The sequence below is a fragment of the Allobosea sp. genome, assembly GCF_048595345.1.
Taxonomy (GTDB): Bacteria; Pseudomonadota; Alphaproteobacteria; order Rhizobiales; family Beijerinckiaceae; genus Allobosea.
The window spans coordinates 1-56,909 of sequence record NZ_JBMDWH010000213.1 but is presented as its reverse complement, the minus strand read 5'-3'; the positions used below and the strand labels follow the sequence as shown (position 1 = coordinate 56,909).

Below are 56,909 nucleotides of genomic sequence, written 5' to 3'. Positions count from 1 at the left end.
TGGTGAGCGGGGAGGGGATCGAACCCTCGACCACATGATTAAAAGTCACGTGCTCTACCACTGAGCTACCCGCCCTCACGGGGCGCTGACATAAGGAGGTGCGCTGCCGGGGTCAACATGTTCGCATCGCGGGCCATGTGGACTACCGATGCCCTGAGCTCTGCGCCGGGGCGTTAACGGGCCGGAAACCAAGCCGCCATAGCTTTGCGCCATGGTCATCCGCCGCGGTCTCAGATCGATCCTCGTCACGCTCGCGCTCTACGCGGTGTCGGGCGCGGCCGTGTCCTATTTCATGTTCCATGCCCAGCATGGCGCGCGTGGCCTGGAGGCGCGCGGCGCGGTCCGCGAGCAGCTGCGCACGATGGAGGCCGAACTCGCCACCCTGGTGACCGAGCGGAAATCCTGGGAGCACCGGCTCTCTCTGGTGCGGGACGATACCGTCGATCGCGATCTGCTCGAAGAAAACGCCCGCGAGATCCTCGGTCGCACCAACCGCAACGACGTGGTCATTCTCGGGCGATGAGCCCCGACGGGAGGCCCGTCGCGAGACTGCGATCGAGACGAGACCGCAGCCTTGCGCTTGCCTTGCGGAAGATTGCCGGCTCGCCGACGACATTTAGTCGCGACTGGGTCGATCAACTGATTTCCAGTTAATTTGACATGACGTAATAAAAACAACGGCTTAGTCTATGGTGCAATGCGAGATGAAGCCCTCGCCAGCAGTTTTTCGATCCATTACAAGAAGCCTATAAGACTTCCGGAGGATCGCCCATGGCTGTTGCTGCGCGTAAATCGAAGGCCCCCGCCGACTCGAAAGCTGCGGCCAAGCCGCCCAGAGCGCGTTCCGCGAAGAGTCAGGCCGAGCGGGCACCGGCGCCCAGCAACGTCACGCCCTTCAGCAAGGACGAGGATCTCCACGCCTATCGCGAGATGCTGCTGATCCGCCGCTTCGAAGAAAAAGCGGGCCAGATGTACGGCATGGGCCTGATCGGCGGCTTCTGCCACCTCTATATCGGGCAGGAAGCGGTCGTCATCGGCATGCAGATGGCGTCCAAGGACGGCGATCAGGTCATCACCGGCTACCGCGACCACGGTCACATGCTGGCCTGCGGCATGGAATCGCGTGGCGTGATGGCCGAGCTGACCGGCCGGCGCGGCGGCTATTCGCGCGGCAAGGGCGGCTCGATGCACATGTTCAGCCGCGAAAAGAATTTCTATGGCGGCCACGGCATCGTCGGCGCTCAGGTCTCGCTCGGCACGGGCCTGGCCTTCGCCGACTGGTATCGCGACGACAAGACCGTCTCGATGACCTATTTCGGCGACGGCGCGGCCAATCAGGGCCAGGTCTACGAGAGCTTCAACATGGCGCAGCTGTGGAAGCTGCCGGTGGTCTACGTCATCGAGAACAACCGCTACGCCATGGGCACCTCGGTCAGCCGCGCCTCGGCTCAGACCGATTTCTCGCGCCGCGGCGTCTCCTTCGGCATCCCGGGCGAGCAGGTCGACGGCATGGATGTCCGCGCCGTGCGCGAGGCAGCCACCCGCGCCATCGAGCACGCCCGCTCCGGCCAGGGCCCCTATATCCTCGAGATGCAGACCTACCGCTATCGCGGCCACTCCATGTCCGACCCGGCGAAGTACCGCTCGAAGGACGAGGTCCAGCGCATGCGCGAGGAGCACGATCCGATCGAGCAGGTGCGCGCCCGTCTGCTGCGCGAGTTCAACATCGCCGAGGACGAGCTGAAGGCGATCGACGCCAAGGTTCGCGAGATCGTCAACGACGCGGCCGAGTTCGCGACGCATGATCCCGAGCCGGACGTCTCCGAGCTCTACACCGACATCCTGCTGGAGCCGGCGCAGGGCTGATCGCCCGCGCCGCCGCTCCGCTATCGTCCTTCCCGCGCCTCAGATCCGGGTACCCCCATGCCGATCGACATTCTCATGCCCGCCCTTTCTCCCACGATGGAGGAAGGAAAGCTGGCCAAATGGCTGAAAAAAGAAGGTGATTCCGTCAAGGCCGGCGACATCATCGCCGAGATCGAGACCGACAAGGCGACCATGGAGGTCGAGGCGGTTGACGAGGGCATCCTCGCCAAGATCCTGATCCCGGATGGCAGCGAGAACGTCGCGGTCAACACCAAGATCGGCATCATCGCCGCCGAGGGCGAGGATGTGAACGCCGCCGCCAGCGGCTCCGGCGAAAGCAGCAAGCCTGCCGAAAGCGACCCGAAGGTCGCGCAGTCGGCCCCGCCGGCGGCAGTCGGCGAAGCGCCCGCCTTTGCCGCTCCTGCCAAGGCCGAGACCGGCGTCGGCAGCGTCCCCGCGCAGGCCAAGGCCTATGACGCCTCCTCCGAATTCCCCGCCGGCGCCGAAATCGTGCAGATGACGGTCCGCGAGGCGCTGCGCGACGCGATGGCCGAAGAGATGCGCCGCGACCGCGACGTGTTCGTGATGGGCGAGGAGGTCGCCGAGTATCAGGGCGCCTACAAGGTCACGCAGGGCCTGCTGCAGGAATTCGGCCCCAAGCGGGTCATCGACACCCCGATCACCGAGCACGGCTTCGCCGGCATCGGCGTCGGCGCGGCGCTCTCGGGCCTCAAGCCCATCGTCGAGTTCATGACCTTCAACTTCGCCATGCAGGCGATCGACCACATCATCAATTCCGCCGCCAAGACGCTCTATATGTCGGGCGGTCAGATGGGCGCGCCGATCGTGTTCCGCGGCCCCAACGGTGCCGCCGCCCGCGTCGGCGCCCAGCACAGCCATGACTACGCCGCCTGGTACTCCAACGTGCCGGGCCTCAAGGTGGTCATGCCCTACAGCGCCTCGGACGCGAAGGGCCTGCTCAAGAGCGCCATCCGCGACCCGAACCCGGTGATCTTCCTCGAAAACGAGATCATGTACGGCAAGTCCTTCGAGGTGCCGAAGGGCGACGACTTCCTGATCCCGATCGGCAAGGCCAAGGTCGTGCGCTCCGGCAAGGATGTCACCATCGTCTCCTTTGGCATCGGCATGACCTATGCGCTCGGCGCGGCGGAAGCGCTCGCCAAGGAGGGCATCGAGGCCGAGGTGATCGACCTGCGCACCATCCGCCCGATGGATATCGAAACGGTCGTCGCCTCGGTTCAGAAGACCAATCGCTGCGTCGCGGTGGAGGAGGGCTTCCCGCAATCCGGCGTCACCGCCGAGATCGGCATGAAAATCATGGAGGCCGCTTTCGACTATCTCGACGCTCCCGTCGCCCGCGTCACCGGCAAGGACGTGCCGATGCCCTATGCGGCGAACCTCGAGAAACTCGCGCTCCCGAACATCGGCGAGGTCGTCGCGGCGGCCAAGGCCGTCTGCTATCGCTGAGAGGGCTGACCGATGCCGACCAACATCCTGATGCCCGCGCTCTCTCCCACGATGGAGAAGGGCAATCTCGCCAAATGGCTGAAGAAGGAAGGCGACGCGATCAAATCCGGCGACGTCATCGCCGAGATCGAGACCGACAAGGCTACCATGGAGGTGGAGGCCGTCGATGAGGGCATCCTCGCCAAGATCCTGGTGCCGGAAGGCACGGCCGATGTCGCCGTCAACGAGATCATCGGCGTGATCGCCGGCGAGGGCGAGGACGCCAAGAGCGTCTCCGGCCCGGCCAAGGCCGATGCCCCGAAGGCGGAGGCAGCCAAGCCGGCGGCTGCGGCAGAATCCAATCCGAAGGTCGCGGCGCCCGAGGCTTCGGCCTCCGGCTATGGCGGCAGCGTCGCCGGCTCCGCGCCGGCCGCTCCGAAGGCCGACGGATCGCGCTCCTTCGCCTCGCCGCTGGCCCGCCGCATCGCCAAGGAGGCCGGTCTCGACCTCTCGGCCATCAAGGGCTCCGGCCCGCATGGCCGCATCGTCGAGAAGGATGTCGAGGCCGCCAAGAAGGGCGGCGGCGCCAAGGCTGCTCCGGCTGCGGCCGCGGCCGCGCCCGCCGCAGCGAAGCCCGCCGCCGCGCCGCTGGCGAGTGGCCCCTCCGACGATCAGGTCAAGAAGCTGTTCGCGCCGGATTCCTACGAAGAGATCCCGCATGACGGGATGCGCAAGACGATCGCGCGCCGCCTGCTCGAAGCCAAGCAGACCGTCCCGCATTTCTACGTCACGGTCGATTGCGAGCTCGATGCGCTGCTGAAGCTGCGCGCCGAGCTCAACGCCGCCGCGCCGGAGAAGGACGGCAAGCCGGCCTACAAGCTCTCGGTCAACGACATGGTGATCAAGGCTTTGGCGCTGGCGCTGAAGGCCGTGCCGGACGCCAATGTGTCCTGGACCGACAGCGCGATGCTCAAGCACAAGCATGCCGATGTCGGCGTCGCCGTCTCGATCCCGGGCGGGCTGATCACGCCGATCATCCGCGATGCCTGCCACAAGACGCTGTCGCAGATCTCCAACGAGATGAAGGACTATGCGGCGCGGGCTAAGGCCCGCAAGCTGAAGCCCGAGGAGTATCAGGGCGGCACCACGGCTGTCTCCAACCTCGGCATGTTCGGGGTCAAGGACTTCGCCGCCATCGTGAACCCGCCGCATGCGACGATCCTGGCCGTCGGCGCCGGCGAGCAGCGCCCGGTGGTGAAGAAGGGTGAACTCGCGGTCGCGACCGTGATGTCGGTGACGCTCTCGACCGACCACCGCGCGGTGGACGGGGCGCTCGGCGCCGAGCTTCTCGCGGCCTTCAAGGGCGATATCGAGAAGCCCATGGCGATGCTGGTCTGAGCCGGAGTTACGATCATGGCTGACTACGACATCATCGTCATCGGCTCCGGTCCCGGCGGCTATATCGCCGCCATCCGGGCTTCGCAGCTGGGCTTCAAAACCGCGATCGTCGAGCGCGAGCACCTCGCCGGCATCTGCTCCAACTGGGGCTGCATCCCGACCAAGGCCCTGCTGCGCTCCGCCGAGATCATGCATTACGGCCAGCACGCCAAGGATTACGGGCTCGTGCTGGAGGGCTCGTTCAAGGCCGATCTCGACGCCATCGTGAAGCGCTCGCGCGGCATCGCCGCGCGGATGAACAACGGCGTCCAGTTCCTGATGAAGAAGAACAAGGTCGACGTGATCTGGGGGGAGGCCGTGCTGACCAAGCCCGGCACGATCCAGGTTTCTCCGACGAAGAAGCCGGCCATGCAGCCGCAGGTGCCGCCCCCGAAGAACGCCAAGGGCGAGGGCACCTACACCGCCGACCACATCATCGTGGCGACCGGCGCCCGGCCGCGCGCGCTGCCCGGCATCGAGCCGGACGGCAAGCTCATCTGGACCTCTTTTGAGTCGATGGTTCCGGCCAAGATGCCGAAATCGCTACTGGTGATGGGCTCCGGCGCCATCGGCATCGAGTTCGCCTCCTTCTACCGCACCATGGGCGTCGAGGTGACGGTCGTCGAGGTGATGCCGCAGGTCGTGCCGGTCGAGGATGCCGAGATCGGCGCCTTCGCCCGCAAGGCCTTCGAGAAGCAGGGCATCAAGATCCTGACTTCGGCCAAGGTGACCAAGGTCGAGAAGGGCGCCGACAGCGTCACCGCCCATATCGAGGACGAGAAGGGCGGCAAGCAGACGATCACCGCCGAGCGGATGATCTCGGCCGTCGGCGTCGTCGGCAACATCGAGAATCTCGGTCTCGAGGCGCTCGGCGTGAAGACCGATCGCGGCTGCATCGTCATCGACGAGTTGTGCCGGACCACCGTCAAGGGCGTTTATGCGATCGGCGACGTCGCCGGCCCGCCGATGCTGGCCCACAAGGCCGAGCACGAGGCGGTGATCTGCGTCGAGGCGATCAAGGGCCTGCATCCGCACCCGATGGACAAGGCCATGATCCCGGGCTGCACCTATTGCCACCCGCAGATCGCCAGCGTCGGCCTGACCGAGGCCAAGGCGAAGGCAGCCGGTCACGAGATCAAGGTCGGCCGCTTCAACTTCGTCGCCAACGGCAAGGCGGTGGCGCTGGGCGAGGACAGCGGTCTGGCGAAGACGATCTTCGACGCCAAGACCGGCAAACTGCTGGGAGCCCATCTCGTCGGGCCCGAGGTCACCGAGCTGATCCAGGGCTTCGTCGTCGCGATGAACCTCGAGACGACCGAGGAAGAGCTGATGCACACCATCTTCCCGCATCCGACTCTGTCGGAGGTGATGAAGGAGAGCGTGCTCGACGCTTATGGCAAGGTGCTGAACGCCTGAGGGCGTTTTCTTCGAGAGAAGCGCCGTCATCCCGGACAAGCCGCCCTCGGGTCCTGCCGGCGGCAGGCCCAAGGACAGGCTCCGCGGCGCTGATCCGGGATCAATGCCGGAGCCTGTCCGATCGAGGCTCAGGCATGGATCCCGGGTCTCCGCTTTGCTCCGCCCGGGATGACCCGCGCGGGAAACCGGGGCATAATCACCCGATGGCACCACGCAGCCGCACCTCCTCCAAGACCGACCGCATCGTCCGCGACGAGGAGGTCGAGGTTCTGCCGCCGCGTTCGACGCTGCCGCTGGACTGGAACGTGGTGGTCCCGACGGTGGCCTCCGGCCTCGTCATCGGTTTCGTCGCCAGCCTCATCGTCGGCGGCGGCGGGCTGATCCGCCATGCGGTGGTCGGCGTGCTCGGCATGCTGGTGGGGCAGGGCATCGTCAGGCTCACCGGCTGGCGGCTGAATACCGGCTATTCCTTCCTGGATGATGCCGGCATGGCGGTGCTGGGAGCGATCCTCGTGATCCTGCTGGCGCGTTTTATCGCCTGAGACCGCTCTGCGACCACCGGCCCCCGAGGCCGGCTGTTGCGGTGCGGTGCCGGGGGAATTAGCTAGAGGCTGGCCGGCCCGCCGGCTCATATGTTTGAAGTCTGGACCCCGACATGGCGCTCGTCCTCGACCTGCTGAACCGCGATCCCCGGCCGAACGCCGGTAATCCCAAGGCTGCCGCGCAGAAAGCCGCTGCCCCGCAGCCGGCGGGCGAGGTGCGGCATCCCGAAAAACAGAAGCGGCCTGAGAACCCGGTGCTGCGCAAGCCGGACTGGATCCGCGTGAAGGCCCCGGGCTCGCCGAAATGGGCCGAGACCAAGGCGATCGTGAAGGCCGAGAAGCTGGTCACGGTCTGCGAGGAGGCCGGCTGCCCCAATATCGGCGAGTGCTGGGAAAAGAAGCACGCCACCTTCATGATCATGGGTGACACCTGCACCCGCGCTTGCGCCTTCTGCAACGTGAAGACGGGCGTGCCTCTGCCGCTGGACCCGCAAGAGCCGCGCAAGGTCGCCGAAGCCGTCGCCAAGCTCGGGCTGGAGCATGTCGTCATCACCTCGGTCGATCGCGACGATCTGGCCGATGGCGGCGCGCAGCACTTCGCCGAAGTCATCCAGGCGATCCGCAAGGCTTCGCCGGGCACGACCATCGAGATCCTGACGCCGGACTTCCTGCGCAAGCCCGGCGCGCTCGAAGTGGTCGTGGCGGCCAGGCCCGATGTGTTCAACCACAATCTCGAGACCGTACCGGGTAAATATCTCAAGGTGCGCCCCGGCGCCCGCTATTTCCACTCGCTGCGGCTGCTGCAGCGGGTCAAGGAGCTGGACCCGAGCATCTTCACCAAATCCGGCATCATGGTCGGCCTCGGCGAGGAGCGGAACGAGGTGTTGCAGCTGATGGACGATCTGCGTTCGGCCGAGGTCGATTTCATGACGATCGGGCAGTATCTGGCGCCCTCTCGCAAGCACCATGCGGTCATCCGCTTCGTCACGCCCGACGAGTTCAAGAGCTTCGAGACGATCGCCTACGCCAAGGGCTTCCTGATGGTGTCCTCGACGCCGCTGACCCGCTCCTCGCACCACGCGGGCGAGGATTTCGCCCGGCTGCGGACGAACCGCGCAGCGCGGCAGGGACAGTAGGCGCCAACGCCATGCCGATGTTCAACAGCACCCGGCGGGTGAAACACACCCCCGAGCAGATGTTCGCTCTCGTGGCGGATGTCGAACAATACCCGCAGTTCCTGCCGCTCTGCGAAGGGCTGGTCGTGCGCCGGCGTACGCCTCGTGAAGGCGGCGGCGAGGTGCTCGTCGCCGATATGAGCGTCGGCTACAAGGCGATCCGCGAGACCTTTACCAGCCGCGTCACGCTCGATCCCGAAAGCCGCAAGATCGTCGTCGAATATGTCGACGGACCGTTTCGCCATCTCGAGAACCGCTGGACCTTCAAGACGGCGGAGGGCGGCGGCTGCGAGGTCGGCTTCTTCATCTCCTACGAATTTGCCAGCCGCATGCTCGGCCTGCTGATGGGCGCGATGTTCGACAAGGCCTTCCGCAAATTCTCCGAGGCCTTCGAGCGCCGCGCGGATGAGATTTATGGGCGCGGGCCGGCGCCGGCGCTTGGCGGCTGACCCGTCATTCCGGATCGCGTCACCCAGCTCCTGGCAATGAGGGCTGAGTGGCCGGGGCGCCTTCCAGCATCGCCTCGCGCAGCATGTCGAGCGCCTCGATCACGCTGAGGCGGCGGATCTCGTCGCGTGACAGCGCGCCGAAGCGGCGTTCGCGATGGGCCGTGCCGGCAGGCCCGGCGCAGGCGAAATGCACCAGCCCCACCGGCTTTTCGACGCTGCCGCCGCCGGGGCCGGCGACCCCGGTAATCGCCACCGCCAAGCTGCTGCCGAGACGCTCGCGCCCGCCCTCGGCCATGGCGCGCGCCACCGGCTCGCTGACAGCGCCATGGGTGGCCAGCAGCTCGGCCGGCACGCCCGCGAGCGCGATCTTCGCCTCGTTCGCGTAGGTGATGAGCCCGCCCATCACGAGGGCCGAGGAGCCGGCGATCGCCGTCAGCGCTCCGCCGACCAGCCCGCCGGTACAGGATTCGACGGTCGCGACGGTGAAGCCGCGCTCCCTGCCGAGTTCGAGCAATTCCGTCGCCCGCGCGGTGATCTGTGCCTCGAACATGCTCAGTCCTTCTCGGGCAGGCGGATGGTTGCGGTGGCGAGCGCCGCCAGCCCCTCGCGCCGGCCGGTGAACCCCATCCGCTCCGAGGTCGTGGCCTTGATCGCCACCTTGCCGACGGCGACACCGGCCGCGGCAGCGATGGTCTCGCGAATCGCCTCGCGATGCGGCCCGATCTTCGGCGCCTCGCAGACCACGGTAAGGTCGAGATGGTCGATGACGCCGCCGCGCTCCCGCACCCGGCCGGCTGCGAATTCGAGGAAGCGGACGGAAGCCGCGCCGCGCCATTGCGGATCGCTCGGCGGAAAATGCGTCCCGATATCGCCCTCCGCCAACGCACCCAGCAGTGCATCGGTGAGGGCGTGGAGCCCGACATCGCCGTCCGAATGCGCGACCACGCCGGCCTCATGCGCAATGCGCACTCCTCCGAGCCAGACATGGTCGCCCGGGCCGAAGCTGTGAACGTCATAGCCGGTGCCGACGCGGGTCACCATCGAGGGCCGATCCATGGCGCGCTCCGTGAAATCCTGCGGGTGGGTGATTTTGATATTGGCCGGGTCGCCGGGGAAGGTCGCCACCGGATGGCCGGCCCATTCCATCAGAGCTGCATCGTCGGTGAAGCCCGAAAGGCCCTGCTCCTGGGCGGCGCGGTGCGCCTCCAGCAAGGGCTTGAAAGCGAAGGCCTGGGGCGTCTGCACAGTGACGAGCCTGTCGCGGGGCGGCGTCTCGGCGATGTGCCCCTGCCCATCCAGCCGCTTCACCGTATCGGTGACCGGCAGGGCAGGGATCGCCGCAACATCCCGCCCCGAGACGGCTGCGAGGGCCGTCTCGACGAGCGCGACCGAGGTAAAGGGCCGCGCCGCATCTTGGACGAGGACCACGCCGTCGAACCCTGCCTGCGCCAGAGCCAGCAGGCCGAGCCGCACGGATTCCTGCCGGCTGGCGCCTCCCGTCACCGGCGGGCCGAGGCGCTCGTCGGCGATGTCGCGGACGGCGTCGGCATAGAGCTCGCCATCGTCTTCGCCGATGACGACCAGGAGCCGGTCGATGCCGCCGACGGCGAGGAAGGGCGCCAGGGCGCGCGTCAGCACCGGGCTGCCCCCGAGCCGGCGATATTGTTTGGGCGCCCCCGGACCGGCACGCAGGCCGCGCCCGGCGGCGACGATGAGGACGGCGGCGGAACGGCTGGGATTTGACAGGTCTGGCACGGCTGCTCGACAAGCGCGGGGAATTCGGGCTCGCGGCATAGCAGGTCTTGATCGGCTTTGCAGAGCAATGCGTTTTGTGCAGTGCCATATGAGCGCAGGTGACCTTGCGTTCCGTTACCCATGTCCAATAAATAGCCAGGAAATCAAATGCCTCAAAAGCAGGCGGTGGCGTTGCAGGTAGCCGGCGTTCCGATCCACTCCCGCGCGTTCCTCGCGCCGATGTCGGGTGTCACCGATATCGTGATGCGCAGGATCGCCGCCCGTTTCGGCGCCGGCATCGTCGTTTCGGAGATGGTCGCCTCCGACGAATTCGTTCGCGGCAGCGAGGAAGCGCGAATCCGGGCCGAGGGCCAGGGCGTAACCCCGCATGTCGTCCAACTGGCGGGCTGCGATCCGCATTGGCTCGGCGAGGCCGCCCGGTTGGCGCAGGCGAATGGCGCCGCGATCGTCGACATCAATATGGGCTGCCCCGCCAAGAAGGTCACCGGCGGCTGGGCCGGCTCGGCGCTGATGCGCGATCTCGATCACGCGGTGCGGCTGGTCGAGGCGGCGGTCGCCGCCGTCACCGTCCCCGTCACGGTGAAGATGCGGCTGGGCTGGGACGATGCGTCTCGAAACGCCCCCGAACTGGCGCGCCGCGCCGTCGCGGCGGGAGCGCGGCTGATCACCGTGCATGGCCGCACGCGACAGCAATTCTACAAGGGCAGGGCGGATTGGCGGGCCATCGCCGCCGTTCGCGCGGCGGGTGCCTTTCCGCTGGTCGCCAATGGCGACATCGCGACGAAGGAGGATGCCCGGCTCTGCCTCGACCAGTCGGGCGCCGACTATGTGATGGTGGGGCGCGCCGCGCTCGGCCGGCCCTGGCTTGCGGGGGAGATCGGCGCCGCGCTGGATGCACTGCCGTTCCACGAGCCGAGCCTCGCCGAAAAGCTGGATGTGGCGCGCGAGCATTACGAGGGACTCTTGTCGCTGATGGGCGTCGCTTCTGGCGTGCGCCATGCCCGCAAGCATCTGGCGGCCTATGCCGACGAGGCGCTGGCGAAGGGATGCGAGGCCGATCCCGAACGCCGGCGGATCCTGCTGACGGGCGAAGAGCCGGCACGGGTGCTCGCCGCGCTGGCGGGGCTGTTTTCCACCGATCGCGGTCTGCGAGCGGCTTGAACCGGAGTCGAGAGTGATGGCGTTGATGGTTGCCGAACAGAATCCCGGTCGCGGTATGCCCTTCCTCCTCGGCTCGCTCGAGGTTCAGGCCCTGAACGTGCTGCCCATGCCCGTGCTGGTCGTGGGCGCCGGGCAGGCCGTTCGCTATGCCAACATGGCGGCCGAGGATTTCTTCCAGACCAGCGCCGCGATGCTGAAGCGCTTGCGCCTGGCCGATCTCATCCCCTTCGGATCCCCGGTCCTGGGATTGGTCGAGGAAGTCCAACGCCGCGGCGCCAGCGTCAGCGAGTACAGGCTGGATCTCGGTTCGGCCCGGCTCGGCGCCGAACGGATCGTCGATGTTTTTGCCTCTCCTTTGCCCAGCGACGTCGATGCCGTCGTGCTGATGCTTCAGGAACGGACAATTGCCGAAAAAATGGACAGGCAACTGACGCATCGCGGAGCAGCGCGATCGATCACGGCGCTGGGTGCCATGCTGGCCCATGAGATCAAGAATCCGCTCTCAGGCATTCGCGGCGCGGCCCAGCTCCTCGAAGGTGCGATTTCGGACGAAGATCGGCTGCTGACCCAATTGATCTGCGACGAAACCGACCGGATCGTGAAATTGGTCGAGCGTGTCGAGCTTTTCGGCGATGAGCGGCCCAGCGAGCGCGATGCCGTGAACGTCCATGACGTGCTCGACCATGTGAAGAGACTCGCGCAATCCGGCTTCGGCCGGCACATCCGCTTCACCGAGATCTACGATCCCTCGCTGCCGCCAGTGGCCGGAAACCGCGACCAGCTCGTGCAGGTGATGCTGAATCTGGTTAAGAACGCGGCAGAGGCCATCGGTGAGCATGCCATCGACGGCGAGATCACGCTCACCACCGCCTATCGACCCGGAATCCGCCTGCAAGTGCCCGGTTCGCAGGACAGGATCGCCCTCCCGCTCGAGATCGGGGTGCGCGACAACGGCCCTGGCGTGCCTCACGATCTGCTGCAGCACCTCTTCGATCCGTTCGTCACGACCAAGGCGCAAGGGAGTGGCCTTGGACTTGCACTCGTCGCCAAGGTGATCGGCGATCATGGCGGGATCGTCGAATGCGAGTCCGTTCCACGCCGCACGAATTTCAGGATTCTCCTGCCCCTGCACCAAAGGCAGGGTCAGTCAACGTAAGGCCGACAGCTGATCATGCCGACCGGAAATATTCTCGTCGCCGACGACGATGCCGCGATCCGCACCGTGCTGAACCAGGCGCTGGCGCGGGCCGGCTACGAGGTCAGGACGACCGGGCAGGCCGCCACCTTATGGACCTGGGCTGCGCAGGGTCTCGGCGACCTCATCATCACCGATGTGGTGATGCCGGACGGCAACGCTTTCGATCTGCTGCCGCGGATCAAGCGCGTACGGCCGGACATTCCGATCATCGTCATGAGCGCCCAGAACACGTTCATGACTGCGATCAAGGCCTCCGAGCGCGGCGCCTATGAATATCTGCCAAAGCCCTTCGACCTGAAAGAACTGGTCGCGATCGTCGGGCGGGCGATGTCCAGGCCGCGCGGCGATGCGGCGCGGGCGCAGCCGGCCGAGCCGGAAGACATTCCCCTCGTCGGCCGTTCGCCGGCGATGCAGGACGTCTATCGTGCGCTCGCACGGCTGATGCCGATCGACCTCACCGTGATGATCAACGGCGAGTCCGGTACGGGCAAGGAACTGGTGGCACGCGCGCTGCACGATTACGGCAAACGCAAGAACGGCCCTTTCGTCGCCATCAACATGGCCGCGATCCCGAAGGACCTGATCGAATCCGAGCTGTTCGGCCATGAGAAAGGGGCCTTCACCGGCGCCTTGACCCGCTCCTCCGGCCGGTTCGAACAGGCCGAGGGCGGCACGCTCTTTCTCGACGAGATCGGCGACATGCCGATGGAGGCGCAAACGCGCCTGCTGCGCGTGCTCCAGCAGGGCGAGTACACCACCGTCGGCGGTCGCACCCCGATCAAGACCAATGTCCGCATCGTCGCGGCCACCAACAAGGATCTGCGCATCTCGATCGCGCAGGGTCTGTTTCGCGAGGATCTGTTCTTCCGCCTCAATGTCGTGCCGATCCGCCTGCCGCCTCTGCGCGAGCGCGTCGAGGACATTCCGGATCTGGTGCGGCACTTCTTCTCGCTCGTCGAAAAGGAGGGCCTGCCGCGCAAGCAGGTCGATTCCGAAGCGATGGACGTGATGCGGCGCTATCGCTGGCCGGGCAATGTCCGTGAGCTGGAGAATCTCGTCCGCCGCCTCGCCGCGCTGTATCCGCAGGAGACGATCACTGCTCCGATCGTCGAATCCGAGCTGCAGCCCGCCAATGCCACACCGAGCTTCGGCGGCTCGGGCGCGACGACGCCCGAGCGGGCCGAGACGCTTTCGGGATCCGTCGAGCGCCATCTCGGCCAGTATTTCGGAGGATTCGGCGATAATATTCCGCCGCCGGGGCTGTATCATCGCATTCTGCGCGAGATCGAACCGCCCCTGATCGCCGCGGCGCTGGCCGCCACGCGCGGAAACCAGATCCGCGCCGCTGAGCTGCTCGGGCTGAACCGCAACACGTTGCGCAAGAAGATCCGCGAGCTCGACATGCAGGTGGTGCGCACGCCGCGCTAAGGCGCGCGACCGGCCTCGCCAACGGTCATGGCGAGGAGCGCAGCGACACGGCAATCCAAGAAAAGGGCAGCGCCTTGCCGTTCCCCTTGATGGCTTCGCGGAGCTCGTCCTCGGGCTTGCGTAGGAGCCGAGGGCTCCCGATGCCGAACACCGAGGTCGACAGCGCGGGTTGCCCGGGCGCAGTGGCGCCCGCCTTGCCCATGTCATATTTTGACAACACCGTTGCTGCGTCGCATCAGTAGCGGCTCAAGGTCGGCGGTTCCTCGCCGGCCCTGCATCGAGGTTGTCATCCATCGTGTCGGTTTCCGTCAGTCCCGCCAGAATCGCGCCGCGTGCGGAAGAGAAGCCGCGGCACGTCTCGGGCTGGATCGGCGGCAGCGTCGTCGTTCTGGCGCTCATCTCGGCTCTCGTGACTTTCCTGGTGCTTTCGGGCTCGACCCCGATCGCGCCGGTCCACGAGGTCGTCATCGGCGTCTTCGTGCTGAACGCGCTGCTGATCCTGGCGCTGCTCGTCATCGTCGTCTTCGAGGCTGCGGTCGTGATTCGCGCCCGCAAGGCGGGGGCGGCTGCGGCTGGCCTGCATGTGCGGATCGTCGGCCTGTTCAGCTTCATCGCGGCCCTGCCTGCGATTCTGGTCGCGATCATCGCCACGGTCACGATCGAGCGCGGGCTGGAGCCCTGGTTTTCCGACCGGATGCGCGATGCGGTGTTCAAATCGGTGGAGGTGGCGGACGCCTATGCGGCGAGTCAGTGCAAATCCCTCGGCCGAGAGATCCGCATCCTCGCCGACGATCTGACCCGGGCGAAACCCGCCTATGACGTCGATCGCCGCTGGTTCGACAGCTTCCTGACGGCCCGTGCCACGGCGCTCGGCGTGCCGGTCGCCATCGTGGTGCAGCCGCCGCAGAAGATCGTCGCCCGGGCGAATATCGACGTCCTCAAGAATCCGCCCATGCCCGAGGCCGCGGCCTTCGACGACGCGACGGCGGCGCCGGACCCGATCTGCGTGATCCCGCGCAACGGCCGCATCTTCGGCACGCTGATGAAGCTGCCCGCCTATGAGGGCAGCTTCCTCTATACCGCCCGCGAGGTCGACCCGCTGGCGGTCGAGTTCCCGGCCGTCGCTCGAGGCGCGGCGGTCGAGTATCTCTCCATCGACGCCCGCCGCAAGGGCGTGCAGGTCGCGTTCGCCTCCATGTACGCGCTGATCGCGCTGATCCTGCTGCTCTCCGCGATCTGGATCGGGCTGAGCTTCGCCAACCGGCTCGTCGCGCCGATCCGCCGGATGATCCACGCGACCGATCAGGTCTCCAGCGGCAATTTCTACGTCCAGGTGCCGATCAAGCGCTCGGAGGGCGATCTCGCCCATCTCGGGGAGACCTTCAACAAGATGACGGCCGAGCTGCGCCGCCAGCATGATGGTCTCGTCACCGCCAGCGGCGTCATCGACCGGCGCCGTCGCTTCACCGAGACGGTGCTGTCGGGCGTGTCCTCGGGTGTCCTCAGCCTCGACAGCGAGGGCCACATCACCATCATCAACCGTTCGGCGGAGACCTTGCTGGGGGCAGGGGGGCGGCTCCTCGGCAAGCCGATCGCCGAAATCGCGCCCGAGCTGGCGGGCTTCGTCGCCGAGGCGCTGCATGGCCGCATGCGCCAGAGCTCGGGCCAGGTGCTGCTGTCGCGCGGCGGGCAGGACCGCATGGTCAATGTCAGGGCGACGCGGGAGGGCGAGAATCTCGGCGCCGGCCTCGTCGTCACCCTCGATGACATCACCGATCTGGTCTCCGCGCAGCGCACCGCCGCCTGGGCCGATGTCGCCCGCCGCATCGCCCATGAGATCAAGAATCCGTTGACCCCGATCCAGCTTTCGGCCGAGCGCATCAAGCGCCGCTTCGGCAAGGTCATCGTCGAGGGCAAGGATGTCTTCGACCAGTGTACCGACACGATCGTGCGGCAGGTCGAGGATATCCGCCGGATGGTGGACGAGTTCTCGTCCTTCGCGCGCATGCCGAAACCCTCGCTGCAGCGCGAGGATATCGTCGAGACGGTCCGTCAGATCGTCTTCCTGTGGCGCGTGGGCAACCCCGAGACCGCCATCGCGGAAGAGCTTCCGGCCGAGCCGGTGCAGGCACGCTTCGACAGGCGCCTGATCTCGCAGGCGCTGACGAACGTCATCAAGAACGCCACCGAGGCGATCGAGGCCGTGCCGCCGGACGAGCGCGGACAGGGCCGCATCGAGGTGCGTTTCGAGCGCTGGCCGGACGGGCGCATCGTCATCGACGTGACCGACACCGGCAAGGGCCTGCCCGTCGAGCAGCGCCAGAAGCTGCTGGAACCCTATATGACGACCCGTGAGGGAGGCACAGGCCTCGGCCTCGCGATCGTCGGCAAGATTCTCGAGGATCACGGCGGCGGCATCGAGTTGCTCGACCGCGCCGATGGCGCGCGCGGGGCGCGCATCCGTCTCTGGTTCCCGGAGACGGGCCCCGTTCAGGAGGCCGAGGGCGGCGAAGACGGCGGCCGCGGCAGTTCGCCCGCATCCCATGGCGAAAAGCGGAATGGAACGAGCTGATGAGTGCTGACATCCTGGTTGTGGACGACGAGGTCGATATCCGCGATCTGGTCGCCGGCCTGCTGGAAGACGAGGGCTACCGGACCCGCAAGGCCGGCTCTGCGGACGAAGCGCTGGCCGCCATCGCGGCGCGGCGGCCCAATCTCGTCTTCCTGGACATCTGGCTGCAAGGCAGCCGGCTGGACGGGTTGCAGGTGCTGGAGTTGATCAAGGAGAGCCACCCCGATCTGGCGGTGGTGATGATCTCCGGCCATGGCAACATCGAGACCGCGGTCTCTGCCATCAAGAGCGGCGCTTATGACTTCATCGAGAAGCCGTTCAAGGCCGACCGGCTGGTGCTGGTCGCGGAGCGGGCGCTCGAAGCCTCCCGGCTGCGGCGGGAGGTGCGGGACCTGAAGACCCGCTCGGTGCAGGCCAGCCGCATCGTCGGCCGCTCGACCGCCATCAACCAGCTCCGCCAGACCGTGGAGCGCGTCGCGCCGACCAATGCGCGCGTGCTGATCACGGGCGAACCCGGCTGCGGCAAGGAGCTGGCGGCCCGCACCCTGCATGAGGCCTCGACCCGATCGACCGGCCCCTTCGTCGTCATCAACGCGGCGACGATCACGCCGGAATCGATGGAGGAGGAGCTCTTCGGCATCGAGGGCGGCGATGGCCGCTCGCGCCGCGTCGGCGCGCTGGAGGAGGCCCATGGCGGCTCGCTCTATATCGACGAGATCGGCGACATGCCGCGCGAGACGCAGAACCGCATCCTGCGCGTCCTGGTCGATCAGAACTTCCAGCGCGTGGGCGGCGCCACCCGCGTCCATGTCGATGTGCGCATCATCTCCTCGTCGAGCCGCGATCTCGCCCGGCTGATTTCGGAAGGGCAGTTCCGCGAGGATCTCTACCACCGCCTCGGCGTGGTGCCGATCAAGGTGCCGCCGCTCTCGGAGCGCCGCGAGGACGTGCCGGAACTGATCGAATTCTTCATGGACCAGATCTCGGTGGCGACCGGCCTGCCCAAGCGGCAGATCGGCAGCGATGCGATGGCCGTGCTCCAGTCGCATGAATGGCCGGGCAACGTCCGCGAGCTGCGCAACAATGTCGAGCGCCTGATGATCCTGACAAAGGGCGATCCGACGGCGGAGATCACCGTCGAGATGCTGCCGGCGGAAGTGGGGGCCATGGTGCCGACGACGCCATCCGGCACCGGCGGCGAGCGCCTGATGAGCCTGCCTTTGCGCGATGCCCGCGAGATCTTCGAACGGGAGTATCTCATCGCCCAGATCGCCCGGTTTTCGGGCAATATCTCGCGCACCGCGGAATTCATCGGCATGGAGCGCTCGGCCCTGCACCGGAAGCTGAAATCACTCGGTGTCGGGTGAAGGGCAGGCGCTTCGCGCAAGCCGTTCTGCACAGGGCGCAGGCGGGATGGGTCAGATCGCGCCATTGCTGCACTTGCGTAATGGCCAGACTCGACGATCTAATAAGGCGTCGGTGTTCCGGGACCGGCGGAATGCTCCGCCCGGCCGAAACGGAACGAATTGGATCGCGGGTTTCAATCCGATCGGCGATCCCAACAAAAGGAACTAGCCATGGCCGCTGAACGGGCTCAAAACCTGCAGGACACGTTCCTCAACCACGTCCGCAAGCAGAAGATTCCGCTGACCATCTTCCTCGTTAACGGCGTGAAGCTTCAGGGCGTCGTCACCTGGTTCGACAATTTCTGCGTGCTGCTGCGGCGTGACGGACACTCCCAGCTCGTCTACAAGCATGCGATCTCGACCATCATGCCCGGCCACCCGGTGCAGCTGTTCGAGCCCGAGGAACAGGACAAGGCCTGATTTTGGCGAGCAGCCGCAAGGCGGACGAAGATCGGGCGGCCACGCGCGTCACAGGCGCCAAGCCGCTCGACGAGATCGAACGCGAGATCGCGGCGAACACCCGCGCCTATGTCGTCGGTCCCTATCTGCAAAAGCGCGGCGTCGCGGCCGACACCAACCAGCGCTCGTTCGCCGCGAGGCTGGACGAGGCCGTCGGACTCGCCGCTGCGATCGATCTGACCGTCGTCGAGCCGGTGCAGGTGCTGCTCACGGCGCTGCGGCCCGCCACCTATCTGGGCAAGGGCAAGGTCGAGGAGCTCGCCGAGCGCATCGGGATCGAGGAAATCGGCCTCGTCGTGATGGATTGCGCGCTCTCGCCCGTGCAGCAGCGCAATCTCGAAAAGGCGTTCGGCTGCAAGGTCATCGACCGCACCGGCCTGATCCTCGAGATTTTCGGACGCCGCGCGCGCACCAAGGAAGGCGCGCTGCAGGTCGAACTGGCCCATCTGAATTACCAGAAGAGCCGGCTCGTCCGGTCCTGGACCCATCTCGAGCGCCAGCGCGGTGGCTTCGGCTTCCTGGGCGGGCCCGGCGAAACCCAGATCGAGGCCGACCGGCGCATCATTCAGGAGCGGATGACCAAGATCGAGCGCGATCTCGATCAGGTGAAGCGCACCCGCTCGCTTCATCGCGCCAGCCGCAAGCGCGTGCCCTATCCGATCGTGGCGCTGGTCGGTTACACCAATGCCGGCAAGTCGACGCTGTTCAACCGCCTGACCTCGGCCGAGGTGCTGGCGCAGGACATGCTCTTCGCCACGCTCGATCCCACCGCCCGCGCGCTGAAGCTGCCACATGGCGCCCGCATCATGCTCTCCGACACGGTGGGCTTCATTTCGGACCTGCCGACTCAACTCGTCGCCGCCTTCCGCGCCACGCTGGAAGACGCGATCGAAGCGGATGTCCTGCTGCATGTCCGCGACGTCTCGCATGAGGATACGCAGGCCCAAGCCGCCGATGTGCAGGCGATCCTGCGCGACCTCGGCATCAATCCCGACGACGGCCAGCGGGTCGTCGAGGTCTGGAACAAGGCCGATCTGCTGGAACCGGCCGAGCGCGATCGGCAGCTTGAGGTGGCCGCCCACCGGCCCGTCGAAATACGCCCGGTGCTCGTCTCGGCGCTGACGGGGCAGGGTATCGACAGGCTGACCCGGTCGATCGAGACCCGCATCGCCGCCGCACGCCCGGTCTATCGACTGGAACTGCCGGCGGGGGACGGCAAGTCGCTGGCCTGGCTCCATGCCAATGGCGAGATCCTCGAGCGTGAGGATGCCGAGGATGGGCGGCTGAACCTGCTGGTGCGGCTTCCGCCGGAGCGTGAAGGCGCCTTCACGGCCCGGTTCGAGCAGGCGATCAGGCAGAACGAACGCGCCGTCTGACGATTCAGCGCTCGGGGCGGCTGGCGACGAAGACGGCGGAGGCCGCAAGGCAGATGCCGGTCGTGACGACCGCCACCGGCGGCGCGCCGCTGAACATGACCAGCACGAAGCTCAGCGCCATCGACCCGCAGGCGATCAGCTTGGCGCGCCGCGCGATCGCGCCCGTCTCGCGCCAGCGCCTGACATGCGGCCCCAACCGGGGATGACCGACGAGCCAGGCCTCGAAGCGCGGCGACGAGCGCGAGAAACAAAACGCCGCCAGGATCAGAAAAACCGTGCCCGGCATCAGGGGCAGGATGAGCCCGATGACGCCCAGCAGCGTGAACAGCCATCCCGCCGCGAAGTAGAGCGGCCTCGCCCAGCCCGCGCCGCCCGCGCGTTTCGTCACGGCGCCATCCTTGCTTGCGGTCGCTGCCGGGGCTGGCGGCGGGCGCGGCTGCGATTATGGTGGCGAGGCGCCGGCGGCTCCAGGCGCGCGCCGGCTAAGGGATGCGATGACGACACCAGCCTTCGACCCACGCTCCATGCTCCCGTCCGAAATGCCCCGGCCGACCTTCGGTGCGAGGCTGCGGCGCTATTTCCTCACAGGCCTGGTCATCGCCGCACCGCTCGCGATCACGGCTTGGGTGACCTGGTGGTTCGTCACCTTCGTCGATGGGCTGGTCAAGCCGCTGATCCCGAGCGCCTATCTACCGGACGCCTATCTGCCTTATCCGGTTCCCGGCTTCGGCCTCGTCATCGCGCTGGTGGCGCTGACGCTGCTCGGCTTCCTCACCGCCAATCTCGTCGGCCGCTCGCTGCTCCGGGCCGGCGAGGCGCTGCTCGACCGGATGCCATTCGTGCGCGGCATCTACAAGGGCGTGAAGCAGGTCTTCGAGACGATCTTCTCGCAATCGGGCACCTCGTTCCGCAAGGTCGGGATGGTGCAGTTTCCGCAGCCCGGCATGTGGTCGATCGTCTTCATCGCGCAGGAGGCCCCCGCCGATATCGCATCGCGCCTGCCCGGCGGGCCTGTCCAGGGCGCACAGGACGCCGGCGACCAGCAGATCGGCGTCTTCCTGCCCTGTACGCCCAACCCGACGACCGGCTTCTTCTTCTACCTGCCTCGGCGGGAGATCGTAGAACTGTCGATCTCGATCGAGGAGGGCGCCAAGCTCATCATGTCCGCAGGATTGATCCAGCCCGGCGAGGGCGCTGGGAAGGCAGGACCGTCAGCAACGAAACCTCTGATCAGCCCGCCCGCAACAGCCTGATCGCCACGTCGCGCTCGAACAGATAGAGCAGCACGCGCGCCGCCTGCCCGCGCGGGCTCTCCAGATGCGGGTCGCGCTCGATCAGCAGGCGGGCATCGTCGCGGGCCGCCGCGAGCAGGTCGCCGTCGATCTCCGGCCGGGCGATGCACCAGTCGGGCGAGCCGGACTGCTTGGTGCCGAGCACCTCGCCTTCGCCGCGAAGCCGCAGATCCTCCTCCGCGATGCGGAAGCCGTCCTCGGTCTCGCGCATGATGGTGAGGCGTGCTTCCGCCACCGGGCCGAGCGGGCCCTTGTAAAGCAACAGGCAGGTCGAGGCGGCCTGTCCGCGGCCGATGCGTCCGCGCAGTTGGTGGAGCTGGGCGAGGCCGAAGCGCTCGGCATGCTCGATCACCATCACGCTGGCATTGGGCACGTCCACGCCGACCTCGATCACAGTGGTCGAGACCAGGATGCGGGTTTCTCCCGCAACGAAGGCAGCCATGGCGGCGTCCTTGTCACGGCCGGGCATCTGCCCGTGCAGCAGCCCGACCTTTTCACCGAAGACCTCGCGCAGGGTCTCGAAGCGCTCCTGCGCGGCGGCGACGTCGAGCGTGTCCGATTCCTGTACGAGCGGGCAGACCCAATAAGCCTGCGCGCCGCTCTCGAGAGCCCGCCCGATGGCGCCGACGACCTCTTCATAGCGCTCGGAGGAGACGGCGCGGGTGACGATCGGCTTCCGGCCAGCGGGCTTCTCCGAGAGGATCGAAACGTCCATGTCGCCGAACCAGGTCAGGGCGAGGGTGCGCGGGATCGGCGTCGCGGTCATCACCAGCACATCGACCGCCTCGCCCTTCGAACCCAGCAGCAGCCGCTGATGCACGCCGAAGCGGTGCTGCTCGTCGACGACGGCGAGCGCGAGGTCATGGAAGGCGACCCCCTCCTGAAACAGCGCATGGGTGCCGACGGCGATGTCGATCGAGCCGTTCGCCAGCCCTTCCAGAACCTGCCGGCGCCCTGCGCCCTTCTCGCGGCCGGTCAGCAAAGCGAGCGTCAGCCCCGCCTGTTGAGCCAGCGGCGCCAGCCGCTCCGCATGCTGGCGGGCGAGGATTTCGGTCGGCGCCATCAGCACCGATTGCCGCCCGGCCTCGGCGGCGGCGGCCATCGCCATCAACGCGACGACGGTCTTGCCGGAGCCGACATCGCCCTGCAGCAAACGCAGCATCTTCTCAGGGTGAGCCATATCCGCGTGAATGTCGGCGATCGCCTTGCGCTGGCCCTCGGTCAGTTCGAAGGGCAGGGCCGCCTGGATGCGGGAACGGATTCCGCCATCGCCCGTGGTCGCCCGCCCCGCAATCTTCTTTTGCTGGCGGCGCACGAGCGCGAGCGCGATCTGGCTCGCCAGCAACTCGTCGTAAGCGATACGGCGACGGGCCACGGTATCGCCCTCCGCCGCCTTCCTGTCGGCGGGGTGGTGCAGCGCCTCGATCGCCGTCTTGAACGCGGGAAAATCGTTCTTCGCCAGAAACCCCGGATCCTGCCATTCCGGCATCTCCGGGCAACGCTCGGCGGCGGCCTGGACGATGCGAGTCATCACCCGCGGGCCGATGCCCTCGGTCAGCGGATAGACCGGTTCGAAGGCGGGCAGGGTATAGGCAAGCTTGGGATCGAGAATGCGCTCGGGATGCACCATCTGGCGCATGCCGTCCCAGAGTTCGAGCTTGCCGGAGATCAGCCGCACCGCTCCGACCGGGAGATTCTGGGCGAGGTGGCGGGAATCGGCATGGAAGAAGGCCAGCGTCACGTCGCCCGTCTCGTCCTCGACGATAACGCGATAGGGGCCCTTTTTGCCCGCCGGGGCAGGGCGGTGCTCGGTGACGCGGGCGGAGAAGGTCGCCACATCCCCGATCGGCGCCTCGGCGATGCTCGGACTCGGGCGCCGGTCGATCGCGCTCGTCGGCAGGTGGAACATCAGGTCGACGGCGCGCGCGCCCTGTGCCTCGCTGCCGAGAAAGCGGTCGAGCACCTTGCCGAGCTTCGGCCCCACGCCCGAAACCGTGGTGGCTGCAGCGAAAAGCGGGTCGAGGATGGAGGGGCGCAAGGCGTCTCGAAGCTGTCAGGGGCGCGACAATCGGCGGCTATTGGCCGCTGACTTCGCCGGATGGCATGGCTATATAACCCGCTGAGGCAGGTTCCGCGACGGGGCCGGCCCGGCTGCCTTTGCACCTTTCCCCACGGTTTCTCACTCGAGGTTACGCATGTCAGGCTCGACCCGCTCCAGCGCCGATCTCGACCCGCGCCGCCGCAAGGTGCTCTTCCGCGCCTGGCATCGCGGGATGCGCGAAATGGATCTGATCATGGGCCGCTTCGCCGACGATGCGATCGGCGGCTTCACCGATGCCGAACTCGACGAGTTCGAGCGGCTGATCGAGGTGCCCGATCGCGATCTTCTCGGCTGGATCACGGGGGAGCTGACCGTGCCGGAGAACTACGACACGGAACTCTACCGGCGCCTGAAAGCTTTTCACCGGCACGACAAGCCGATCCACGTGTGAGGGCCATCGCCCCTCCCATCCTCAGCCCTCATCCTGAGGATCCGCGCAGCGGCATCTCGAAGGGTGCTCCAGTGGTCGCCAGCCTACTGGGGCATCCTTCGAGACGCGAGCCTCGCGCGCTCCTCAGGATGAGGGCTCGTCAACCGAGCTACCGAAGCCTGCCCCATGAGCATCCCCCCTCCCTCCCAGACGCCCAAGCTGCTGACCGACCGCCTGCTCGACGCGCTCAACCGCGGCGACAAGCCGACGCTCGCCGGCGTGCCGGACGGGTTCGACGCCGTGGTGCTCGCGGATCTGACCCGCGCCCGCGCCAAAAAGGCGGAAGGCCCGGCTCTGCTCGTCTTCGTCGCCCGCGACGGCCAGCGGCTGCAGGTGCTCGAAAACGCGCTGCAGTTCGTGGCGCCCGATCTCGAGGTGATGAGCTTCCCGGCCTGGGATTGCCAGCCTTATGACCGCGTCTCGCCGGCGCCGCCCGTCGTTGCGCATCGCATGACGACGCTCTCGCGCCTCGCCAAGACCAAGTCAGGCGAGCGGCCGCGCCTGCTGCTGACCACCGTCAACGCCGCGCTCCAGCGGGTGCCGGCTTTCGGGAAGGTCGCCTCGGAGAGCTTCTCGGCGGCGCCCGGCAACATGGTTGATACCGAGGAACTGGCGCGCTGGCTCGACATCAACGGCTACCTGCGCACCTCGACCGTGCGCGAGACTGGCGAGTTTGCGGTGCGCGGCGGCATCGTCGATCTTTTCCCGCCGGGCATGCCGGCGCCGATCCGGCTCGATTTCTTCGGCGACACGCTCGAATCGATCCGCACCTTCGACCCGGAGACGCAGCGCACCACCGGGCAGTTGCGCGGGCTCGACCTCGTGCCGATGTCCGAAGCGCAGATGACGAGCGAGAGCATCCGCCGCTTCCGCCAGTCCTATATCTCGACCTTCGGCACGCCGGGCCGCGACGATACGCTCTACGAAGCGGTCAGCGAGGGCCGCCGCCCGGCCGGGCTGGAGCACTGGCTGCCGCTGCTCGCCGAGCGGCTCGACACGCTCTTCACCTATCTGCCGGACGTGCCGCTCGTGCTCGACCATCAGGCCGAGGATGCGGTCGGCGAGCGCATCAGCCTGATCAAGGACTATTACGACGCTCGCAAGGCTGCACTGGAGCAGGGCGGCGCAGGGGGCATTCCCTACAAGCCGCTGCCGCCGGATGCGCTCTATCTCTCACCGGCCGACTGGCGGGCCGTCATCGACGCCTCGGGCGTGGCCAGCCTCACGCCCTTCCAGCTGCCTGACAGCGAGGGCAAGCTGATCCTCGATCTCGGCGGCAAGCAGGGGCGCAGCTTCGCGGCCGAGCGCGCTGGCGAATCCGGCAGTGTCTTCGAAGCGGCGGTCGGCCATGTGCGGGCGCTGGAGAAGGACGGCAAGCGCGTCATCCTCGCCGCCTGGTCGGACGGCTCGCGCGACCGCCTCGCCCATGTGCTGGAGGATCACGGCCTCAAATCGGTGCAAAAGGTCGGCTCGCTCAGGGCAGCTTTCGACCTCAAGCCCGGCACGATCGGTCTGGCGGTCTGGGGCTTCGAAAGCGGCTTCGAGGCCGGCAAGCTCGCGGTGGTCGGCGAGCAGGACATCCTCGGCGACCGGCTCGTGCGGCCGCGGCGCAAGAGCAAGCGCCCGCAGGACTTCATCGCCGAGCTGTCCTCGCTTTCGCCGAACGACATCGTGGTCCATGTCGACCACGGCATCGGGCGCTTCATCGGCCTGCAGCAGATCACCGCCGCGGGCGCGCCGCATGACTGCCTCGAAATCCATTATGCCGGCGATTCCAAGCTGTTCCTGCCGGTCGAGAACATCGAGCTTCTGTCCCGCTACGGCTCGGAGGACACCGAGGTCCAGCTCGACAAGTTGGGTGGTGGGGGCTGGCAGGCCCGCAAGGCGAAGCTCAAGCAACGCATCCGCGAGATGGCGGGCAAGCTGATACAGATTGCCGCCGCCCGCATGCTGAAGGAGGCGCCTCGTCTGATCCCGCCCCATGGCGTCTATGACGAGTTCTGCGCGCGCTTCCCCTATGAGGAGACCGAGGACCAGCAGAACACCATCGACGCGGTGCTCGACGACATGGCGGCCGGACGGCCCATGGACCGGCTGGTCTGCGGCGATGTCGGCTTCGGCAAGACCGAGGTTGCGCTGCGGGCCGCCTTCGCCTGCGCGCTCAACGGCAAGCAGGTCGCGGTCGTGGTGCCGACGACGCTGCTCGCGCGCCAGCACTACCGCAATTTCGCAGAGCGTTTCAAAGGCCTGCCGGTGAATGTCGGCCAGGCCTCGCGTTTCGTCGGCGCGGCCGATCTGAAAGTGGTGAAGCAGGGCGCCAAAGACGGCACGATGGACATCGTCGTCGGCACCCATGCGCTGCTCGGCAAGGGCGTGGAGTTCAAGGATCTCGGCCTCGTCATCGTCGACGAGGAGCAGCATTTCGGCGTCGCCCATAAGGAGAAGCTGAAGGAGCTGCGCGCCGAGGTGCACATGCTGACGCTCACGGCGACACCGATCCCGCGCACGCTGCAGCTCGCCATGACCGGCGTGCGCGAGCTTTCGATCATCGCCACTCCGCCGGTCGATCGTCTCGCGACCCGCACCTTCGTCACGCCCTTCGACCCGCTGATCGTTCGCGAAGCGCTTTTGCGTGAACGCTATCGGGGAGGGCGCTCCTTCTATGTCGTGCCGCGCATCGAGGACATCGCCGAGGTCAAGGACTTCCTCGACAAGCAGGTGCCGGAGTGCAAGGTCGGCATCGCCTATGGCCAGATGGCGGCCGGCACGCTGGAAGACGTGATGACGGCCTTCTACGAGGGCCAGTACGACATCCTGCTCTCCACCACGATCGTGGAATCGGGTCTCGACATTCCGACCGCCAACACGCTGGTCATCCACCGCGCCGACATGTTCGGCCTCGCCCAGCTCTACCAGCTGCGCGGCCGCGTCGGCCGCTCGAAGACGCGCGCCTATGCGCTCTTCACCGTGCCGGCCAACCGCAAGATGACCGACCACGCCGACAAGCGGCTCAAGGTGCTGCAATCGCTCGACACGCTGGGCGCCGGCTTCCAGCTCGCCAGCCATGACCTCGACATCAGAGGCGCCGGCAATCTGTTGGGCGACGAACAGTCGGGCCACATCAAGGAGGTCGGATACGAACTCTACCAGCAGATGCTGGAGGAGGCGGTGGCGGCGCTCAAGGCCGGCATCGAGTTCGAGACCGAGACGCAATGGTCTCCCGCGATTCAGATCGGCGCTCCCGTCACCATCCCCGAGGGCTATATCGGCGATCTCAGCTTGCGCCTGTCGCTCTATAAGCGCCTCTCGACCATGGACGATGATGCGGAGCTGCAATCCTTCGGCGCGGAGCTGGTCGACCGCTTCGGCCCGCTGCCGGAGGAGGTTCAGCAACTGCTCGAGATCGTCGCGATCAAGGCGTTGTGCAAGCGGGCCAATGTCGAGAAGGTCGAGGCTGGGCCCAAGGGCATCATCGTCGCCTTCCGGGGCAACGAATTCGCCAATCCGGAAGGGCTCGTCTCCTATGTCGCGAAGATCGGCACGCTGGCAAAGGTCAGGCCGGACATGCGCCTCGTCTTCATCGACGATTTCGAGACCGCCGAGCAACGCCTCAAGGGCACCAAGCGCCTGCTGACTGACCTCGTCCGGATTTCGGAGCGCAAGAAGGCGGCGTGATCGGCGCGCCGCCCGCACGAAGCCGGCGGCCCATATGCGATCGCACCGCACGGATCCCGCAGGGGCCTGGACGTGATCGAGCCCTCATCCTGAGGTGCGCTTCGCAGAAGCGCGCCTCGCAGGTCGATCCAGAAGTTCCCGCGAGCCAAAGCCGAAAAGCGCCACAATTTCGCCGATCCGCGCAATTTTAGCGATCGGATTGAGCGGGATTTGAGCGGTGCCCGGTTACAAGCCTCCCCATCGTCGGACGGCCTGTGGGGGGCCTCGTGCAGATCCGCTATATCAGCTTCATCTTCCTGATCGGCCTCGCGATTTTCTTTTTCAGCGCGGCCCAGGCGGGGCCGTCCGCCATCCTGGGCTGAGGATCACGGGCGCACCTGTCGCCTCGCCGCCACGGCCGCCGGCAAAATGCTGCCACTTTCACAAGTCGGGTTGACATGTGGCCGGTTTCTGACACTTCTGTGCCCGCTCTGAGGCGCGGGGATGCTGCGTTTTCGTCTGGCGCGGCGCGCCCGGCGCTTAACGATCCCTTAAAGAAATTGGCCGAAAACTCGGCTCTACCGCCTATGCGGTCGAGACGACGCGATGGTTTTCGGCGCGAACAGACGGACGGACGGCATGACACGAGGCGCAGGTTCTTCGGTGACTGAGACGCTGCCCGACGCGACCGTCCCGACGATGCTGCCCTCCCGCTCCGTTTCGGTCGCACGCTTGGGCTGCGCGGTTCTCGCGGGCCTGTTTGCGGCCAATTGCGCCGGCAATCAGGTCGCGGGACGCAAGTCCAAGGAGATCGGCGCCTTCCCCTCCTCGAAATACGGCCCGGCCAGCCCGCGGGTGATCGCCGATGGCGAGCCGGTGCCGAAAGGCGGCGGCAGGCTCCTGATCGGCAAGGCCTATTCGGTCGCAGGCAAGCGCTATGTCCCGTTCGACAAGCCGGTCGGTTTCAGCGCCGTCGGCACCGCCTCTTGGTATGGCGAGGCCTTCCACGGCCGCCGCACCTCGAATGGCGAGGTCTATGACCGCAACAGCATCTCGGCCGCGCACCCCACCATGCCGCTTCCGGCCTATGCGCGCGTCACCAACCTCCTGAACAACCGTTCGATCATCGTGCGCGTCAACGATCGCGGCCCCTTCCACGGCAACCGCCTGATGGACGTGTCGCAGAAGACCGCCGAGGCGCTGGCCTTCCGCCATCTCGGCACCGCGCGCATCAAGATGGAGTATCTCGGCCAGGCCTCGCTCGCCGGCTCCGACGACAATCTGCTGCTCGCCTCGCTGCGCACGGACGGCACGCCCGCCGCCATCCCCGGCACGAGCGCGCGCACCATGGTCGCGTCCAACAGCGCCACCTCTCTCAACCGCACGCCGAGCCCGGACGTCGAGACCGAGACGGCGGAGGCCGAGCTGCCCGCGACGCAGCCGGTGGCCCCGGCGCCCCAGCCGGTGGCTCAGGCCTATGCTCCGGCCCAGCCGCGCTTCATCCAGCCTTCGGCGCCCGTCGCCGCTTCGCTGGTCTCCGCCCCGGTCGCCTCCGCCGCACCGCTCGCCGGCATGGCCGTGAAGGGCGCGCCGCTGCCGCCGAGCCGGCCCTTCGATCTCGACACCATCGCCAATGCAGGCCGCCCCGTGGCGATGCCGGCGACGCTGCGCACGACGCTGCCGCCGATTCGCGGCTCCGTCGCCAGCCTCTATGCCACGCCTGAGAAGGCCGGGCTCGACCGGCTGCCGCCGCGTCATCCGTTGCGCAAGGTGTCCGCACAGTCGCTCGAGACGCTGGCGCGCGATTGACCGTCTCCCGGCTCGGGCTCCTCGGCCCGTTTCCGCTCCCGAGCCTGGCATGAGCGTTTTCGTCTCGCCGCCCCGTTTTCGCAAAGCCCGGTCCGCGCTGCGGGGCTGGGCTTTTGCGTTGCTGGCATTTCTTGCCGCGAGCGCCGGCGCGACCGCGCCGGCTTTCGCCCAAGCCTTCCAGTCGCAGGCCCCCATCGCTTTCCTGATCGACACGCAGAGTGGAGCGGTGCTCTACGAAAAGGCGCCGGACGAGCCCGTCGCCCCGGCCAGCATGGCGAAGATCGTCACCGCGCTCGTGGCGTTCCAGGAGATCGCCGCCGGCAAGCTGACGCTCGACACCGAGATCACCATCTCCGAGAACGCCTGGCGCAAGGGCGGGGCGCCGGCGCGCGGGACCACCATGTTCGCCGCCGTGCGCAGCCGCATCAAACTCTCTGACATCCTGCAGGGCCTCATCGTGCAGGCGGGAAACGACGCCGCCATCGCGCTGGCCGAGGCGATCGCCGGCGACGAGCCGACCTTCGCGCGCATCGCGACCGAGCGGGTGAGGGCGCTGGGCCTGACCGCCTCGGTTTTCAGGAACGCCACCGGCATCCCCGATCCCGAGCAGAAGACCACGGCGAGGGAGCTCGCCCGCCTCGCCGACCACATCATCAGGACCTACCCGGAGCACTACCCGCTCTTCGGGCAGAAGGAATTCACCTGGAACAGGATCCGGCAGGTCAACCGCAACCCGCTGCTGACCATGGACATCGGCGCCGACGGTTTGCAGACCGGCGATCTCGACGGCGTTGGCTTCGGCCTGGTCGGCTCGGCGGTCCAGAACGGGCAGCGCCTGATCGTCGTCGTCCACGGCCTGAAGACGGCGCGAGACCGCGCCGCCGAGGCCCAGAAGCTGCTCGAATGGGGTTTTCGCGCCTTTGAGCGCCGGCAGATCTTCGCCGAGAACGAGATCATCGGCGAGGCCAGCGTGTTCGGCGGCCAGAAGGGGCGCGTCCCCCTGAAGACGAATGGGCCGGTCACGCTGCTCCTGCCGCGCGGCACCTCGGACAAGCTCGCCGCGCGCATCGTCTATCGCGGCCCGCTGCTGGCTCCGGTGGCCGAGGGCGACACGGTCGGCCAGCTGGTGCTGATGCGCGGCGAGGTGAAGACGCTGGAGCTTCCTCTCTATGCGGCCGAAAGTGTCCCGACCGGCACGCTGCCGCGCCGTGCGCTCGACGCCGTCATCGAGGTCTCGACCGGCTGGATCCGACAGGCGCTCGCGCGCGTGACCCGTGGCGGCTGAGATGGTGGGCCGCTTCATCACTCTCGAAGGCGGGGAGGGCGCCGGCAAGTCGACGCTGTCGCGCGCCCTGTCCGCGCGTCTTCAGGGGACGGGGCTGAGCGTCCTCGCCACCCGCGAGCCAGGCGGCTCGCCGAAGGCGGAGGCCATCCGCGCCGCGATCCTCGGCGGGCATTTCAAGCCCCATGGCGCCTTTGCCGAGGCGCTGATGTTCTCCGCTGCCCGCATCGACCATCTCGACACGCTGATCCGGCCGGCGCTGGCCCGAGGCGATTGGGTGATCTGCGACCGCTTCCTCGATTCGACGCGGGTCTATCAGGGCGCGCTCGGGGCGGTCGAGCCCGGCCTCCTGAGCGAACTGGAGCGCATCACTCTCGACGGGGCTGTGCCGGACCTGACGCTCATTCTCGATCTCGACCCGCAGATCGGCCTGGCGCGCGCGGCCAGCCGCCGTTCGCCCGGCGAAGCGGTGGACCGCTTCGAGGGCGAGACCCTCGCCTTCCATCAGCGCCTGCGGCAGGCTTATCTCGCCATCGCGGCGGACGAGCCCTCGCGCTGCGCCGTGCTGGATGCCAGCCAGCCGCCGGAGGCTCTGGCGGAGGCGGCGTGGAGTGTCGTAAGCGAAAGGCTGATCGACAACCGGACAGCCTGATGCGCGAGACCACCGACGAACCCGATCGCCTGCCGAACGCGCCGCATCCGCGCGAGACGCTTGCGTTGATCGGGCATGGTGCGCAGGAACGGACCTTTCTCGAGGCACTGCGCTCTGGCCGCATGCACCATGCCTGGCTGCTCGGCGGGCCCGAAGGCATCGGCAAGGCGAGCTTTGCCTACCGGGCCGCGCGGTTCATGCTGGCGGCGGGCGAACCGGCCGAGCGCGCGCGAGCGGTCGACAGCCTCGCCATGCGGGAAGCCGACCCGGCCACAAGGCGGGTGATGGCACGCTCCCATCCCGACCTGCACCTCCTCCGGCGCAGCCTGAAGCCGGACGGCAAGAGCTACACCAGCAACATCCCGGTCGATGCGGCGCGCCGGGTGATCGACCGCTTCGGATCGAGCGCCGCCGAGGGGGGATGGCGCGTCTGCATCGTCGATTCCGCCGAAGACATGGACAGGCCGACCGCCAACGCCCTGCTCAAGCTTCTGGAAGAGCCGCCGCCCCGGGCGCTGTTTCTGATCGTCGCCCATGCGCCCGGCCGCCTGCTGCCCACCATCCGCTCGCGCTGTCGGCTGCTCGGCTTCGAGCCGCTTGCGCCGCATCAGGTCGAGGAGGCCGGGCGGATCGCGCTCGAGCGCATGGAGGCACCCTTCGACGGCGGGGCACTGTCGCGAGCCGCCTCGCTCTCCGAGGGCTCGGTCAAGCGCGCGCTGACCTATGTCGAACCGCAGACGCTGGCGCTGGTCGAGGCCGTGCGCGCCCGGCTCGACGCGCTGCCGCAGATCGACGCCCTCGCCTTGCTGGCGCTGGCCGAGGATGTCGCGGGCAAGGCCGGCGAGCGCGATTTCGGCGTGATGATCGAGACCGTGCAGGGCTGGCTCTCGGACCATCTCCACGCCCATGCTGCGGCGCAACCGGCGCGCCTTGCACCGCTGGCGGAGGTATGGGAGAAACTGCACAAAGCGGCCCGCGAGGTGGAGACTTACAATCTCGACCGCCGGCCGCTTGTCATTTCGATGTTTCATGATCTGTCGTCTGCGGTTGCCCGCTCGCGCGCAGCGTGAAGCGTAAGCCCCCGGACGGACGATGGCCACGGCCCCGAAATTCTACCTCACCACCGCGATCCACTACACCAACGGGCCGCCGCATATCGGACACGCCTATGAGATGGTGGCCTCGGATGCGATCGCGCGCTTCAAGCGCCTCGACGGCTACGATGTCTATGCCCAGACCGGCACGGACGAGCACGGCCAGAAGGTCCAGCGCACGGCCGAGCAGAACGGCCTCTCGCCCAAGGCCTTCGTCGACCAGATCGCCGCCCGCTTCCAGGAGATGGAGCAGGTTCTCGGCTGCTCCTTCGACCGCTTCATCCGCACCACCGACGCCGACCACAAGGTCTCGACCGACGAGCTCTGGCGGCGGATGGAGGCCAATGGCGACATCTACCTCGCCAAATATTCCGGCTGGTATTCGGTCCGCGACGAGGCCTTCTACGGCGATGAGGAAACGACGCTCCAGCCCGACGGCACGAGGCTGGGCGGGCAGGGGACTCCCGTGGAGTGGGTGGAGGAGGAGAGTTATTTCTTCCGCCTTGCCAAATACCAGGATGCCCTGCTGAAGCTCTACGAGGACGTGCCGGACTTCGTCTCGCCCGAGACGCGCAGGAACGAGGTCGTGTCCTTCGTGAAGTCGGGCCTCGAGGATCTCTCGATCAGCCGCACGACCTTCGACTGGGGCTTGGCGGTGCCTGGCGACCCCAAGCACGTGATGTATGTCTGGGTCGATGCGCTGAACAACTACCTGACCGGAACGGGCTTCCCCGATCCGGCGAGCCCGCGCGCACATTACTGGCCGGCCGATGTCCACATCATCGGCAAGGATATCGTGCGCTTTCATACGGTCTATTGGCCGGCCTTCCTGATGTCGGCGGGGCTCGCCCTGCCCAGGCGCGTCTTCGGCCATGGCTTCCTGCTTAACAAGGGCACGAAGATGTCGAAGTCGCTCGGCAATGTCGTCGATCCCTTCGCGCTGGCGCAAAGCTATGGCGTCGATCAGCTGCGCTATTTCTTCCTGCGCGAGGTCTCCTTCGGCCAGGACGGCAATTACAGCCATGAGGCCATCGTGGGCCGGATCAATGCCGATCTCGCCAACGACCTCGGCAATCTGGCGCAGCGCTCGCTGTCGATGATCGCCAAGAACTGCGAGGGCAGGGTGCCCACCTGCGGCGCCCTCACCCCGGCCGACGAGGCGATGCTCGCCATCGCCGATGGCGCCCTCGCCAAGGCGCGGGAGGCGATGACGGACTTCGCCCTGCACACGCTGCTGGCGGAAATCTGGGCCGTGGTGGCCGAGGCGAACCGCTATTTCGCCGCCAACGAGCCCTGGCGCCTGTCCAAGAGCGATCCGGCGCGCCGCGACACCGTGCTCTATGTCACGATCGAGGTGATCCGGCAGGTCGTGATCCTTGTCCAGCCGGTGATGCCTGTCTCCGCCGGCAAGCTGCTGGACCTGCTGGCGATCCCGGCCGGCCAGCGTGACTTCGCCGCGCTCGGCGCCGGGCATCGTCTGGTCACGGGAACAGAACTGCCGGCGCCGAGTGGCGTCTTCCCGCGCTATGTCGAGCCCGAGGACGGCAAGGCGGATTGATGCTGATCGACACCCATTGCCATCTCGACTTCCCGGACTTCGCCGAGGAGCTGCCGGCCTATGTCGCGCGCGCCGAGGCGGCCGGGGTCGAACGGATGGTGACGATCTCGACGCGGGTGGCGCGCTACGAGGCCTATAAGGCCATCGCGGAGCGTTTCCCGTCGGTCTGGTTCTCGGTCGGCACCCATCCGCATCAGGCCCATGAGGAGCTGGACGTCACCGCCGAGCAGCTCGTCGAGCTGTCGCGGCATCCGCGCTGCGTCGCGATCGGCGAGGCGGGGCTGGATTATCATTACGATTCCAGTCCGCGTGAGGCGCAGGCGCAGGGCCTGCGCACCCATATCGCCGCCGCCCGCATCACGCAGTTACCGCTCGTGATCCATGCCCGCGAGGCCGACGAGGACATGGCGGCGATCCTGCGAGAGGAGATGGGGAAGGGTGCTTTCCCAGCCATCCTGCACTGCTTCACCGCCGGCGAGGCACTGGCCCTGACCGGTGTCGAGCTCGGCCTTTACATCTCCTTTTCCGGGATCCTGACCTTCAAGACCTCGGCAAGCCTGCGTCGCATCGCGCGAATGGTGCCGCGCGAGCGGCTGCTGGTGGAGACCGACGCGCCCTATCTCGCGCCGGTACCGTTCAGGGGCAAGCGCAACGAACCCTCCTATGTCGTTGAGACGGCGAAGGTTCTCGCCGAGACGCTCGGGCTGGACTTCGCCGCCGCCGCCAAACTGACGAGCGAAAACGCCCGCCGCTGCTATTGGAAGATGGACCACGCGGCACCCGTCGCGCAGGTCGCCTGACACCCGCCATGAGCCTCACCGTCACCATTCTCGGCTGCGGCTCTTCCGGCGGGGTGCCGCGCCCCGGCGCCGGCTGGGGCGCCTGCGATCCGGCCGAGCCGAAAAACCGGCGGCTGCGCTGTTCGATCCTGGTCGAGCGCCGCGGTGAAGGCGGCACGACGCGGGTGCTGGTCGATACGGGCCCGGATCTGCGCGAGCAGCTGATCGCCGCGGCGGTGCCGGCGCTGGACGGCGTGCTGATGACGCATGACCATGCCGACCACACCCATGGCATCGACGACCTGCGGGCGCTGGTGCTGCACATGGGCGCGCGCATCCGGATCCATGCCGATGAGCGCACGCAGGATTCCTTGCGCCGCCGCTTCGGCTATCTCTTCGAGACGCCGCCCGGGAGCCATTATCCGCCGATACTCGACCTCGACGAAATCGGCGCCGGCCGGTCGGTGACGATCGAGGGACGCGGCGGCCCGATCGAGGCTCTGCCGCTGCGCGTCGAGCATGGACCGAACTACGAGGCGCTGGGCTTCCGCTTCGGCGCATTGGCCTATCTGCCGGATGTCAGCCTGATCCCGCCGGCGGCGCTCGAAGCGCTGACGGACCTCGACGTGCTGGTCCTCGACTGCCTGCGCGAGAAGCCGCATGTCAGCCATTTCCATCTCGCCCAGTCGCTGGAGGCGGTCGCGACGCTGAAGCCACGTCGCGCGATCCTGACGAACCTTCATGTCGATCTCGATTATGCGAGCCTCTCCAGACGCTTGCCGGCCGGCATGGAAGCGGCGTTCGATGGCATGACCATCGTCACGGGCGATTGAGGGGCCGTGCCGGGCCCCTCGATTGGATCAGTTTAAGTTCCATAATATGTCTTATGCGAATCACGGACGAAAGGGTATCGGCGTCGATCCCGACCATGCCCCCGGCTCGTCCTCCAGTCGCATCGCGGGCCCATCGACGATCCCGTCCGCGAGCCGCCCGATCTCTCGGGACGATGTGCTGCTCCTGCCGATCACCCAGGCGACGAGCGCGACCTTCGTCGATCTGTATTTCGAGCGCGCCTTCCTCTTTTTCATCGAGGCCGGCTCAAAGCGGGTTCATTGTCCCGTCCAGGGAGAGGTCGTCGGCTCCGCCGGCGATGTGATGATCTTCCCGTCGGGCTCGATGGTGACGATGGAGAACCGTCCGCTGATCGACGCCGCCTATCGGGCCCAGGGTCTGAGCTTTTCCCATGAACTGGTCGATGCCGTCTTTGCCGGTCTCGCCATCGGCGCCGGGCCTTTCGGCGTCCAGATGCTGCGCGAGGAGCCGCATCGGCCCGCGGCCGTCCTGCAACTGGTCCGCGAAACGCTCGACCGCACGGATCTTCCTGAAGCCGTGAAATCGCATCGGCTCATTGAGCCGCTGATCTGGCTGCGGTCCCTCGGAATCCGCCTGTCCATTCGCAGCGAGCAGGAACCGATGAGCCGGGTGCGACGCCTCATTGCCACTGACCTGGAGCGCGACTGGCGTGTGGCGCAAGTCGCCGAATCCTTCGCCATGAGCGAAGCCACCTTCCGGCGCTGGCTCGCGCGATCCGATTCGAGTTTCGGCCGCATCTTGCACCACACGCGCCTCGAAGCGGCGCTCGCCCGGCTCCAAGGCACGGCGCTCCCGATCTCGACGATCGCGCTGGATTGCGGGTTCAAGACGCCCTCGCATTTCTCTGCCGCGTTTCGCCGACGCTTCGGCATTTCGCCGCGCCAGATCCGCATTGCCGCAGATTGAGCGTTTGACGCCAGTTTCTGAGCGGAGCCCGACAGCACCCTGCGTCCGAGGCGGCTATCTCTGAGGCCTCCACAGGCTCTCAGGACGAGATCGACCATGTTCCCCAAACTCATGACGGCCACCACGATCGCGCTGGCATTGACCGCAGGCGCGGCCGCCGCCCAGGATTTCAAGGTCAAGAGCACCTCGGTCTCGGAAGGCCGGCCGCTCGCCGACGCGCAGGTCTTCAGGGGGTTCGGGTGCGAAGGCGGCAACCAGTCGCCGCAGCTTTCGTGGTCGGGAGCCCCGGCAGGCACCAGGAGCTTCGCGATCACGGTGTATGACCCGGATGCGCCGACCGGTTCTGGCTGGTGGCACTGGACCGTTCTCGGCATCCCTGCGGCGGTCACCTCTCTCGCCGAGGGAGCGAGCGGCCGGAGCGCCCTGCCCTCCGGCTCGGTCGAACTGACCAATGATTACGGCACGAAGGGCTTTGGCGGCGCCTGCCCGCCGCACGGCGAAATGCACCGCTACGTCTTCACCATCCATGCGCTGTCCGCCGACAAGCTGGATCTGCCTGCCAACCCGAGCAATGCGCTGGCCGGCTTCATGATCCGCACCAAGACGCTGGCCACGGCCCGGATGACGGCGGTCTACAGCCGCTGAAGTTCGGCGAAGCGAAACGCCCATCGGCGACATCGTGGCGGAAGGGGTGGGATTCGAACCCACGGTAGGCTTGCACCCACGGCGGTTTTCAAGACCGCTGCCTTAAACCACTCGGCCACCCTTCCGTCGCGTGTTCAATGCCGGGCCGGGCGCGGCTTGGCAAGGGGTCGGCTTAGCGAGAGGCGGCGCGGCAACAGGTCGAGCTGGAAGGAGGTCGGCTCGGCGCCAAGCCCGGCCCCCTTCCCTGCGCATCCTGCGGACACGGCCCGGTCGGCATCTTGACTCGGCTCCCGCGGCAGCGGAGCATCGTTATATTCGAACGGGTATAACGGAGAGCATCGCCATGCGACGTCGCCTGTTTCTGTCGGCTGCGCTTTCGGTGGTCGTCTCGCTCGCTCCGGGCCTGCCGCCGGCCCAGGCACAGGGCAAGGACCTCGTCGTCTTCGCTGCGGCCAGCATGAAGACGGCGCTGGACGAGATCGCCGCCAATTGGGCGAAGGAAACCGGCAAGCCGGCGCCGAAGATCTCCTATGCCGCCAGCAACGTGCTCGCGCGGCAGATCGAGCAGGGCGCGCCGGCCGATCTCTTCGTTTCGGCCGATCTGGACTGGATGGATGAAGCGGCCGGCAAGGGCGCGATCCGGCCCGGCACGCGCATCGAGCTGCTCGGCAACCGGATCGTGCTGATCGCGCCCAGCACCTCGACCGCTGCCGTCGAGCTGAAGCCCGGCGTCGATCTCACCACCCTGCTCGGCCAGGGGCGCCTCGCCATGGGCCATGTCGACGCGGTCCCGGCGGGCAAATACGGCAAGGCGGCGCTGGAAAAACTCGGTGCTTGGGACCGGCTCAAGGACAAGGTCGCACAGGCCGACAACGTGCGCGCCGCGCTGCTGCTGGTCTCGCGCGGCGAGGCGCCGCTCGGGATCGTCTACGCCACCGACGCCGTGGCCGATCCCGGGGTAAAGGTGATCGCGACCTATCCCGCCGACAGCCATCCCCCGATCATCTATCCGGCGGCCGTGACGACGGGATCGGCGCATGCGGACGCGGCGGCCTTCCTGGCCTATCTTCGCGGGAAGGCGGCTCAGCCCGTCTTCGAGAAACAGGGCTTCACCGTGCTGAACCACCCGGCCTCGGGCAGCTGATGCTCCTCGCATGATCGCGCGATGACGATGGGGCTGACCCCAGAGGAATGGCAGGCGGTGCAGCTCAGCCTGGTCGTGGCGGCCACGGCCATGCTGGCGAGCCTGCCTTTCGGCGTCGCTGTCGCCCTGCTGCTGGCGCGCGGGCGGTTCTGGGGCAAGTCGCTACTCGATGCGCTGGTGCATCTGCCGCTGATCCTGCCGCCCGTGGTGACCGGATACCTGCTCCTCATCGGCTTCGGCCGACGCGGGCCGATCGGGCAATTCCTCGCCGACACCTTCGGCATCACCCTCTCCTTCCGCTGGACCGGCGCGGCTCTGGCCTGCGCCGTGATGGGCTTCCCGCTGATGGTCCGGGCGATGCGGCTCTCGATCGAGGCGGTGGACCGCAAGCTCGAGGCGGCTGCGGCAACGCTGGGCGCGAGCCCCGCCTGGGTGTTCCTCACCGTGACACTGCCGCTGAGCCTGCCGGGGATCCTGGCCGGCATGGTCCTGTGCTTCGCCAAAGCGATGGGCGAATTCGGCGCGACGATCACCTTCGTCTCCAATATCCCGGGCGAGACGCAGACCCTGCCCTCGGCGATCTACACCCTCACCCAGGTGCCAGGCGGAGAAGCCGGCGCGCTGCGGCTGACGCTGATCTCGATCGCGATCTCGGTGGCGGCGCTTTGTCTCTCCGAATGGCTGGCCAGGGCCGTCGGCCGGCGGACCGCAGAGGCATGAGCGCGCCCGTTCTCGACCTTGCGGTTCGCCACCGCCTCGGCAGCTTCCAGCTCGATGCCGTCCTGCGCTCCGATGCGCAGGTCACAGCGCTGTTCGGCCCTTCGGGCGCGGGCAAGACCACGCTGATCAATAGCATCGCCGGGCTTTCTCGCCCGCAGGAAGGTCATGTCCGGGTCGCAGGCGAGACCCTGACGGATGTCGCAGCCAATATCGCCCTGCCGCCGCACCGGCGCCGCATCGGCTATGTCTTCCAGGATGCACGGCTATTTCCGCATCTCAGCGTTCGGCGGAACCTGCTGTTCGGCCATGGTTTCGTGCCGCGGTCTCTGCGCCGCCCGGCCCAATTGGCGCGGGTGACGGAAATGCTCGGCATCGGCCATCTTCTGGCGCGCCGCCCCGGCGCCTTGTCGGGCGGGGAGAAGCAGCGCGTCGCCATCGGCCGGGCGCTGCTGGCGCAGCCGCGGCTGCTGCTGCTGGACGAACCGCTGGCCGCGCTGGACGAGGCGCGCAAGTCCGAGATCCTGCCCTATCTCGAGCGGCTGCGCGACGAGGCCGAGATGCCGATCATCTATGTCTCGCACGCGGTGGCCGAGGTGACGCGGCTGGCGGGCACCGTCGCGTTGATGGAACAGGGCCGCATCACCGCCTGCGGGCCTCCGGCGGAGGTGTTCTCGCGGCTCGACCTGGCGACACGACCCGGCGCGCCCGAGCCATCGGCGGTGCTGCCGGCCGTGGTGCTGGATTTCGACGAGACGTTCGGACTGGCGCGGCTGATGACCCCGGCCGGTGTGTTGCTGGTCGGACGCGGCGATCTGCGGACCGGCCAGCATCTGCGCGTGCGCATCCTCGCCGGCGACGTGATGCTGGCACTGGCGCGCCCCGCCGGTGTGAGCGCCCTCAATGCCCTGCCCTGCCGGGTCGCGGCGTTGGGCGAGCGCGGAGGCCCGGGCGGCGGCACCGTGCATCTGGCACTGGAGTGCGAAGGCGAGCGTCTCGTCGCGAAGATCACCGCGAAATCGGTGGCGGAGCTCGGATTGCGGGTGGGAATGCAGGTGCATGCCGTGGTCAAGAGCGTCTCGGTCGAGACGGGGTAGCCGCGCCCTCGCTGCCGGATGATCGAGCGTCCTCGATGGTCCTTGACCTTCCCATTATGGGAAGCCCTATATGATCCGTCGTCGAGGTATGGCGGAGGCGACGGTGACAATCATCGAAGACGAGGCGAAGGGGCCGATCGCGCCAGGAACGGCGGATTGCCGTGCCTCCGCTTTCGACATGCGGATCGGCGGCCTCTCCTGCGCCGGCTGCGTCGGGCGTGTCGAGCGGGCCATCGCCGCTGTGCCCGGCGTGGCGGCTGTATCGGTCAATCTCGCGACCGAGCGCGCTCATGTCACGCTGGCGCCGGGGGCCGATCGCGACGTGGCCGCTGCGATCGGCAGCGCCGTGCGTCAGGCCGGTTACGAGCCGCAGGACGAAACCATCGAACTCGCGATCAGGGGCATGAATTGCGCCTCATGCGTCGGCCATGTCGAGCGGGCGTTGCGGAGCGTGCCGGGCGTCAGCGACGCCATGGTCAATCTTGCCACGGAGAGCGCCCGGGTGCGCGCCTTCGCGCAGGGCGATATCGTACCGGCGCTGCGGGCGGCGATCGAGAAGGCCGGCTATGAAGCCTCGGCGCCCGCGACCGATCCCGGCAAGGCGGCCGATCGGCGTGAGTTGCGCGAAGAGGCCAGGGCCGAGGAGCAGGCAAAGCTGGGGCGCTCGGTCATTCTGGCCGGCCTGCTGACGCTGCCGCTTCTCGCGATCGAGATGGGGGGGCATCTGGTCCCTGCCCTGCACCACGCGCTGGCCGACCGGGTCGGGGAGCAGCCTCTGCGGCTCGTCTCCTTCGTGCTGGCGAGCCTGGTGCTGTTCGGGCCAGGGCTCGTCTTCCTGCGACGGGGCTGGCCGGCATTGCTGCGCGGCGCGCCCGACATGAACACCCTGGTCATGCTCGGCGCCGGCGCGGCCTGGCTCTCCTCCAGCTTCGCGACCTTTCGGCCGGATCTTTTGCCGCAAGGCAGCGCACTGACCTATTTCGAATCGGGTGCGGTCATCGTGACGCTGATCCTGCTCGGGCGCTGGTTCGAGGCGCGCGCCAAAAGCCGCACCGGGGCGGCGATCGGCCGCCTCATGGCCCTGCGACCGCGCACGGCCCGCGTTCTGCGCGGCGGAACCGAGATGGATATCGCCATCGACGCGGTGACGATCGGAGATCTCCTTGTGCTGCGTCCGGGCGAGCAGGTGCCGGTGGATGGCGAGGTGGTCGACGGCGTTTCCCATGTCGATGAGTCGATGATCAGCGGCGAGCCGGTTCCGGTGCGCAAGCAGGCGGGCGACCGCGTGATCGGGGGAACGGTCAACGGCTCGGGCGCCCTGCGCTTCACGGCCCGGGCCGTGGGATCGGGCACGGTGCTCGCGCAGATCATTCGCGCCGTCGAGGCGGCACAGGGCGAAAAGCTGCCGATCCAGGCGGCGGTGGACCGGATCACGCTCTGGTTCGTGCCGGCGGTCATCGGCCTTTCAGCTCTTACCGCACTCGCCTGGCTGCTCTGGGGGCCGGACCCCGCCTGGGCCCACGCGCTGGTCAACGCGGTCGCGGTGCTGGTCATCGCCTGTCCCTGCGCCATGGGGCTGGCGGTGCCGACCTCGATCATCGTCGGCACCGGGCGCGGTGCCGAGATCGGCGTGCTCTTTCGCCAGGGTGACGCGCTGCAGGCGCTGAAGAAGGTCGACATCGTGGCCTTCGACAAGACCGGGACCTTGACCGAGGGCAAACCCGAGCTGACCGATTGGGAGGTCGCCACCGGCTTCGTCTCCGACGAGGTGCTGCGCCTCGCCGCCTCTGTGGAAAACCGCTCGGAGCACCCTCTGGCCCATGCCATCGTGAGGGCCGCCGAGCGGCACCGGCTCGCCTTGGCCGAACCCTCGGACTTCGCCAGCGATGCCGGGCGCGGCGTCGCCGCCACCGTGGAGGGCAAGCGCGTCGCCATCGGCGGCCGGCGGCTGATGGACGAGCTGGGCATCGACACCGCTGGGGTCACCGGCAGGGCTCGCGGCTTCGCGGAGGACGGCAAGACAGCGCTCTTCGTCGCGATCGACGGCCGGCTGGCCGCAGTGCTGGCCGTGGCCGATCCGCTGAAGGAGAGCGCGGCAGCCGCCATTGCGGCGCTGCACGCGCGGGGCCTGCACGTCGCGATGGTGACGGGCGACGACAAACGCACGGCCGCGGCGGTGGGCCGCCGGGTCGGCATCGAGGATATCCGCGCCGAGGTGCTGCCCACGGGCAAGGCCGAGGTTGTGAAGGCGCTTCAGCAAGGCGGGCGGCATGTCGCCTTCGTCGGGGACGGAATCAACGACGCCCCTGCCCTCGCCCAGGCCGATATCGGCATCGCGATCGGAACCGGCACCGACATCGCCATCGACAGTGCCGATGTCGTTCTGATGTCCGGCGACGTGCGAGGCGTCGCCCGCGCCATCGCGCTGTCGGGAGCGGTGATGGCGAATATCCGGCAGAACCTGGCCTGGGCCTTCGGCTATAATGCGGTGCTAATCCCGGTTGCCGCGGGCGTGCTCTATCCCGGCTTCGGCATTGCGCTCTCGCCGGTCTTCGCCGGGCTGGCGATGGCGCTGTCCAGCGCGAGCGTGGTTGCCAACGCGCTGCGGCTGCGCCGCTACGAGGCGGAGGTGAGATGAACATCGGCGAAGCCGCAGCCGGCTCGGGCGTCAGCGCCAAGATGATCCGCTATTACGAGAGCATCGGGCTGATCGGCCCGGCCGCCCGCAGCGCAGCCCGTTACCGCGTCTATGGCGAGGACGAGCTGCATACGCTGCGCTTCATCCGGCGGGCACGGGATCTGGGCTTCTCGCTGGAGGAAACCCGCGACCTGCTGGCGCTCTGGCGCGACCGCAGCCGGGCCAGCGCCGATGTCAAGGCGCTCGCCACGGCTCATATCCGCGAGCTCGAGGCCAAGGCGGCCGAGCTGCAGGCAATGGCCGACACGTTGCGCCATCTGGCGGCTCATTGCCACGGCAATAACCGGCCCGACTGCCCGATCCTGAACGATCTTGCCGCTCCTCCCCGGCGAAGCGGGGCCTGAAGCATCGGTCGCGGCTGCGTCCAGGCGCCCGAAGGTCCGGGACGCCGCTCCGCTATGCGCCAGCGCGGTGGACGGCGGCCGGCTTGATTGCTCTTATGCGTTCCGCAACGAGGCCGATGCCCCCGCGGCAGCAACGAGCGGCCTCCCAACGAGAGCGGTCACGGCTCCTTCGAGGCGCTTGGCCCAGGTGGAACGAGCATGGATAATCGAAACGATCTCTGGCGGCATGTGGATGCGCATAAGGACCGGCTGGTCGCCCTGTCGGACCGGGTCTGGGGCATGCCGGAGGTGTGCTACACCGAGAAGCACTCCGTCGCGGAGCATGTCGCCGAACTGAAGCATCACGGCTTCAGGCTTACCGAAAACGTCGCCGACATCCCGACCGCCGTGATCGGCGAGGCGGGCGAAGGCGGCCCGGTCATCGCCTTCCTTGGCGAATACGATGCCCTGCCCGGACTCTCCCAGGAAGCCGGGATCGCTGAGCACAAGGAGATCGAGACCGGCGGCCACGGCCATGGCTGCGGCCACAACCTGCTCGGCTCCGCCGCCCTGCTCGCCGCCGTCGCAATGAAGGACTGGCTTGCCGAGAACAAGATCCCCGGCCGCGTGCGCTATTATGGCTGCCCGGCGGAGGAAGGCGGCGCGGCCAAGGCCTTCATGGTCCGCGACGGCGCTTTCGACGATGCGGATGTCGCGATCTCCTGGCATCCCTCCAGCTTCTGGGAGGTGGCGCCGGCGCTGGCTCTCGCCAACACCCGCGCCGATTTCGTCTTCACCGGCCGCGCCTCCCACGCCGCCGCCGCGCCGCATCTGGGCCGCTCGGCGCTCGATGCCGTCGAACTGATGAATGTCGGCGTCAATTACATGCGCGAACACATGCCGTCCGATGCGCGCGTGCATTACGCTCTGCTGGATACCGGCGGCATCGCCCCCAACGTGGTGCAGGCCCATGCCCGCGTCCGCTACTCCATCCGCGCCCGCGATCTGCGCGGCATGCTGGAACTGGTCCAGCGGGTCAAGAAGATCGCCGAAGGCGCGGCGCTGATGACCGAGACCAAGATGGAGATGCGGATCGTCAGCGCCGTCTCCGATCTCGTCGGCAACACGCCGCTCGAGCAGGCGATGCACAAGGTCATGGACGAACTCGGCCCGCCGCATTTCGACGATGCCGACAGAGCCTTTGCCGAGGAGATCCGCAAGACGCTCTCCCCCCAGGAGATCGCTTCGGTCTGGCGGGCCGTCGGCCTGCCTGATACGGGCGCCCCGCTGGCCGATTTCCTGGTCCCGCTCGACACCAAGCGCAACCCGGCGATCGGCTCGACCGATATCGGCGATGTCAGCTGGGCGGTGCCGACCGTGCAGGCTCACGCGCCGACCGTCGCCACCGGCACGCCCTTCCACACCTGGCAGGTCGTGGCCCAGGGCAAGCAGCCGGCCGCCCACAAGGCGATGGTGCATGTCGCCAAGGCGATGGCGGCGACGGGCGCCGCCGTGCTGACCGACCCAGCGCTGATGGCCGCCGCCAAGGCCGACCATAAGGCCCGCCTCGGCAAGGATGGCTACACCTCGCCGCTCCCGCCCGAGGTCAAGCCGCCGCTGACCATGTCGCTGGGCTGATCGGCCGCCGCCCCGATATGACGAAGCCTCCGGAGCGCTGTTCCGGAGGCTTTTTTTGTCGGGCTGCAAGCGCCGCTGCGTGCGGGTGGCGTCAGACTTCGATCACCAGCGCCTGCACTTGCGGCTTCTTGCCCCATTCTTCGTTGACGGCGCTGCGCACGCCGCGCTCCAGCGCATTGCGCAGTGCCTCGGGGTCGCGCCGGCGGGCCTTCGGGATGCCGTCCAGCAGATCGGCGACCGTGTCGGCGACGAACTCGTCGAAATCCGTGCCGTCGCGCGTGCGGGGCGGCAGGCCGAGCACGGCGATTTCCGGCTCGCCGGCGATGCCGCCCTTTTCGTCCACGGCCACGGCGATCGACACCATGCCGGCGAAGGAGAGCCGCCGGCGCTCCTGCACCGTCTTCTCCAGCGCGTTCACCAGCAGCATGCCGTCCTGATAGAGACGGCCATGCGGCACCTGATCGACCTTGCTCGCCCCGCTCGCCGCAATCGCGATCACATCGCCATTGCCGGCGCGCACGACCGTCTTGACCCCGAGCCCGCGGGCGAAGGTCTCGTGTTCGGCCAGATGCAGGTCCTCGCCATGGGCGGGAATCGCGATTTGCGGCTTCAGCCAGCCATAGAGCCGCGCCATCTCCTCGCGGCGGGGATGGCCGGAGACATGCACCAGCTGCGTCCGGTCGGTGACGATCTCGACCTTCTCGCGGGCGAGCGCGTTGAGGATGTTGCCAACCGCCTTCTCGTTGCCCGGAATGGTGCGCGAGGAGAAGATCACCCGGTCGCCGGCCGAGAGCGCGATCTCGGGGTGATCGTCCGCGGCGATCCGCGACAGGGCGGCGCGCGGCTCGCCCTGGCTGCCGGTGAGCAATGCCACCACCTTGTCGCGCGGCAGATAGCCATAGGCCTCGACCGGGCGGAAGGCCGGGATACCGTCGAGAAAGCCGCATTCGCGCGCGACGTCGATGACACGGTCCATCGCCCGGCCGACGACCACGACCTCGCGATCGGCGGCCATCGCAGCCTCGGCGACGGCGCGCAGCCGGGCGACATTCGAGGCGAAGGTGGTGACGGCGACGCGCGCCGGAGCGGAGGCCACCAGTTCCTTCAGCTTGGCCGCGACATCCGCCTCGCTGGGGCTGATCCCGTCGCGCATGACGTTGGTCGAATCGCAGATGATCGCGAGCACGCCCTCGTCGCCGAGTTCGCGCAGGCGCTTCTCGTCGGTCGGCGTGCCCACGCCCGGCGTCGCGTCGATCTTCCAGTCGCCGGTATGGACGACGAGACCGGCCGGGGTGCGAATCGCCAGAGCGTTCGATTCCGGGATGGAATGCGCGACCGGCACGAACTCGATATCGAACGGGCCGAGCGTGATGCGCCCGCCCTGCGGCACGACATTGATTTCGACCTTGGGCGCGCCGGGCTCAGAAAGGCGGCGCGTCGCCAGCAATCCAGCGGCGAAGCGCGTGCAATAGACCGGAGCGCGCAGGCTCGGCCACAGCGCCGCCAAGGCGCCGATATGGTCCTCATGCGCATGGGTGATGACGATGCCGAGGAGGTTCGCCCGTTCCTCGATGATGTAGCGCAGATCGGGCAGGACGATATCGATCCCCGGGGCCTCCGGCCCGGCGAAGGAGAGCCCGCAATCGACGAGGATCCATTTCCGCCGCCCCTCGGGCCCGAAGCCATAGAGCGCGGCGTTCATGCCGATCTCGCCGAGGCCTCCGAGGGGGACGAAGACGAGCTGGTCTGGGGTGCGGGTCACTTGGATACCTTGATGGATGGCTGGCGGTGCAGCCCAGAAGCATCGGACCGAACGCGGAATGCGCCTTGCGGATGCATCCGGCACTCCGGCGATAGGCGAAGCATCGTGATCGCGCCCGGTCGGACGCGCGATGATCTAACACGGCGTGCGGCGCGTCTCCAGAGCGCAACGAAACGATCTGTCGTCAGTCGGGGAGCGTCATGCGGATCGGCGCGCGCGGGAACCGATCGTTCGGCGGCTCTGCGCGCCCTGCGTCAGCGGGGCGTCCCGAAAAACAGGTCGCCGGCATCGATCAGCCTGGAACCCGAAGCCGTCCCCAACTCCAGCCTCCCCGTGGTGTCGATCCCGTCGAAGCGGCCGCTCACCGCCCCCTCTGGCAGGCGCAGCGTGATCGTGTCGCCGAGAAAGGCGGCCCGCTGCAGCCATGCCTCGCGGACGGGCCCGAAGCCGCCGGGCCGTGACCAGGCGGCAAAGCGCCGGGCCCAGGCGTCGGCGAGAGCGACGAGCAAGGCCTCCACGGTCGCCTGCGGCGCGACCGCCTTCAGAAAGGTGGCGGGATAGGGCGTGTCGCTCGGGCACGAAGCCACGTTGACGCCGCAGCCGAGGATGACGTCGAACCGCCCTGCCCCGCTTTCGCCCTCCAGCAGCAGGCCGGAGAGCTTCGCGCCATCCAGCAGCAGGTCGTTCGGCCATTTCAGCTTGAGGCGGGCGGCCTCAGGCCCCAGCAAGGCGCTTGCCGCATCGTGCAGAGCCAGCCCCGCCACGAAGCCGAGCTGAGGCGCCAGAGCCGGCTCGCAGGGTTGGCTGAGCAGCAGGCTTGCATAGAGGTTCCCGGGCGGCGAGCCCCATGCCCGACCATGGCGGCCCCGGCCGGAACTCTGGCTGCGGGCGACGATCCAGAGCCGGTCCGGCTCGCCCTGCCGCAGCGCCCGGCGCGCTTCTTCCATGGTTGAGCCGACATCCTCCCGGATGATCAGGCGGTAGCCGGCGGCGCGGGCGGTTTCACCGAGCATGGGCTCTGGCCGTCATGGCGAGGCGCTGAGCGACGAGACAACCCAGGAACGGCAGAGCGTGACGCCCCCTGGATTGCCTCGCTGCGCTCGCGATGACGGCAAGGCTCAGAACAGCGACTTCGCCGCCGCCGCCGCCGAATTGAACAGCGGCGCGGGAATGAGCGAGAGCGCGATGACGAAAACCGCCGAGATCAGCAGAACCGTCCTCACGCCGAGATCGCTCCGCTCGAAAGCGAGCTTCGGCTCGTCGAAATACATCACCTTGACGAGGCGCAGATAGTAGTAGGCGCCGACGACGCTGGTCAGCACGCCGACCACGGCCAGCACATAAAGCTTGGCGTTGATGGCGGCGAGGAACACATACCATTTCGCCCAGAAGCCCGCGAGCGGCGGGATGCCGGCCAGCGAGAACATCATCATCGCCAGCGCGAAAGCCATCCAGCCATTGGTGCGGGACAGCCCCGCCAGCTCGGAGATGTCTTCCACCAGCTTGCCGTCGCGCCGCATCATCAGGACGCAGGCGAAGGCGGCGAGCGTCGTGGCGAGATAGATCGCCATATAGGTCATCACGCCCTGCACGCCCTCGGCATTGCCGGCGGCGAGCCCGACCAGCGCATAGCCCATATTGGCGATGGAGGAATAGGCCAGCAGCCGCTTGATGTTGCGCTGGCCGATCGCCGCGAAGGCACCGAGCGCCATCGAGGCGATCGCGATGAAGACGATGATCTGTCGCCACTCGCCGATCGCGCCCGGAAAGGCGCCGACGAAGACGCGGATCACCATGGCCATCGCCGCCATCTTCGGGGCGGAGGCGAAGAAGGCCGCGACCGGGGTCGGGGCACCCTCATAGACGTCCGGCGTCCACATGTGGAACGGCACGGCCGAAATCTTGAAGGCGACGCCGGCAGCGATGAAGACGATGCCGAAGATGAGCCCGAGGCCGGCATGACCGCCAGCCGTCGCCGCGGCGATGCCCGGGAAGGTCACCGTGCCGGTGAAGCCGTAGACCAGCGAGCCGCCATAGAGAAGCATGCCGGACGACAGCGCGCCGAGCACGAAATATTTCAGCCCCGCCTCGGTCGAGCGGGCATTATCGCGATCGAAGGCGGCCACGACATAGAGCGCCAGCGACTGCAGTTCGAGGCCGACATACAGGCTGATGAGGTCGTTGGCCGAGATCATCATCATCATGCCGATGGTGGCGAGCACGACGAGGATCGGGAACTCGAAGCGCATCACGCCGTCACGCCGCAGCGTCCCGCCCGAAAGCAGGATCGACGCGCCTGCGCCCAGCAGGGTCAGCACCTTCATGAAGCGGGCGAAGCCATCGACGATGAAGCCGTCATTGAAGGTCAGCAGCCGGCCTTCGCCGGACACCACCAGAACGAGGGCCACCGCCAGGAGCAGCAGCGCGGCGCCTTCGAGCAGCCGCGAGGACCGCTCGCCCTGAATGGCGCCGATCAGCACCATGGCGATGGCGCCGAGCGCCAGGACGATTTCCGGAAGGGCCGGACCGAGGGCGGGCAGAGCCATGTCGAGACCTTACTGCGCGACCGCCAGCGCCGTCTTGGTGACGGCGAGCGCGGCCTGATAGTTCTTGATGAGCATTTCCGTCGGCGCCGCGAAGGCTCCGAGAATGGTCTGCGGCTGCACGCCATACCAGATCGTCAGCAGGACGAGCGGGGCGAGAATGGCGATCTCGCGCGCGCTGAGATCCTTGATGCCCTTCAGCTCCGGCTTGACGAGCTCGCCGAACACGACCCGGCGATAGAGCCAGAGCGCATAGGCCGCCGACAGGATGACGCCGGTGGCGGCGAAGAACGCGACAGTGGGATTGGCGCGGAAGGCCCCCATCAGGGTCAGGAACTCGCCGACGAACCCTGCCGTCCCCGGCAGGCCGACATTGGCCATGGTGAAGATCATGAACACCACGGCATAGATCGGCATGCGGTTCACCAGCCCGCCATAGGCGGCGATCTCACGGGTGTGCATCCGGTCGTAAATGACGCCGACGCAGAGGAAGAGCGCGCCGGAAACCAGGCCGTGGCTCATCATCTGGAACATCGCACCCTGCACGCCCTGCGGCGTCAGTGTGAACAGGCCCATCGTCACGAAGCCCATATGCGCCACCGAGGAGTAGGCGATCAGCTTCTTGATGTCCTCCTGCATCATCGCGACCAGCGAGGTGTAGACGATGGCGACGACCGAGAGCGCGAAGACCAGCGGCGCGAAATACTGCGAAGCCTCCGGGAACATCGGGATCGAGAATCGGATGAAGCCGTAGCCGCCCATCTTCAAGAGGATCGCCGCGAGGATGACCGAGCCGGCGGTCGGCGCCTCGACGTGAGCGTCGGGAAGCCAGGTATGGACCGGCCACATCGGCATCTTCACCGCGAAGGACGCGAAGAAGGCGAGCCACAGCCATTTCTGCATGCCGGACGGGAACTTGTGCGCCAGCAGCGAGGGAATATCGGTGGTGCCGGCGTTCCAGTACATCGCCATGATGGCGAGCAGCATCAGCACCGAGCCGAGCAGCGTGTAGAGGAAGAACTTGTAGGAGGCGTAGACGCGCCTTTTGCCGCCCCAGATGCCGATGATCAGGAACATCGGGATCAGGCCGGCTTCGAAGAAGAGGTAGAACAGCACGAGGTCGAGCGCGCCGAAGACGCCGATCATCAGCGTCTCGAGCACCAGGAACGCGACCATGTATTCCGGCACGCGCTTTTCGACCGACGTCCAGGACGCGCCGATGCAGAAGGGCATCAGGAACGCGGTCAGGACGATGAAGGGGAAGGAGAAGCCGTCGACGCCCAGCTTGAAGCGGATGGCGTCCGAGATCCAGGCATGGCTCTCGACCAGCTGGAAGCCCGGATCGGCGGGGTTGAAGCGCGCCCAGGCCACACAAGCCAGAACGAAGGTCAGCACCGTGGTGAACAGAGCGATCCAGCGGGCGTTCGACGCCACGGCCGCCTGATCGCCGCGCAGCACCAGGATGAGCGCCGCGCCGACCAGCGGCAGGGTGAGGAGACCGGTGAGAATTCCGAAGCCGAACATCATCTCACCCGCGGGTCACGAGATACCAGGTCACCAGCCCGGCAACACCGATTAGCATCGCGAAGGCATAGTGATAGAGATAGCCGGTCTGCAGCCGCACGACGCGGTTGGTGACGTCGACGACACGGGCCGAGACGCCGTCCGGGCCGAAGCCGTCGATGACGAAGCCGTCGCCCTTCTTCCAGAGGAAGCGGCCGAGCCACTTGGCCGGGCGCACGAACAGGAAGTCGTAGAGCTCGTCAAAATACCACTTGTTGAGCAGGAACTGGTAGAGCGCCGGGTTCGCCGCGGCGAGCCTGCCCGGAACCTCCGGCGCACGCACATACATGTACCAGGCCAGCACGAAGCCGATCACCATCGCCAGGAAGGGCGAGAGCACGACCCAGGTCGGCACCTCGTGCATCGTGTGCAGGATGTGGTTGTCCTTGCCCATGAACAGCGCCGACTTCCAGAAATGCTCGAAGTCGTGGCCGACGAAGTACTCCTTGAAGGCGAAGCCCGCCGCCACCGCGCCGACCGACAGCACGGCCAGGGGCAGCAGCATCACCAGGGGGCTCTCATGCGGCATGTGAGCATGGCCATGGCCGTGAGCATCATGGCCATGATCGGCGTGCCCGTGACCGGCATGAGCGTGGTCGTCATGGCCATGCGCGGCATGCGCGTGCGCATCGTGGCCATGAGCATCGTGGCCATGCGCGTCATGACCCCAGCGCGGCGCGCCCTCGAAGGTGAGGAAATACAGGCGCCAGGAGTAGAAGGAGGTCATGCAGGCCGCCACGACGAGCAGCACGAAGGCATAGGAGCTCGCGAAGCCGCCATGCGGCACCGAGGCATAGGCGCTCTCGATGATCGCATCCTTCGAGAAGAAGCCGGCGAAGCCGAAGATCGTCCCCGGAATGCCGAATCCGGTGAGCGCGAGCGTGCCGATCGTCATCGCCGCTGCGGTCAGCGGGATGTGCTTGCGCAGCCCGCCCATGTTCCGCATGTCCTGCTCGTGATGCATCGCATGAATGACCGAGCCCGCCCCGAGGAACAGCAGCGCCTTGAAGAAGGCATGGGTGAAGAGGTGGAAAACCGCCGCGCCGTAATTGCCGACGCCCAGAGCGACGAACATGTAGCCGAGCTGCGAGCAGGTCGAATAGGCGATCACGCGCTTGATGTCGTTCTGCACGAGGCCGACCGTCGCCGCGAAGAAGGCGGTGGTGGCACCGACGACCACGACGACCGTGAGCGCGGCCGGAGCGTATTCAAAGATCGGGGACAGGCGCGCAACCATGAAGACGCCGGCGGTTACCATGGTCGCAGCGTGGATGAGCGCGGAGACCGGGGTCGGCCCCTCCATCGCGTCCGGCAGCCAAGTATGCAGCAGGAACTGCGCCGACTTGCCCATGGCGCCCATGAACAGCAGCAGGCAGGACAGCGTCAGCGCGTTCCAGTCATGGCCGAGGAAGCGGAAGCCCTTGTCTGCGAGGCCGGCGATCTGCGGGAAGACGCTGTCGAAGGCGACCGAGCCGGTGAGAACGAAAACCAGGAACAGGCCGAGCAGGAAGCCGAAATCGCCGACGCGGTTGACGATGAAGGCCTTCATCGCCGCGGCATTGGCGGAGGGCTTCTGATACCAGAAGCCGATCAGCAGATAGGAGGCCAGGCCCACGCCTTCCCAGCCGAAGAACATCTGCAGCAGGTTGTCTGACGTCACCAGCATCAGCATGGCGAAGGTGAACAGCGACAGATAGGCGAAGAAGCGCTGCCGATGCGGATCCTCATGCATGTACCCGATCGAGTACAGATGCACGAGGCAGGAGACGGTGTTGACGACGACGAGCATCACGGCGGTGAGCGTGTCGATGCGGAAGGCCCAGTCCACCTGCAGCTCGCCGGAGGCGATCCAGCTGGCGATCTGGACGCGGGTGGTGCCGTGGCCGAAGCCGACCTGGAAGAAGGCGACCCATGACAGGACGGCGGCGACGGCCAGCAGCGAGGTGGTGACGATTTCGGCGCCGCGCGCGCCGATCAGCCGGCCGAACAGGCCGGCGATCAGGAAGCCGATCAGGGGAAGGAAGACGATCGCGTGATACATGGCGGTGAGGTCCAGGCGCTGTCGCGCTCAGCCTTTCATCATGTTGATGTCTTCCACCGCGATCGAGCCGCGATTCCGGAAGTAGACGACGAGAATGGCGAGGCCGATCGCGGCCTCGGCCGCGGCGACCGTGAGCACCAGCATCGCGAAGACCTGCCCGACGATGTCGTTCAGGAAGCTCGAGAAGGCGACGAAGTTGATGTTCACCGCGAGCAGGATCAGCTCGACCGACATCAGGATGACGATGACGTTCTTGCGATTGATGAAGATGCCCAGCACGCCGAGCGTGAACAGGATCGCGCTGACCGCGAGATAATGCCCCAGGCCGATCATCATGCCATCTCCTCGGGAACGCCGGCGCGCGAGGGCACCTGCTTGACGTCCATCGCGGCCTCCTTGGTGCGGGCGTTCTGCACCGGGATGCTCTGGCGCTTGATGCCGTGGCGCTCGCGCAGCGTCAGCACGATCGCGCCGATCATCGCCACCAGCAGGACGAGGCCCGCCGCCTGGAAGTAGTAGACGTACTTGGTGTAGATCACCCGCCCGAGCGCCTCGGTGTTGGAGATGCCCGCGGGGATCGCGGCGATCGGCGCCTTCACGATCTGCGGGTCGATGACCCAGGCCCCGACCACCATCAGCAGCTCGACGGCGAAGATGAAGCCGATCAGCGCGCCGACCGGCAGATAGTTCAGGAAGCCCTGGCGGAACTCGGCGAAATCGACGTCGAGCATCATCACCACGAAGAGGAACAGCACCGCGACCGCGCCGACATAGACGACGACCAGCAGCATCGCGAGAAACTCGGCGCCCAGCAGCATGAACAGCCCGGCCGCGTTCACGAAGGCCAGGATCAGATACAGCACCGAATGCACGGGGTTGCGCGAGGTGACCACCATGAAGGCGGACGCCACGGTCACCCCTGCGAAGAGATAGAAGAAAGCCGCTGCGGCATTCATCTCGGCCAGCCCTTCCCGCCCCTTCCGGCGCGGTCCTTACGTGGTTCATGCGCCGGGACTCAATCGAGCCCGGCCCAATTTGGAGCGTCTATAATCAGACCCGCCGGACGCGACAACCGCGTGGCGGGTCTGGTCTCATTCCTTGCCCGCGCCGTCATCCCGGCCGCAGCGAAGCGGAGCGCCGGGATCCATGCCGGAACGCCGCCGGCAAAGGTTCAGGCATGGATCTCGGGTCTCCCTGCGGTCGCCCGGGATGACCGCCGTAAGGCGGTCGGAAAAACATCACCGATACGGCGCGTCCATCGCGATATTGCGCGCGATTTCGCGTTCCCAGCGCGCGCCGTTCGCGAGCAGCTTGTCCTTGTCGTAGAACAGCTCCTCGCGGGTCTCGGTCGCGAACTCGAAATTGGGCCCCTCGACGATGGCATCCACCGGGCAGGCTTCCTGGCAGAAGCCGCAATAGATGCACTTCGTCATGTCGATGTCGTAACGGGTCGTGCGGCGTGTGCCGTCATTGCGGCGCGGCCCGGCCTCGATGGTGATGGCCTGCGCCGGGCAGATCGCCTCGCAGAGCTTGCAGGCGATGCAGCGCTCTTCGCCATTGGGATAGCGGCGCAGCGCGTGCTCCCCGCGGAAGCGCGGCGAGAGCTGGCCCTTCTCGAACGGATAGTTCAGCGTCGCCTTCGGCTTGAAGAAATAGCGCATCGAGAGCCCGATGGCCCCGACGAACTCCTTCAGCAGCAGGCCCCTTGCGGCTTGCGCGAGTGACATCGCCTTCGTCCTTCCATCCTCAGCCGGACAAGGTCCGGCCGATCACGAAACCCAGGACCGGCATCAGGCCGATCGTCATGGCACCGAGCGCCCACCGCAAAATCCGGATGCGGCGCTCGTAATCCTCTTTCTCGGCCTCGGTCACCGAGCGATCCGTGCGCCTCAGCGCCCCGATCACCGCGGCCGACATCACCCGGTATTGCAGCAGGCCGAGCCCGAGGCCGATAAGGGCACCGAGCAAACCCGCCCCGCTCACCCCGCCACCGGGCCCCAGCCCGTCAGCTGCAAGACGAGCGCCACAATGACCACACAGGCCAGCGAGAGCGGCAGGAACACCTTCCAGCCCAGGCGCATCAGCTGGTCGTAGCGGTAGCGCGGCACGAAGGCCTTCACCAGCGCGAACATGAAGAACACTAGGCAGACCTTCAGCGCGAACCAGAACACGCCGGGCAGCCAGGTGAAGGGCGGCAGCGCCACCGGCGGCGCCCAGCCCCCGAGGAAGAGGATCGTGGTCAGCGAGCACATGGTCATGATCGCCACGTATTCGCCGAGCATGAACAGCAGGTAGGGCGTCGAGGAATACTCGACCATGAAGCCCGCCACGAGCTCGGATTCCGCCTCTGCGAGGTCGAAGGGCGGCCGGTTCGTCTCGGCCAGCGCCGAGATGAAGAAGACCACGAACATCGGGAAGAGAGGAATGAAGTACCAGTTCAGGATCGAGAGCCACGGCACGCCGAGCGCATGGGCGAGGCCCCGGTTCGCTTGAGCCTCCACCACCGCCGACAGGTTCAGCGAGCCGACGCAGAGCAGCACGGTGACGATGACGAAGCCGATCGAGACCTCGTAGGAGACCATCTGCGCCGCAGAGCGCAGCGCGCTCATGAAGGGGTATTTCGAGTTCGACGCCCAGCCGGCCATGATGATGCCGTAGACGCCGAGCGAGGAGATGGCGAGGATGTAGAGCACGCCGACATTGATGTCGGCGATCGCCCAGCCTTCCGCCACCGGGATGACCGCCCAGGCACCGAGCGCCAGCAGGCAGGAGACGAAGGGCGCCAGCAGGAACAGGCCCTTATTGGCGCCGGCCGGGATGATCGGCTCCTTCAGCGCGAATTTGATCAGGTCGGCGAAGCTCTGGAACAGGCCGAAGGGCCCAACCACGTTCGGGCCGCGGCGCAGCTGCACCGCCGCCCAGACCTTGCGGTCCGCCAGCAGGATATAGGCGATGAAGACCAGGAGGCAGACCAGCAGCAGCAGGCTCTTGCCCAGCACGATCGCGATATCGAGGACGATGTCCCAGTTCATGGCGCTCACTCCGCCGCCTGCCGCATCCGGCCGGAGGCCAGAGCCGAGCATTCCGCCATCACGGCCGAGGCCCGCGCGATCGGGTTGGTCTGATAGAAATCGGTGACGGGCGAGATGAAGCCCGCCCTGTCGGTCTGCCCGCCGAGGCCGGCGAGATCGCCGAGGCCGGCCGGATCATTGACCGGCAGCGTATCGACCGCGGCGAAATGCGGATGCGCTTCATAGAGCGCCCTGCGCAGCCCGGCCAGCGAGTCGAACGGCAGCGTCTTGCCCAGCACCGCCGAGAGCGCCCGCAGGATGGCCCAATCCTCGCGGGCATCGCCCGGCGGGAAGGTGGCGCGGTCGCCCATCTGCACACGGCCCTCGGTGTTGACGTAGGTGCCCGACTTCTCGGTGTAGGCCGCGCCCGGCAGGATGACGTCCGCGCGGTGCGCGCCCTTGTCGCCATGCGTGCCCTGATAGATCACAAAGGCGCCGGCCGGCACCTCGATCTCGTCGGCGCCCAGCAGGAAGAGCACGTCGAGCGCGCCCGGCTGCAGCATGGAGGCGATATCCTTGCCGCCCGAGCCATCAGCGTTTTCTTGCGGCACGAAGCCCAGATCCAGCGCGCCGACGCGCGAGGCGGCGGTGTGGATGACGCCGAAGCCGTTCCACTCGGCCGTGACGGCGCCCAGAGCCTGCGCGGCCTTGGCGGCCAGCGAAAGCACGGCGGCACCGTCCTGGCGGGCGAGAGCGCCCTGCCCGACCAGCACCATCGGCTTGCCGCCCTTGGCCTCGGCCGACTTCACGATCTCGGCCAGGGTCTCGGGACCGGCCCCGAGATAATCGTAAGTGTAGGTCAGGTCGGCCTGCTCGCCGATGACGCTGACCTTGAAATCGCCGCGCAGCCAGCGCTTGCGGATGCGTGCGTTGAGGATCGGGGCTTCGCGGCGCGGATTGGCGCCGATGATCAGCAGAGACGTCGCCTCCTCGATCCCGGCGATGCCGGCATTGAGGGTGTAGGCGGAGCGGCCGAACTTGGGATGCAGCGCGCTGCCGTCCTGCCGGGCGTCGATGTTGGCGCTGCCGAGCGAGACGATCAGGCTCTTCAGCGCGAACATCTCCTCGACGGCGGCCAGATCGCCGGCGATGGCGCCGATGCGATCCGGCGGCGCAGCCTTCACCTTCTCGGCGATCACGCCGAAGGCCTCGGTCCAGCTCGCCGGCCGCAGGCGGCCATTCTCGCGAATGAACGGCCGGTCGAGCCGCTGGGTCTTCAGCCCGTCGGCGACATGGCGGGTCTTGTCGGAGATCCACTCCTCGTTCACCGCCTCGTTGAGACGGGGCAGGATGCGCATCACTTCCTTGCCGCGCGAGTCGACTCGGATGGCCGAGCCGACCGCGTCCATCACGTCGATGCTCTCGGTCTTGGAGAGCTCCCAGGGCCGAGCCTTGTTCTGGTAGGGCTTGGAGGTCAGCGCGCCGACCGGGCAGAGATCGACCACGTTGCTCTGCAGCTCCGAGGCCATCGCCTGCTCGAGATAGGTGGTGATCTCCATATCCTCGCCGCGGCCGATGGCGCCGAGGTCG

At 67.3% G+C, this 56,909-nt stretch carries 49 protein-coding genes and 2 tRNA genes; 33 read left to right on the top strand and 18 right to left on the bottom strand.

Features of this window, described 5'->3' with window-relative positions; all coding sequences use genetic code 11:
- Positions 1-75 (bottom strand) — tRNA-Lys (locus ACOJTB_RS18425).
- A gap of 136 nt (positions 76-211) precedes the next feature.
- On the opposite strand from ACOJTB_RS18425, the gene ACOJTB_RS18420 reads away from it, so the two are divergent.
- From ACOJTB_RS18420 to ACOJTB_RS18385, 8 genes are all read left to right on the top strand, one after another.
- On the top strand, positions 212-523 hold the full coding sequence (locus tag ACOJTB_RS18420; protein ID WP_420103973.1) for an FtsB family cell division protein: 312 nt from the start codon (positions 212-214) through the stop codon (positions 521-523).
- Positions 524-771: 248 nt separating this feature from the next.
- Positions 772-1,866: a pyruvate dehydrogenase (acetyl-transferring) E1 component subunit alpha gene (gene pdhA, locus ACOJTB_RS18415; protein WP_420103972.1), complete on the top strand. Its 1,095-nt coding sequence runs from the start codon at positions 772-774 to the stop codon at positions 1,864-1,866.
- 57 nt (positions 1,867-1,923) lie between these two features.
- The gene (locus tag ACOJTB_RS18410; RefSeq protein WP_420103971.1) at positions 1,924-3,354 is read left to right on the top strand and encodes a pyruvate dehydrogenase complex E1 component subunit beta; all 1,431 of its coding nucleotides are present in this window, start codon (positions 1,924-1,926) and stop codon (positions 3,352-3,354) included.
- A 12-nt stretch (positions 3,355-3,366) separates the two neighbouring features.
- On the top strand, positions 3,367-4,731 hold the full coding sequence (locus ACOJTB_RS18405; protein WP_420103970.1) for a pyruvate dehydrogenase complex dihydrolipoamide acetyltransferase: 1,365 nt from the start codon (positions 3,367-3,369) through the stop codon (positions 4,729-4,731).
- A gap of 15 nt (positions 4,732-4,746) precedes the next feature.
- A complete protein-coding gene (gene lpdA / locus ACOJTB_RS18400) occupies positions 4,747-6,186 on the top strand; it encodes a dihydrolipoyl dehydrogenase (protein WP_420103969.1) in 1,440 nt (479 codons plus the stop codon).
- A 203-nt stretch (positions 6,187-6,389) separates the two neighbouring features.
- Positions 6,390-6,728, top strand: a complete 339-nt coding sequence (locus tag ACOJTB_RS18395) for a GlsB/YeaQ/YmgE family stress response membrane protein (RefSeq protein WP_420103968.1) — start codon at positions 6,390-6,392, stop codon at positions 6,726-6,728.
- 113 nt (positions 6,729-6,841) lie between these two features.
- Complete coding sequence (lipA, locus tag ACOJTB_RS18390) at positions 6,842-7,864, top strand: lipoyl synthase (RefSeq protein WP_420103967.1); 1,023 nt, start codon at positions 6,842-6,844, stop codon at positions 7,862-7,864.
- Positions 7,865-7,875: 11 nt separating this feature from the next.
- Positions 7,876-8,352, top strand: coding sequence for a type II toxin-antitoxin system RatA family toxin (locus ACOJTB_RS18385; protein WP_420103966.1), 477 nt, complete (start codon positions 7,876-7,878; stop codon positions 8,350-8,352).
- 19 nt (positions 8,353-8,371) lie between these two features.
- Here ACOJTB_RS18385 and ACOJTB_RS18380 read toward each other — a convergent pair whose 3' ends face one another.
- A complete protein-coding gene (locus ACOJTB_RS18380; RefSeq protein ID WP_420103965.1) occupies positions 8,372-8,902 on the bottom strand; it encodes a CinA family protein in 531 nt (176 codons plus the stop codon).
- Positions 8,903-8,904: 2 nt separating this feature from the next.
- Complete coding sequence (locus ACOJTB_RS18375) at positions 8,905-10,107, bottom strand: bifunctional 2-C-methyl-D-erythritol 4-phosphate cytidylyltransferase/2-C-methyl-D-erythritol 2,4-cyclodiphosphate synthase (RefSeq protein WP_420103964.1); 1,203 nt, start codon at positions 10,105-10,107, stop codon at positions 8,905-8,907.
- 147 nt (positions 10,108-10,254) lie between these two features.
- Between ACOJTB_RS18375 and dusB the strand changes: the two genes are divergently transcribed.
- The 3 genes from dusB to ntrC are packed head-to-tail and all read left to right on the top strand — an operon-like array spanning position 10,255 to position 13,894.
- Entirely contained in the window at positions 10,255-11,268 is a 1,014-nt protein-coding gene (dusB, locus tag ACOJTB_RS18370) for a tRNA dihydrouridine synthase DusB (RefSeq protein ID WP_420103963.1), read from the top strand.
- Positions 11,269-11,323: 55 nt separating this feature from the next.
- Positions 11,324-12,424 (top strand): two-component system sensor histidine kinase NtrB, encoded by a 1,101-nt coding sequence (locus tag ACOJTB_RS18365; protein ID WP_420103978.1) that lies wholly within the window; start codon positions 11,324-11,326, stop codon positions 12,422-12,424.
- Positions 12,425-12,439: 15 nt separating this feature from the next.
- Positions 12,440-13,894, top strand: a complete 1,455-nt coding sequence (gene ntrC, locus ACOJTB_RS18360; protein ID WP_420103962.1) for a nitrogen regulation protein NR(I) — start codon at positions 12,440-12,442, stop codon at positions 13,892-13,894.
- A 25-nt stretch (positions 13,895-13,919) separates the two neighbouring features.
- Here the strand turns inward: ntrC and ACOJTB_RS18355 are convergent, their stop codons facing one another.
- Complete coding sequence (locus tag ACOJTB_RS18355; RefSeq protein WP_420103961.1) at positions 13,920-14,096, bottom strand: hypothetical protein; 177 nt, start codon at positions 14,094-14,096, stop codon at positions 13,920-13,922.
- A 93-nt stretch (positions 14,097-14,189) separates the two neighbouring features.
- On the opposite strand from ACOJTB_RS18355, the gene ACOJTB_RS18350 reads away from it, so the two are divergent.
- From ACOJTB_RS18350 to hflX, 4 genes are all read left to right on the top strand, one after another.
- The gene (locus ACOJTB_RS18350) at positions 14,190-16,466 is read left to right on the top strand and encodes a sensor histidine kinase NtrY-like (protein WP_420103960.1); all 2,277 of its coding nucleotides are present in this window, start codon (positions 14,190-14,192) and stop codon (positions 16,464-16,466) included.
- Entirely contained in the window at positions 16,466-17,833 is a 1,368-nt protein-coding gene (gene ntrX, locus ACOJTB_RS18345; protein ID WP_420103959.1) for a nitrogen assimilation response regulator NtrX, read from the top strand. The genes ACOJTB_RS18350 and ntrX overlap by 1 nt, the downstream gene beginning before the upstream one ends.
- Before the next feature lie 210 nt (positions 17,834-18,043).
- Complete coding sequence (gene hfq, locus ACOJTB_RS18340; protein ID WP_056713550.1) at positions 18,044-18,292, top strand: RNA chaperone Hfq; 249 nt, start codon at positions 18,044-18,046, stop codon at positions 18,290-18,292.
- Positions 18,293-18,366: 74 nt separating this feature from the next.
- The gene (gene hflX / locus ACOJTB_RS18335) at positions 18,367-19,707 is read left to right on the top strand and encodes a GTPase HflX (protein WP_420103977.1); all 1,341 of its coding nucleotides are present in this window, start codon (positions 18,367-18,369) and stop codon (positions 19,705-19,707) included.
- Between the two features lie 4 nt (positions 19,708-19,711).
- Here the strand turns inward: hflX and ACOJTB_RS18330 are convergent, their stop codons facing one another.
- Entirely contained in the window at positions 19,712-20,095 is a 384-nt protein-coding gene (locus ACOJTB_RS18330) for a YbaN family protein (RefSeq protein WP_420103958.1), read from the bottom strand.
- Between the two features lie 136 nt (positions 20,096-20,231).
- Here ACOJTB_RS18330 and ACOJTB_RS18325 point away from each other — a divergent pair, with 136 nt between their 5' ends.
- Positions 20,232-20,960, top strand: a complete 729-nt coding sequence (locus ACOJTB_RS18325) for a DUF502 domain-containing protein (RefSeq protein WP_420103976.1) — start codon at positions 20,232-20,234, stop codon at positions 20,958-20,960.
- Here the strand turns inward: ACOJTB_RS18325 and recG are convergent.
- A complete protein-coding gene (gene recG, locus ACOJTB_RS18320) occupies positions 20,938-23,037 on the bottom strand; it encodes an ATP-dependent DNA helicase RecG (RefSeq protein WP_420103957.1) in 2,100 nt (699 codons plus the stop codon). The genes ACOJTB_RS18325 and recG overlap by 23 nt on opposite strands.
- A 157-nt stretch (positions 23,038-23,194) precedes the next feature.
- Here recG and ACOJTB_RS18315 point away from each other — a divergent pair, with 157 nt between their 5' ends.
- From ACOJTB_RS18315 to ACOJTB_RS18265, 11 genes are all read left to right on the top strand, one after another.
- Positions 23,195-23,491 (top strand): FAD assembly factor SdhE, encoded by a 297-nt coding sequence (locus ACOJTB_RS18315; protein ID WP_420103956.1) that lies wholly within the window; start codon positions 23,195-23,197, stop codon positions 23,489-23,491.
- Between the two features lie 165 nt (positions 23,492-23,656).
- Positions 23,657-27,205 carry a transcription-repair coupling factor gene (mfd, locus tag ACOJTB_RS18310; protein WP_420103955.1) on the top strand — a complete coding sequence of 1,183 codons (3,549 nt, stop codon included), beginning with the start codon at positions 23,657-23,659 and terminating at the stop codon, positions 27,203-27,205.
- A gap of 642 nt (positions 27,206-27,847) precedes the next feature.
- Positions 27,848-28,993 (top strand): septal ring lytic transglycosylase RlpA family protein, encoded by a 1,146-nt coding sequence (locus tag ACOJTB_RS18305; RefSeq protein WP_420103954.1) that lies wholly within the window; start codon positions 27,848-27,850, stop codon positions 28,991-28,993.
- 49 nt (positions 28,994-29,042) lie between these two features.
- Positions 29,043-30,278 carry a D-alanyl-D-alanine carboxypeptidase family protein gene (locus ACOJTB_RS18300; RefSeq protein WP_420103953.1) on the top strand — a complete coding sequence of 412 codons (1,236 nt, stop codon included), beginning with the start codon at positions 29,043-29,045 and terminating at the stop codon, positions 30,276-30,278.
- 1 nt (position 30,279) lies between these two features.
- Positions 30,280-30,927 (top strand): dTMP kinase, encoded by a 648-nt coding sequence (gene tmk, locus ACOJTB_RS18295; RefSeq protein ID WP_420103952.1) that lies wholly within the window; start codon positions 30,280-30,282, stop codon positions 30,925-30,927.
- The gene (locus ACOJTB_RS18290) at positions 30,927-31,997 is read left to right on the top strand and encodes a DNA polymerase III subunit delta' (RefSeq protein WP_420103951.1); all 1,071 of its coding nucleotides are present in this window, start codon (positions 30,927-30,929) and stop codon (positions 31,995-31,997) included. Before tmk ends, ACOJTB_RS18290 begins: the two co-directional genes overlap by 1 nt.
- A 22-nt stretch (positions 31,998-32,019) precedes the next feature.
- Positions 32,020-33,579, top strand: a complete 1,560-nt coding sequence (gene metG / locus ACOJTB_RS18285) for a methionine--tRNA ligase (RefSeq protein ID WP_420103950.1) — start codon at positions 32,020-32,022, stop codon at positions 33,577-33,579.
- Positions 33,579-34,379 (top strand): TatD family hydrolase, encoded by an 801-nt coding sequence (locus ACOJTB_RS18280; protein ID WP_420103949.1) that lies wholly within the window; start codon positions 33,579-33,581, stop codon positions 34,377-34,379. Before metG ends, ACOJTB_RS18280 begins: the two co-directional genes overlap by 1 nt.
- Positions 34,380-34,387: 8 nt before the next feature.
- Positions 34,388-35,191 carry an MBL fold metallo-hydrolase gene (locus ACOJTB_RS18275; protein ID WP_420103948.1) on the top strand — a complete coding sequence of 268 codons (804 nt, stop codon included), beginning with the start codon at positions 34,388-34,390 and terminating at the stop codon, positions 35,189-35,191.
- Positions 35,192-35,543: 352 nt separating this feature from the next.
- Positions 35,544-36,137, top strand: coding sequence for a helix-turn-helix transcriptional regulator (locus ACOJTB_RS18270; protein ID WP_420103947.1), 594 nt, complete (start codon positions 35,544-35,546; stop codon positions 36,135-36,137).
- A 96-nt stretch (positions 36,138-36,233) separates the two neighbouring features.
- Positions 36,234-36,782: a YbhB/YbcL family Raf kinase inhibitor-like protein gene (locus tag ACOJTB_RS18265; protein WP_420103946.1), complete on the top strand. Its 549-nt coding sequence runs from the start codon at positions 36,234-36,236 to the stop codon at positions 36,780-36,782.
- 35 nt (positions 36,783-36,817) lie between these two features.
- Here ACOJTB_RS18265 and ACOJTB_RS18260 read toward each other — a convergent pair.
- Positions 36,818-36,907, bottom strand: a tRNA-Ser gene (locus ACOJTB_RS18260).
- A 218-nt stretch (positions 36,908-37,125) separates the two neighbouring features.
- On the opposite strand from ACOJTB_RS18260, the gene modA reads away from it, so the two are divergent.
- The 6 genes from modA to ACOJTB_RS18230 all read left to right on the top strand — a co-directional run bounded on the left by modA (position 37,126) and on the right by ACOJTB_RS18230 (position 44,399).
- A complete protein-coding gene (gene modA / locus ACOJTB_RS18255; RefSeq protein ID WP_420103945.1) occupies positions 37,126-37,926 on the top strand; it encodes a molybdate ABC transporter substrate-binding protein in 801 nt (266 codons plus the stop codon).
- Between the two features lie 27 nt (positions 37,927-37,953).
- Positions 37,954-38,646 (top strand): molybdate ABC transporter permease subunit, encoded by a 693-nt coding sequence (gene modB, locus ACOJTB_RS18250; protein ID WP_420103975.1) that lies wholly within the window; start codon positions 37,954-37,956, stop codon positions 38,644-38,646.
- Positions 38,643-39,740 (top strand): molybdenum ABC transporter ATP-binding protein, encoded by a 1,098-nt coding sequence (modC, locus tag ACOJTB_RS18245; RefSeq protein WP_420103944.1) that lies wholly within the window; start codon positions 38,643-38,645, stop codon positions 39,738-39,740. Before modB ends, modC begins: the two co-directional genes overlap by 4 nt.
- Before the next feature lie 178 nt (positions 39,741-39,918).
- On the top strand, positions 39,919-42,378 hold the full coding sequence (locus tag ACOJTB_RS18240; protein WP_420103974.1) for a heavy metal translocating P-type ATPase: 2,460 nt from the start codon (positions 39,919-39,921) through the stop codon (positions 42,376-42,378).
- Positions 42,375-42,782 carry a Cu(I)-responsive transcriptional regulator gene (cueR, locus tag ACOJTB_RS18235; protein ID WP_420103943.1) on the top strand — a complete coding sequence of 136 codons (408 nt, stop codon included), beginning with the start codon at positions 42,375-42,377 and terminating at the stop codon, positions 42,780-42,782. The genes ACOJTB_RS18240 and cueR overlap by 4 nt, the downstream gene beginning before the upstream one ends.
- A gap of 198 nt (positions 42,783-42,980) precedes the next feature.
- Entirely contained in the window at positions 42,981-44,399 is a 1,419-nt protein-coding gene (locus ACOJTB_RS18230; protein ID WP_420103942.1) for a M20 family metallopeptidase, read from the top strand.
- Between the two features lie 91 nt (positions 44,400-44,490).
- On the opposite strand, the gene ACOJTB_RS18225 is transcribed toward ACOJTB_RS18230, so the two are convergent.
- The 11 genes from ACOJTB_RS18225 to ACOJTB_RS18175 all read right to left on the bottom strand — a co-directional run.
- Entirely contained in the window at positions 44,491-46,161 is a 1,671-nt protein-coding gene (locus tag ACOJTB_RS18225) for a ribonuclease J (protein WP_420103941.1), read from the bottom strand.
- A 254-nt stretch (positions 46,162-46,415) separates the two neighbouring features.
- Complete coding sequence (locus tag ACOJTB_RS18220; protein ID WP_420103940.1) at positions 46,416-47,174, bottom strand: biotin--[acetyl-CoA-carboxylase] ligase; 759 nt, start codon at positions 47,172-47,174, stop codon at positions 46,416-46,418.
- 105 nt (positions 47,175-47,279) lie between these two features.
- A complete protein-coding gene (gene nuoN, locus ACOJTB_RS18215; protein ID WP_420103939.1) occupies positions 47,280-48,707 on the bottom strand; it encodes an NADH-quinone oxidoreductase subunit NuoN in 1,428 nt (475 codons plus the stop codon).
- Between the two features lie 9 nt (positions 48,708-48,716).
- Positions 48,717-50,228: an NADH-quinone oxidoreductase subunit M gene (locus tag ACOJTB_RS18210; protein ID WP_420103938.1), complete on the bottom strand. Its 1,512-nt coding sequence runs from the start codon at positions 50,226-50,228 to the stop codon at positions 48,717-48,719.
- Positions 50,229-50,232: 4 nt separating this feature from the next.
- Complete coding sequence (gene nuoL, locus ACOJTB_RS18205; RefSeq protein ID WP_420103937.1) at positions 50,233-52,308, bottom strand: NADH-quinone oxidoreductase subunit L; 2,076 nt, start codon at positions 52,306-52,308, stop codon at positions 50,233-50,235.
- A 27-nt stretch (positions 52,309-52,335) separates the two neighbouring features.
- Positions 52,336-52,644, bottom strand: coding sequence for an NADH-quinone oxidoreductase subunit NuoK (gene nuoK, locus ACOJTB_RS18200; RefSeq protein ID WP_076438291.1), 309 nt, complete (start codon positions 52,642-52,644; stop codon positions 52,336-52,338).
- A complete protein-coding gene (locus tag ACOJTB_RS18195; protein WP_420103936.1) occupies positions 52,641-53,264 on the bottom strand; it encodes an NADH-quinone oxidoreductase subunit J in 624 nt (207 codons plus the stop codon). Before ACOJTB_RS18195 ends, nuoK begins: the two co-directional genes overlap by 4 nt.
- A 282-nt stretch (positions 53,265-53,546) precedes the next feature.
- Positions 53,547-54,035 carry an NADH-quinone oxidoreductase subunit NuoI gene (nuoI, locus tag ACOJTB_RS18190; protein ID WP_038367698.1) on the bottom strand — a complete coding sequence of 163 codons (489 nt, stop codon included), beginning with the start codon at positions 54,033-54,035 and terminating at the stop codon, positions 53,547-53,549.
- A gap of 19 nt (positions 54,036-54,054) precedes the next feature.
- Positions 54,055-54,276: a hypothetical protein gene (locus ACOJTB_RS18185; protein WP_420103935.1), complete on the bottom strand. Its 222-nt coding sequence runs from the start codon at positions 54,274-54,276 to the stop codon at positions 54,055-54,057.
- 11 nt (positions 54,277-54,287) lie between these two features.
- On the bottom strand, positions 54,288-55,340 hold the full coding sequence (gene nuoH / locus ACOJTB_RS18180) for an NADH-quinone oxidoreductase subunit NuoH (protein WP_420103934.1): 1,053 nt from the start codon (positions 55,338-55,340) through the stop codon (positions 54,288-54,290).
- A 5-nt stretch (positions 55,341-55,345) separates the two neighbouring features.
- On the bottom strand, positions 55,346-56,909 hold a 1,564-nt coding region (locus ACOJTB_RS18175), incomplete at its 5' end, for a molybdopterin-dependent oxidoreductase (protein WP_420103933.1).

What these genes read in the sequence shown, in the direction of transcription:
- nuoH (WP_420103934.1), bottom strand. Translation starts at nt 55,340, where the DNA reads ATGAACTGGGACATCGTCCTCGATATCGCGATCGTGCTGGGCAAGAGC.
- modC (WP_420103944.1), top strand. Translation starts at nt 38,643, where the DNA reads ATGAGCGCGCCCGTTCTCGACCTTGCGGTTCGCCACCGCCTCGGCAGC.
- ACOJTB_RS18395 (WP_420103968.1), top strand. Translation starts at nt 6,390, where the DNA reads ATGGCACCACGCAGCCGCACCTCCTCCAAGACCGACCGCATCGTCCGC.
- ACOJTB_RS18290 (WP_420103951.1), top strand. Translation starts at nt 30,927, where the DNA reads ATGCGCGAGACCACCGACGAACCCGATCGCCTGCCGAACGCGCCGCAT.
- ACOJTB_RS18220 (WP_420103940.1), bottom strand. Translation starts at nt 47,174, where the DNA reads ATGCTCGGTGAAACCGCCCGCGCCGCCGGCTACCGCCTGATCATCCGG.
- ACOJTB_RS18210 (WP_420103938.1), bottom strand. Translation starts at nt 50,228, where the DNA reads ATGTTCGGCTTCGGAATTCTCACCGGTCTCCTCACCCTGCCGCTGGTC.
- nuoN (WP_420103939.1), bottom strand. Translation starts at nt 48,707, where the DNA reads ATGGCTCTGCCCGCCCTCGGTCCGGCCCTTCCGGAAATCGTCCTGGCG.
- ACOJTB_RS18195 (WP_420103936.1), bottom strand. Translation starts at nt 53,264, where the DNA reads ATGAATGCCGCAGCGGCTTTCTTCTATCTCTTCGCAGGGGTGACCGTG.
- ACOJTB_RS18355 (WP_420103961.1), bottom strand. Translation starts at nt 14,096, where the DNA reads ATGGGCAAGGCGGGCGCCACTGCGCCCGGGCAACCCGCGCTGTCGACC.
- cueR (WP_420103943.1), top strand. Translation starts at nt 42,375, where the DNA reads ATGAACATCGGCGAAGCCGCAGCCGGCTCGGGCGTCAGCGCCAAGATG.
- ACOJTB_RS18410 (WP_420103971.1), top strand. Translation starts at nt 1,924, where the DNA reads ATGCCGATCGACATTCTCATGCCCGCCCTTTCTCCCACGATGGAGGAA.
- mfd (WP_420103955.1), top strand. Translation starts at nt 23,657, where the DNA reads ATGAGCATCCCCCCTCCCTCCCAGACGCCCAAGCTGCTGACCGACCGC.
- lpdA (WP_420103969.1), top strand. Translation starts at nt 4,747, where the DNA reads ATGGCTGACTACGACATCATCGTCATCGGCTCCGGTCCCGGCGGCTAT.
- tmk (WP_420103952.1), top strand. Translation starts at nt 30,280, where the DNA reads ATGGTGGGCCGCTTCATCACTCTCGAAGGCGGGGAGGGCGCCGGCAAG.
- nuoL (WP_420103937.1), bottom strand. Translation starts at nt 52,308, where the DNA reads ATGTATCACGCGATCGTCTTCCTTCCCCTGATCGGCTTCCTGATCGCC.
- ACOJTB_RS18420 (WP_420103973.1), top strand. Translation starts at nt 212, where the DNA reads ATGGTCATCCGCCGCGGTCTCAGATCGATCCTCGTCACGCTCGCGCTC.
- modB (WP_420103975.1), top strand. Translation starts at nt 37,954, where the DNA reads ATGGGGCTGACCCCAGAGGAATGGCAGGCGGTGCAGCTCAGCCTGGTC.
- ACOJTB_RS18325 (WP_420103976.1), top strand. Translation starts at nt 20,232, where the DNA reads ATGCTCCCGTCCGAAATGCCCCGGCCGACCTTCGGTGCGAGGCTGCGG.
- ACOJTB_RS18405 (WP_420103970.1), top strand. Translation starts at nt 3,367, where the DNA reads ATGCCGACCAACATCCTGATGCCCGCGCTCTCTCCCACGATGGAGAAG.
- ACOJTB_RS18275 (WP_420103948.1), top strand. Translation starts at nt 34,388, where the DNA reads ATGAGCCTCACCGTCACCATTCTCGGCTGCGGCTCTTCCGGCGGGGTG.
- pdhA (WP_420103972.1), top strand. Translation starts at nt 772, where the DNA reads ATGGCTGTTGCTGCGCGTAAATCGAAGGCCCCCGCCGACTCGAAAGCT.
- nuoK (WP_076438291.1), bottom strand. Translation starts at nt 52,644, where the DNA reads ATGATGATCGGCCTGGGGCATTATCTCGCGGTCAGCGCGATCCTGTTC.
- ntrC (WP_420103962.1), top strand. Translation starts at nt 12,440, where the DNA reads ATGCCGACCGGAAATATTCTCGTCGCCGACGACGATGCCGCGATCCGC.
- dusB (WP_420103963.1), top strand. Translation starts at nt 10,255, where the DNA reads ATGCCTCAAAAGCAGGCGGTGGCGTTGCAGGTAGCCGGCGTTCCGATC.
- ACOJTB_RS18315 (WP_420103956.1), top strand. Translation starts at nt 23,195, where the DNA reads ATGTCAGGCTCGACCCGCTCCAGCGCCGATCTCGACCCGCGCCGCCGC.
- hfq (WP_056713550.1), top strand. Translation starts at nt 18,044, where the DNA reads ATGGCCGCTGAACGGGCTCAAAACCTGCAGGACACGTTCCTCAACCAC.
- ACOJTB_RS18240 (WP_420103974.1), top strand. Translation starts at nt 39,919, where the DNA reads ATGCGGATCGGCGGCCTCTCCTGCGCCGGCTGCGTCGGGCGTGTCGAG.
- ntrX (WP_420103959.1), top strand. Translation starts at nt 16,466, where the DNA reads ATGAGTGCTGACATCCTGGTTGTGGACGACGAGGTCGATATCCGCGAT.
- ACOJTB_RS18300 (WP_420103953.1), top strand. Translation starts at nt 29,043, where the DNA reads ATGAGCGTTTTCGTCTCGCCGCCCCGTTTTCGCAAAGCCCGGTCCGCG.
- metG (WP_420103950.1), top strand. Translation starts at nt 32,020, where the DNA reads ATGGCCACGGCCCCGAAATTCTACCTCACCACCGCGATCCACTACACC.
- ACOJTB_RS18230 (WP_420103942.1), top strand. Translation starts at nt 42,981, where the DNA reads ATGGATAATCGAAACGATCTCTGGCGGCATGTGGATGCGCATAAGGAC.
- ACOJTB_RS18380 (WP_420103965.1), bottom strand. Translation starts at nt 8,902, where the DNA reads ATGTTCGAGGCACAGATCACCGCGCGGGCGACGGAATTGCTCGAACTC.
- nuoI (WP_038367698.1), bottom strand. Translation starts at nt 54,035, where the DNA reads ATGTCACTCGCGCAAGCCGCAAGGGGCCTGCTGCTGAAGGAGTTCGTC.
- ACOJTB_RS18280 (WP_420103949.1), top strand. Translation starts at nt 33,579, where the DNA reads ATGCTGATCGACACCCATTGCCATCTCGACTTCCCGGACTTCGCCGAG.
- modA (WP_420103945.1), top strand. Translation starts at nt 37,126, where the DNA reads ATGCGACGTCGCCTGTTTCTGTCGGCTGCGCTTTCGGTGGTCGTCTCG.
- ACOJTB_RS18365 (WP_420103978.1), top strand. Translation starts at nt 11,324, where the DNA reads ATGCCCTTCCTCCTCGGCTCGCTCGAGGTTCAGGCCCTGAACGTGCTG.
- lipA (WP_420103967.1), top strand. Translation starts at nt 6,842, where the DNA reads ATGGCGCTCGTCCTCGACCTGCTGAACCGCGATCCCCGGCCGAACGCC.
- ACOJTB_RS18270 (WP_420103947.1), top strand. Translation starts at nt 35,544, where the DNA reads ATGGAGAACCGTCCGCTGATCGACGCCGCCTATCGGGCCCAGGGTCTG.
- ACOJTB_RS18265 (WP_420103946.1), top strand. Translation starts at nt 36,234, where the DNA reads ATGTTCCCCAAACTCATGACGGCCACCACGATCGCGCTGGCATTGACC.
- ACOJTB_RS18385 (WP_420103966.1), top strand. Translation starts at nt 7,876, where the DNA reads ATGCCGATGTTCAACAGCACCCGGCGGGTGAAACACACCCCCGAGCAG.